The 55,395-nt window shown below is 64.2% G+C and carries 56 protein-coding genes, 1 tRNA gene and 1 other annotated feature (2 of these 58 running past the window's edge); of the genes, 27 read left to right on the top strand and 30 right to left on the bottom strand.

Annotated elements, in window-relative coordinates:
• A protein-coding gene (locus tag CZ338_RS01205; protein WP_087116349.1) for a hypothetical protein crosses the window boundary here: on the top strand, positions 1-1,109 show its 3' portion. 205 nt of this gene lie to the left of the window's left edge; the window shows 1,109 of its 1,314 coding nt (coding positions 206-1,314); its start codon lies beyond the left edge, outside the window; its stop codon occupies positions 1,107-1,109.
• Positions 1,110-1,127: 18 nt separating this feature from the next.
• On the opposite strand, the gene CZ338_RS01210 is transcribed toward CZ338_RS01205, so the two are convergent.
• On the bottom strand, positions 1,128-1,586 hold the full coding sequence (locus CZ338_RS01210; RefSeq protein WP_087116351.1) for a hypothetical protein: 459 nt from the start codon (positions 1,584-1,586) through the stop codon (positions 1,128-1,130).
• A 49-nt stretch (positions 1,587-1,635) separates the two neighbouring features.
• On the opposite strand from CZ338_RS01210, the gene CZ338_RS01215 reads away from it, so the two are divergent.
• The 5 genes from CZ338_RS01215 to CZ338_RS01235 all read left to right on the top strand — a co-directional run bounded on the left by CZ338_RS01215 (position 1,636) and on the right by CZ338_RS01235 (position 6,947).
• On the top strand, positions 1,636-2,784 hold the full coding sequence (locus CZ338_RS01215; RefSeq protein WP_087116353.1) for a YihY/virulence factor BrkB family protein: 1,149 nt from the start codon (positions 1,636-1,638) through the stop codon (positions 2,782-2,784).
• A gap of 25 nt (positions 2,785-2,809) precedes the next feature.
• Positions 2,810-3,676, top strand: coding sequence for a patatin-like phospholipase family protein (locus tag CZ338_RS01220; RefSeq protein ID WP_087116355.1), 867 nt, complete (start codon positions 2,810-2,812; stop codon positions 3,674-3,676).
• 38 nt (positions 3,677-3,714) lie between these two features.
• Entirely contained in the window at positions 3,715-4,584 is an 870-nt protein-coding gene (locus CZ338_RS01225; protein ID WP_087116357.1) for a patatin-like phospholipase family protein, read from the top strand.
• Positions 4,585-4,594: 10 nt separating this feature from the next.
• Positions 4,595-5,479 (top strand): SDR family oxidoreductase, encoded by an 885-nt coding sequence (locus CZ338_RS01230; RefSeq protein WP_087116359.1) that lies wholly within the window; start codon positions 4,595-4,597, stop codon positions 5,477-5,479.
• A 73-nt stretch (positions 5,480-5,552) separates the two neighbouring features.
• Complete coding sequence (locus tag CZ338_RS01235) at positions 5,553-6,947, top strand: hypothetical protein (RefSeq protein WP_087116361.1); 1,395 nt, start codon at positions 5,553-5,555, stop codon at positions 6,945-6,947.
• 6 nt (positions 6,948-6,953) lie between these two features.
• Here CZ338_RS01235 and CZ338_RS01240 read toward each other — a convergent pair whose 3' ends face one another.
• A complete protein-coding gene (locus CZ338_RS01240) occupies positions 6,954-8,597 on the bottom strand; it encodes a peptide chain release factor 3 (protein ID WP_087116363.1) in 1,644 nt (547 codons plus the stop codon).
• 59 nt (positions 8,598-8,656) lie between these two features.
• On the bottom strand, positions 8,657-9,556 hold the full coding sequence (locus CZ338_RS01245) for an NAD(P)/FAD-dependent oxidoreductase (protein ID WP_087116365.1): 900 nt from the start codon (positions 9,554-9,556) through the stop codon (positions 8,657-8,659).
• 143 nt (positions 9,557-9,699) lie between these two features.
• On the opposite strand from CZ338_RS01245, the gene CZ338_RS01250 reads away from it, so the two are divergent.
• A complete protein-coding gene (locus CZ338_RS01250; protein WP_087116367.1) occupies positions 9,700-10,245 on the top strand; it encodes an NADPH-dependent FMN reductase in 546 nt (181 codons plus the stop codon).
• On the opposite strand, the gene pth (CZ338_RS01255) is transcribed toward CZ338_RS01250, so the two are convergent.
• The gene (gene pth, locus CZ338_RS01255; RefSeq protein ID WP_087116369.1) at positions 10,246-10,896 is read right to left on the bottom strand and encodes an aminoacyl-tRNA hydrolase; all 651 of its coding nucleotides are present in this window, start codon (positions 10,894-10,896) and stop codon (positions 10,246-10,248) included. It lies immediately after the preceding gene.
• A gap of 1 nt (position 10,897) precedes the next feature.
• Between pth (CZ338_RS01255) and CZ338_RS01260 the strand changes: the two genes are divergently transcribed.
• The gene (locus CZ338_RS01260) at positions 10,898-11,848 is read left to right on the top strand and encodes an NAD(P)H-dependent flavin oxidoreductase (protein WP_087116764.1); all 951 of its coding nucleotides are present in this window, start codon (positions 10,898-10,900) and stop codon (positions 11,846-11,848) included.
• A gap of 10 nt (positions 11,849-11,858) precedes the next feature.
• On the opposite strand, the gene pth (CZ338_RS01265) is transcribed toward CZ338_RS01260, so the two are convergent.
• The 5 genes from pth (CZ338_RS01265) to CZ338_RS01285 all read right to left on the bottom strand — a co-directional run bounded on the left by pth (CZ338_RS01265) (position 11,859) and on the right by CZ338_RS01285 (position 17,274).
• Positions 11,859-12,419 (bottom strand): aminoacyl-tRNA hydrolase, encoded by a 561-nt coding sequence (gene pth / locus CZ338_RS01265; protein WP_087116765.1) that lies wholly within the window; start codon positions 12,417-12,419, stop codon positions 11,859-11,861.
• A gap of 94 nt (positions 12,420-12,513) precedes the next feature.
• Complete coding sequence (locus CZ338_RS01270; RefSeq protein ID WP_087116370.1) at positions 12,514-13,182, bottom strand: 50S ribosomal protein L25/general stress protein Ctc; 669 nt, start codon at positions 13,180-13,182, stop codon at positions 12,514-12,516.
• A 361-nt stretch (positions 13,183-13,543) separates the two neighbouring features.
• A complete protein-coding gene (locus CZ338_RS01275) occupies positions 13,544-14,521 on the bottom strand; it encodes a ribose-phosphate diphosphokinase (protein ID WP_087116372.1) in 978 nt (325 codons plus the stop codon).
• Positions 14,511-15,980, bottom strand: a complete 1,470-nt coding sequence (glmU, locus tag CZ338_RS01280) for a bifunctional UDP-N-acetylglucosamine diphosphorylase/glucosamine-1-phosphate N-acetyltransferase GlmU (RefSeq protein WP_087116374.1) — start codon at positions 15,978-15,980, stop codon at positions 14,511-14,513. The genes CZ338_RS01275 and glmU overlap by 11 nt, the downstream gene beginning before the upstream one ends.
• 61 nt (positions 15,981-16,041) lie before the next feature.
• Complete coding sequence (locus tag CZ338_RS01285; protein WP_087116376.1) at positions 16,042-17,274, bottom strand: MFS transporter; 1,233 nt, start codon at positions 17,272-17,274, stop codon at positions 16,042-16,044.
• A 55-nt stretch (positions 17,275-17,329) separates the two neighbouring features.
• On the opposite strand from CZ338_RS01285, the gene CZ338_RS01290 reads away from it, so the two are divergent.
• Together CZ338_RS01290 and CZ338_RS01295 are read left to right on the top strand one after the other, a co-directional pair.
• On the top strand, positions 17,330-18,703 hold the full coding sequence (locus CZ338_RS01290) for a multicopper oxidase family protein (RefSeq protein WP_087116378.1): 1,374 nt from the start codon (positions 17,330-17,332) through the stop codon (positions 18,701-18,703).
• Positions 18,704-18,772: 69 nt separating this feature from the next.
• Positions 18,773-20,233: a multicopper oxidase family protein gene (locus tag CZ338_RS01295; protein WP_087116766.1), complete on the top strand. Its 1,461-nt coding sequence runs from the start codon at positions 18,773-18,775 to the stop codon at positions 20,231-20,233.
• A gap of 12 nt (positions 20,234-20,245) precedes the next feature.
• Here CZ338_RS01295 and CZ338_RS01300 read toward each other — a convergent pair whose 3' ends face one another.
• Positions 20,246-20,737: a hypothetical protein gene (locus CZ338_RS01300; protein ID WP_087116380.1), complete on the bottom strand. Its 492-nt coding sequence runs from the start codon at positions 20,735-20,737 to the stop codon at positions 20,246-20,248.
• 88 nt (positions 20,738-20,825) lie between these two features.
• Between CZ338_RS01300 and CZ338_RS01305 the strand changes: the two genes are divergently transcribed.
• A complete protein-coding gene (locus CZ338_RS01305; RefSeq protein WP_143341225.1) occupies positions 20,826-21,020 on the top strand; it encodes a hypothetical protein in 195 nt (64 codons plus the stop codon).
• A 54-nt stretch (positions 21,021-21,074) separates the two neighbouring features.
• Here the strand turns inward: CZ338_RS01305 and CZ338_RS01310 are convergent, their stop codons facing one another.
• The 3 genes from CZ338_RS01310 to CZ338_RS01320 are packed head-to-tail and all read right to left on the bottom strand — an operon-like array spanning position 21,075 to position 24,256.
• Positions 21,075-22,688, bottom strand: a complete 1,614-nt coding sequence (locus CZ338_RS01310; RefSeq protein ID WP_087116384.1) for a hypothetical protein — start codon at positions 22,686-22,688, stop codon at positions 21,075-21,077.
• 21 nt (positions 22,689-22,709) lie between these two features.
• Positions 22,710-23,042, bottom strand: coding sequence for a hypothetical protein (locus tag CZ338_RS01315; protein WP_087116385.1), 333 nt, complete (start codon positions 23,040-23,042; stop codon positions 22,710-22,712).
• Between the two features lie 17 nt (positions 23,043-23,059).
• The gene (locus tag CZ338_RS01320) at positions 23,060-24,256 is read right to left on the bottom strand and encodes a hypothetical protein (RefSeq protein WP_087116387.1); all 1,197 of its coding nucleotides are present in this window, start codon (positions 24,254-24,256) and stop codon (positions 23,060-23,062) included.
• 195 nt (positions 24,257-24,451) lie between these two features.
• On the opposite strand from CZ338_RS01320, the gene mfd reads away from it, so the two are divergent.
• The gene (gene mfd / locus CZ338_RS01330) at positions 24,452-28,096 is read left to right on the top strand and encodes a transcription-repair coupling factor (RefSeq protein ID WP_235839376.1); all 3,645 of its coding nucleotides are present in this window, start codon (positions 24,452-24,454) and stop codon (positions 28,094-28,096) included.
• Here the strand turns inward: mfd and CZ338_RS01335 are convergent.
• From CZ338_RS01335 to CZ338_RS01355, 5 genes are read right to left on the bottom strand one after another with little or no spacing between them, the layout of a single operon-like run.
• Positions 28,086-29,015, bottom strand: coding sequence for an ABC transporter substrate-binding protein (locus tag CZ338_RS01335; RefSeq protein WP_087116389.1), 930 nt, complete (start codon positions 29,013-29,015; stop codon positions 28,086-28,088). The two genes, mfd and CZ338_RS01335, sit on opposite strands and share 11 nt — an antisense overlap.
• Complete coding sequence (locus CZ338_RS01340; protein WP_087116391.1) at positions 29,012-29,698, bottom strand: ABC transporter permease; 687 nt, start codon at positions 29,696-29,698, stop codon at positions 29,012-29,014. Before CZ338_RS01340 ends, CZ338_RS01335 begins: the two co-directional genes overlap by 4 nt.
• Position 29,699: 1 nt before the next feature.
• Positions 29,700-30,335, bottom strand: coding sequence for an ABC transporter permease (locus tag CZ338_RS01345; RefSeq protein WP_235839377.1), 636 nt, complete (start codon positions 30,333-30,335; stop codon positions 29,700-29,702).
• Positions 30,332-31,138, bottom strand: coding sequence for an ABC transporter ATP-binding protein (locus CZ338_RS01350; protein WP_087116769.1), 807 nt, complete (start codon positions 31,136-31,138; stop codon positions 30,332-30,334). Before CZ338_RS01350 ends, CZ338_RS01345 begins: the two co-directional genes overlap by 4 nt.
• 37 nt (positions 31,139-31,175) lie before the next feature.
• Positions 31,176-31,832, bottom strand: a complete 657-nt coding sequence (locus CZ338_RS01355) for a CPBP family intramembrane glutamic endopeptidase (RefSeq protein WP_087116393.1) — start codon at positions 31,830-31,832, stop codon at positions 31,176-31,178.
• A 123-nt stretch (positions 31,833-31,955) separates the two neighbouring features.
• On the opposite strand from CZ338_RS01355, the gene CZ338_RS01360 reads away from it, so the two are divergent.
• Positions 31,956-32,029: transfer RNA gene (locus CZ338_RS01360), tRNA-Leu, on the top strand.
• A gap of 11 nt (positions 32,030-32,040) precedes the next feature.
• Here CZ338_RS01360 and CZ338_RS01365 read toward each other — a convergent pair.
• On the bottom strand, positions 32,041-33,036 hold the full coding sequence (locus CZ338_RS01365; protein ID WP_087116395.1) for a suppressor of fused domain protein: 996 nt from the start codon (positions 33,034-33,036) through the stop codon (positions 32,041-32,043).
• 115 nt (positions 33,037-33,151) lie between these two features.
• Here CZ338_RS01365 and CZ338_RS01370 point away from each other — a divergent pair, with 115 nt between their 5' ends.
• The 4 genes from CZ338_RS01370 (at position 33,152) to CZ338_RS01385 (ending at position 36,611) form a co-directional block, all read left to right on the top strand.
• On the top strand, positions 33,152-33,997 hold the full coding sequence (locus CZ338_RS01370) for a Bax inhibitor-1/YccA family protein (RefSeq protein WP_087116397.1): 846 nt from the start codon (positions 33,152-33,154) through the stop codon (positions 33,995-33,997).
• A 221-nt stretch (positions 33,998-34,218) separates the two neighbouring features.
• Positions 34,219-34,854, top strand: coding sequence for a hypothetical protein (locus tag CZ338_RS01375; RefSeq protein WP_087116399.1), 636 nt, complete (start codon positions 34,219-34,221; stop codon positions 34,852-34,854).
• Between the two features lie 31 nt (positions 34,855-34,885).
• Positions 34,886-36,114 (top strand): IS3 family transposase gene (locus tag CZ338_RS01380; protein ID WP_143341226.1). Its coding sequence is split into 2 segments (ribosomal slippage): positions 34,886-35,162 and positions 35,162-36,114, totalling 1,230 coding nucleotides; the frame shifts between segments, so codons are not numbered across the junction.
• Positions 35,161-35,260, top strand: a sequence feature (AL1L pseudoknot). It overlaps the preceding gene by 100 nt.
• Positions 36,115-36,185: 71 nt before the next feature.
• Positions 36,186-36,611 carry an HNH endonuclease signature motif containing protein gene (locus CZ338_RS01385; RefSeq protein WP_087116401.1) on the top strand — a complete coding sequence of 142 codons (426 nt, stop codon included), beginning with the start codon at positions 36,186-36,188 and terminating at the stop codon, positions 36,609-36,611.
• 261 nt (positions 36,612-36,872) lie between these two features.
• Here the strand turns inward: CZ338_RS01385 and CZ338_RS01390 are convergent, their stop codons facing one another.
• The 3 genes from CZ338_RS01390 to CZ338_RS01400 all read right to left on the bottom strand — a co-directional run bounded on the left by CZ338_RS01390 (position 36,873) and on the right by CZ338_RS01400 (position 38,576).
• Complete coding sequence (locus tag CZ338_RS01390; RefSeq protein WP_087116403.1) at positions 36,873-37,418, bottom strand: hypothetical protein; 546 nt, start codon at positions 37,416-37,418, stop codon at positions 36,873-36,875.
• Positions 37,419-37,477: 59 nt separating this feature from the next.
• On the bottom strand, positions 37,478-37,999 hold the full coding sequence (gene greA, locus CZ338_RS01395; protein ID WP_087116405.1) for a transcription elongation factor GreA: 522 nt from the start codon (positions 37,997-37,999) through the stop codon (positions 37,478-37,480).
• Between the two features lie 76 nt (positions 38,000-38,075).
• Complete coding sequence (locus CZ338_RS01400; RefSeq protein WP_087116407.1) at positions 38,076-38,576, bottom strand: DUF4307 domain-containing protein; 501 nt, start codon at positions 38,574-38,576, stop codon at positions 38,076-38,078.
• Positions 38,577-38,657: 81 nt separating this feature from the next.
• Between CZ338_RS01400 and mca the strand changes: the two genes are divergently transcribed.
• The 3 genes from mca to CZ338_RS01415 all read left to right on the top strand — a co-directional run bounded on the left by mca (position 38,658) and on the right by CZ338_RS01415 (position 40,798).
• Positions 38,658-39,593, top strand: coding sequence for a mycothiol conjugate amidase Mca (mca, locus tag CZ338_RS01405; RefSeq protein WP_087116409.1), 936 nt, complete (start codon positions 38,658-38,660; stop codon positions 39,591-39,593).
• Entirely contained in the window at positions 39,590-39,925 is a 336-nt protein-coding gene (locus CZ338_RS01410; protein WP_407919351.1) for a hypothetical protein, read from the top strand. The genes mca and CZ338_RS01410 overlap by 4 nt, the downstream gene beginning before the upstream one ends.
• A gap of 108 nt (positions 39,926-40,033) precedes the next feature.
• Positions 40,034-40,798 carry an isoprenyl transferase gene (locus CZ338_RS01415; RefSeq protein WP_204211828.1) on the top strand — a complete coding sequence of 255 codons (765 nt, stop codon included), beginning with the start codon at positions 40,034-40,036 and terminating at the stop codon, positions 40,796-40,798.
• Positions 40,799-40,819: 21 nt separating this feature from the next.
• Here CZ338_RS01415 and coaA read toward each other — a convergent pair whose 3' ends face one another.
• Positions 40,820-41,746 carry a type I pantothenate kinase gene (gene coaA, locus CZ338_RS01420; RefSeq protein WP_087116771.1) on the bottom strand — a complete coding sequence of 309 codons (927 nt, stop codon included), beginning with the start codon at positions 41,744-41,746 and terminating at the stop codon, positions 40,820-40,822.
• Between the two features lie 109 nt (positions 41,747-41,855).
• Here coaA and glyA point away from each other — a divergent pair, with 109 nt between their 5' ends.
• Positions 41,856-43,145, top strand: coding sequence for a serine hydroxymethyltransferase (gene glyA / locus CZ338_RS01425; RefSeq protein WP_087116413.1), 1,290 nt, complete (start codon positions 41,856-41,858; stop codon positions 43,143-43,145).
• On the opposite strand, the gene CZ338_RS01430 is transcribed toward glyA, so the two are convergent.
• Positions 43,142-43,492: a DUF5997 family protein gene (locus CZ338_RS01430; RefSeq protein WP_087116415.1), complete on the bottom strand. Its 351-nt coding sequence runs from the start codon at positions 43,490-43,492 to the stop codon at positions 43,142-43,144. The two genes, glyA and CZ338_RS01430, sit on opposite strands and share 4 nt — an antisense overlap.
• A 22-nt stretch (positions 43,493-43,514) precedes the next feature.
• Here CZ338_RS01430 and CZ338_RS10935 point away from each other — a divergent pair, with 22 nt between their 5' ends.
• The 4 genes from CZ338_RS10935 (at position 43,515) to CZ338_RS01450 (ending at position 47,150) form a co-directional block, all read left to right on the top strand.
• Entirely contained in the window at positions 43,515-44,357 is an 843-nt protein-coding gene (locus CZ338_RS10935) for a LysR family transcriptional regulator substrate-binding protein (protein ID WP_204211798.1), read from the top strand.
• Between the two features lie 64 nt (positions 44,358-44,421).
• Positions 44,422-45,000, top strand: coding sequence for an LGFP repeat-containing protein (locus CZ338_RS01440; protein ID WP_087116417.1), 579 nt, complete (start codon positions 44,422-44,424; stop codon positions 44,998-45,000).
• A gap of 191 nt (positions 45,001-45,191) precedes the next feature.
• Entirely contained in the window at positions 45,192-46,520 is a 1,329-nt protein-coding gene (locus tag CZ338_RS01445) for a PhoH family protein (protein ID WP_087116419.1), read from the top strand.
• 45 nt (positions 46,521-46,565) lie between these two features.
• Complete coding sequence (locus CZ338_RS01450; RefSeq protein ID WP_087116772.1) at positions 46,566-47,150, top strand: GNAT family N-acetyltransferase; 585 nt, start codon at positions 46,566-46,568, stop codon at positions 47,148-47,150.
• An 82-nt stretch (positions 47,151-47,232) separates the two neighbouring features.
• On the opposite strand, the gene CZ338_RS01455 is transcribed toward CZ338_RS01450, so the two are convergent.
• The 4 genes from CZ338_RS01455 to glpX form a co-directional block, all read right to left on the bottom strand.
• Positions 47,233-48,771 carry an MDR family MFS transporter gene (locus CZ338_RS01455; RefSeq protein ID WP_087116420.1) on the bottom strand — a complete coding sequence of 513 codons (1,539 nt, stop codon included), beginning with the start codon at positions 48,769-48,771 and terminating at the stop codon, positions 47,233-47,235.
• Entirely contained in the window at positions 48,765-49,376 is a 612-nt protein-coding gene (locus tag CZ338_RS01460) for a TetR/AcrR family transcriptional regulator (protein ID WP_162287284.1), read from the bottom strand. Before CZ338_RS01460 ends, CZ338_RS01455 begins: the two co-directional genes overlap by 7 nt.
• Positions 49,377-49,551: 175 nt before the next feature.
• The gene (locus CZ338_RS01465; protein WP_087116425.1) at positions 49,552-50,949 is read right to left on the bottom strand and encodes a class II fumarate hydratase; all 1,398 of its coding nucleotides are present in this window, start codon (positions 50,947-50,949) and stop codon (positions 49,552-49,554) included.
• Positions 50,950-51,152: 203 nt separating this feature from the next.
• Positions 51,153-52,160, bottom strand: coding sequence for a class II fructose-bisphosphatase (glpX, locus tag CZ338_RS01470; protein WP_087116427.1), 1,008 nt, complete (start codon positions 52,158-52,160; stop codon positions 51,153-51,155).
• A 202-nt stretch (positions 52,161-52,362) separates the two neighbouring features.
• Between glpX and CZ338_RS01475 the strand changes: the two genes are divergently transcribed.
• Positions 52,363-52,965: a DUF4245 domain-containing protein gene (locus CZ338_RS01475; protein WP_087116429.1), complete on the top strand. Its 603-nt coding sequence runs from the start codon at positions 52,363-52,365 to the stop codon at positions 52,963-52,965.
• On the opposite strand, the gene CZ338_RS01480 is transcribed toward CZ338_RS01475, so the two are convergent.
• Complete coding sequence (locus CZ338_RS01480; protein ID WP_087116431.1) at positions 52,962-53,261, bottom strand: exodeoxyribonuclease VII small subunit; 300 nt, start codon at positions 53,259-53,261, stop codon at positions 52,962-52,964. The genes CZ338_RS01475 and CZ338_RS01480 overlap by 4 nt on opposite strands.
• A gap of 34 nt (positions 53,262-53,295) precedes the next feature.
• A complete protein-coding gene (xseA, locus tag CZ338_RS01485; RefSeq protein ID WP_087116433.1) occupies positions 53,296-54,543 on the bottom strand; it encodes an exodeoxyribonuclease VII large subunit in 1,248 nt (415 codons plus the stop codon).
• 99 nt (positions 54,544-54,642) lie between these two features.
• Between xseA and CZ338_RS01490 the strand changes: the two genes are divergently transcribed.
• Positions 54,643-55,395, top strand: partial view of a 4-hydroxy-3-methylbut-2-enyl diphosphate reductase gene (locus CZ338_RS01490; protein ID WP_087116435.1) — the 5' portion only. 207 nt of this gene lie beyond the right edge of the window; only the first 753 of its 960 coding nucleotides appear in the window; it begins with the start codon at positions 54,643-54,645; its stop codon lies beyond the right edge, outside the window.

The following is a 55,395-nucleotide window of genomic DNA, read 5'->3' on the forward strand; positions in this document are numbered from 1 at the left end:
ACGGCGGCCTCGAGGTCGACCGGCCTGTCGTTGTGCTCTTCGATCCGGAGACCGCTGAACCTGTGGCCACCCTTGAGATGGAGCGCCATGGTCTGCTCGGCGGTGTCTACGGCTACCTGGATGCCAGCGACCAAGTGATCATCGCTGAGGGGCATGACATCTGCACCGTCGTCCACCGTTACAACGGCGAGAAGTGGGAACTGAAGGTGGACAGCCGCACCAGGCTGACCAGCTTGCCGGAGGACGCGCAGCTTGCGGGCCTCATTCCCGACGGTGAGGGCCACACGTGGTTTATCACCCAGGACGCGACGATCGGTGTGGTGACTCCCTCTGGTGATGTGAGCATTTTGCTGGCGGAGGGCGAGGCAGTCGCCAACGGTCTTGTGGGCCGGCCGAATGGGGTGAGTGTGCTGACCACCCACGCACTCTACGAAGTGGAGCTGGACGGGGGCGAGATCAACGTTGTCTGGCGCACCGCCTACGACCGCGGGTCTGCCCGCAAGCCCGGCCAGCTCAGCTGGGGTTCCGGCACCACGCCGACGTTCTTCGGGCCAGAAGGAGCGTGGGTGGCCATCGTGGACAACGCCGACGACGCACCGAACCTGCTGGTGCTCTCCGCTGAGACCGGCGAGGAGCTTGCGCGGATGAAGGCTTTCGAGACTTCCGGGCAGGGGACGGAGAACTCGCTCATGGCCGACGGCAACACCCTATGGATCCCGTCCACGTACGGCTTCACCTACCCCGAGCAGGCGGTCAACGGCCCGTCCGTGCCCGCCGACGCGGACTTCGTGGGAGGCCTGACGCGTATCGACGCCACAGAGGACACCGACGGTGTTTCCCTTACCCGCGTCTGGGAGACGGGTGCCAGCGTGGCCACCCTGCCGATCCTGACGCGGGAGGACCGCCGCATCTGGTCGATGAGCACTGATGCCGACGACCATGTGGTGAGCTTCGCGGCCGTCGACGCAGACACCGGCGAAGAGGTATTCCGTCGTGAGATCGGGGAGAAGCCGCTCGACGACCCCGGTCAGATGACCGGCGTGATCACCCCGGGCGGCGTGTTCTGGCAGGCGACGTTCTTCCGCATGCACGTGCTGAAAGAGAAGTAGCCGCCTATTCCATCACGCCTACTCCACGATGAAAGCCACGTTCGTCGTGGTCAGCTCGTGCTCGCCGGGGCCGGCGGGGAGGGCGCGAAGCTCCGCCTGGGTCTCAGGGGAGAGCGGAATGATCCACCCCTCGTTCGGGTCGAGTGCTGGGGGACCGGCCACTCCCGCCTGAAACGTCACGGGGCGGGAGGTGGGGGAAGTGAGGCGCAAGGGGGCGTCGATAAGCGAAATGCGCTGGAACGCACCTTGGTCGACGGTGATGATGACGATGATGTCGTCCGACTCGGGGCTGATGTTCGCTGTGTGAACTGCCAGTGTGTCCGCGTGGTAGACGGTGATGCGGCCGCGTTTGCGGATGACACCGAACGCGATCGCGATGGCGGGCACCGCGATGAGCATGAAGATGATCACGAGGATCAGGATCGGCTCCCAGATGCTTGTGGCGAAGCCGAGGTCAGTGTTTTGCGCCCATGACATGGCCCAACCCTACAACGGGATGGGGCGAGGGCCGGATAATGTGTGGTGCATGAGTCAGAAAACCCCGGGGGATGTCGTCGCGCACGCCGCCGAATTCGTGCAACCCTACGGTCCCGGGGACATCGAGATGGTCGAGCCCGCCTACGCGCGGGAAGAGCCGCTGCGGCGCGGGAACCTGCTGTCGTGGAAGGCGTGGAAGCTGGTGCTCGCGCGCACCGCGATGGATTTCGGGCCTCTGGCGATCACGGACCGCGGCGCGACCATGACGTATTTCTCCGTGACCGCGTTCGCGCCGATGCTGCTGGCGTTCTATTCAACGGTGACCCTGCTGTTTCCCACCGACGAGAACGCGCTGCACGAGATGATCGGCGGGCTTATCGACGACACCGTGCCCGAAGCCCTCCGCCCTCAAGCTTTCGACTTATTCATGACCGTGGTGGGCACCCCCGCGCAGAGCACCGTCGCGCTGGTGATCTCGATTTTGGTGTCGCTGTTATCTGCGTCTGCGTATGTGCGCGCCTTCTCGCGGTCCACGAATGTCATCTACGGGCGCACGGAAGGGCGCGGCCTGCCGGTGACGTGGCTGACCATGTGGGCGATCACCCTGCTGCTGGTGCTGGGCCTCGTCGTCGTGGTCGCGGCGTTGGTGCTGCGCGAATCCATCATCGACGCGGTGCTGGGCCCCATCGCGGAGCCGCTCGGCCTGACGGGTGCGGTGAACTACCTCAACCAAATCCTGCTGCCGGTGTGGGAGTGGGCGCGGTACCCGGCAGTGGTGGTCGCGGCCGTCGTGCTGATGTCCTGCCTGTTCTATTTCGCGCCGAACGTGAAGCCGGGCCGGTTCCGCCTGCTCACTGTCGGCGCGATCTTCGCCATGCTGGTCATCGGTGCGGAGTGGCTGCTGTTCGGCTGGTACCTGTCCACTTTCGGTGTGCGCAGCGCGTACGGCGCGTTCGGGACCGTGCTCGCCGTGCTGGTGGCAATCTGGGTGATGAATATCGTCCTGCTGCTCGGCGTGAAGCTGGACGCGGAGATCCTCCGCGCGAAGGAATTGCAGGCGGGATACGATTCCGAATTCCTCATTCAATCTCCCCCGCGTTCCCAAGACGCTGTTCTGTGGCAACGTAAAGTGCAAGTGTGGCTACATCGTCTCGCCGAGGACGTGAAGGCTGAGACTGAGCCGGAACACAAAAAATAGTTTCGTACCCCTAAAGTGGTGAACCATGATTGACGCACGCGATACCGCCCTGGTGATTGAGGGGGGCGGAACACGCAATTCGTACACTGCCCCCGCGATTATGAAGCTCATCGAGGAAGATGTGCGTTTCGGCTGGGTCGGGGGAGTGTCGGCCGGTGCTATCCACGCCATCAACTTCCTGTCCGGCGACGCGCGGCGCACCGAGGAAGCGTTCACGACATTCATGGGCCACCCGAAGATCGGTGGGTTGCGGTCGCTGGCTCTCGGCCGCGGTCTGATGAACGCGGAGTTCATGTTCCAGGACCGCGGCGGCGAACTGCCGTTCAACCTCGAGGCGTTTCTCGCCAACGAGACTCCGATCCACATCGAAGCTGTCCGCGCCGACACAGGCGAGTCCGTGGCGTGGAATAACGCCGACCTTAAGGACGAGGACACGATCAACGTGGTCATGCGCGCCTCCTCCACGATGCCGATGCTCATGCCCATGGCGCACATCGACGGCGTGCCGTACGTTGACGGCGCCCTCGGCGACGACGGCGGATTGCTGGTCAGCGCCGCGGAGAACGCCGGCTTCACCAAACTCCTCGTCCTGGCCACCAAACCGCGGGACTATGTCCGTGAACCCGTGAACCGCCCGGCGATGATCCGCCGTATGTTCCCGAAGTACCCGGAGGTGGCTCGCCGCACCATCGAACGCCCCGACCACTACAACAAGGCCAAGGCGCGTATCGACGAACTGGCGAGTAAAGGCCACGCCTACGTCTTCTACCCGGAGCAGATGATGGTGGAGAACGCTGAGTTCAAAGTGCCCAAGCTGCAGAAGAACTTCGCCGCGGGCAAGGAGCAGTTCGACCGCGAATGGGATGCGGTCAAGGAGTTCTTGGAGAGCTAGCCGGGACAGGTGGTCTTTTACCCCTTACAATCGTCCGCATGATTGACGCCACCGACACCGCTCTCGTTGTTGAAGGTGGCGGCATGCGCAACTCCTACACCGCCCCAGCGATCGTCCGGTTCATTGAGGAGGACGTGCGTTTTGGATGGGTAGGGGGCGTTTCCGCCGGTGCGGCGCACACGGTGAATTACGTGTCGCGCGATGCGCACCGTGCGCGGGAATCGTTCACGAACTTCGTGGCGCACGAGAAATTCGGCGGCTGGATGTCACTTGCCCGGGGCACGGGCTATTTCAACGCGGAGTTCATTTACGAGGGCTCGAATGACATTCTCCCGTTCGATTGGGAGACCTTCGACGCCAACCGCGACACCGAGGTGCACATCGAGGCCGTGCGCGCTGACACCGGCCACACGGTCACCTGGAACCGCAAAGATCTGCTTTCCACCGAGCTCATCGGCCAAGTCACGCGTGCATCGTCGACCCTGCCGAAAGTCATGCCCATGGGCAGCATCGACGGCATTCCGTACGTCGACGGTGCGCTGGGAATATCGGGGGGCTTGCTTATCGACGCCGCCCTGAACGCCGGCTTCTCTAAATTCCTAGTGCTGGCCACAAAGGAACGGGACTATGTGCGTCCCGCCAACACCCGCCCGATGGCCACCCGCCGACTGTTCACCAAACATCCGGCCGTTGCTGAAGCGTTGATCGCCCGCCCGCCGCGGTATAACGCCTCCAAGGACAAGATTCTTCAGCTGGAGAAGGAAGGCCGGGCCAAAGTCTTGTTCCCGGAGCACATGAGCGTGGACGCGTCTGAGCGCAACGTGACCAAGCTCAACGCCAACTATCTGCTCGGCAAAGCCCAAATGGAGCGTGAATGGAACGGGTGGGTGGAGTTCTTGTCCGCGTAGCCTGGCGGGCATGGCACTCATTGATCCACGAACCAAGTACCCGTCTGAATTCCCCAGCGAGCCGCGCCAGGACAATCCCGGCCAAGACGTCGAGATGGATACTGAGCCGGATCTCGGCCTCGACTCATACAAAGGAAGCGGCAAGCTGGAGGGCCGCCGCGCACTGATCACCGGCGGTGATTCCGGCATCGGCGCCGCTACCGCTATCGCCTTCGCCCGCGAGGGCGCCGACGTGGCTATCGCCTACCTTCCCGAGGAACAGGAGGACGCGGAGCGCATCATCGCCGCCATTGAGAAGGAAGGCCGAACGGCAGTGGCGATCCCCGGCGACCTGACTGAGCTGGATAACTGCGTTGCCGCCGTAGAGAAGACCGTCTCCGGTCTCGGCGGCATCGACATCCTGGTCAACAACGCGTCCCGCCAGGTCTGGAACGACGGCGTTCTCAACATCTCCGACGAGGACTTCGACGCGACGATGAAGACCAATATCTACTCGGCATTCCGCATCACCAAGGAAGCCGTCAAGCACATGGAGCCCGGCTCCTCCATCATCTTCTCCACCTCCATTCAGGCGTACCAGCCGTCGAAGGAGCTGCTGGACTACGCCATCACCAAGGCCGCGTTCAACAACTTCGCTAAAGGGCTGTCGGAGGAACTTCTTCCGTCCAGGGGCATCCGCGTCAACGCAGTCGCACCGGGCCCGATCTGGACAGTGATTCAGCCGGCGGAAGGCCAGCCGAAGGAGGTCGTGGACGAGTTCGGCCAGGGCTCGAAGATGGGCCGCCCCGGCCAGCCGGCAGAGCTGGCAGGCGCCTACGTCTTCCTCGCCTCCGAGGACGCGTCCTACATCTCAGGCGAGACGCTCGCTGTGACCGGTGGCGCGCTGACGCCGTAGGCCCCGTGCGGTGCTTCGCTTGCATGAATGAAAACAAGAACCAGCATTGATGCTGGTTGTACCCTCCTGAGGCATGAAACACGCGTCAAAAATCGCCGCAGCGTTACTCGTTGCCGGGGCAGTAGCCAGTGGGGCGGCATCTGCCCACGCCGGGACCCAAGCAGCTCCGACCGGAACCCGGTTGATGCACCGCGACATTGAATCATCGGATGCGGTGCCATGGGCAGGGCCGAATGCGGCTGGTGAACTGAAATGGTCGGCGCCGCTGGGCACGTGTTCCACGACATTCCAAGCCTCTGACGGCATGGTGCTCGGCCTGTGCACGAAGTACGTGGGCACGGAGCAAAAGCACAAGAATCCACTCGGATTGGACACCGTCGTGCCGTCGGTGGTTTTGTTCGATCCCGATACTGCGCAGCCGCTGGCCACCCTCGAGTTGAAGAAGACTTCTTTGCTCGGCGGAGTGTACGGCTACCTCGATGAGCACGACAAGGTCGTCATCGCCGAGGGGGCTGACGTGCTCAATGTCGGCCATCGGTTTGAGAACGGGAAGTGGCGCCTGAGCGTCGATAAGCGCGTGTCCCTTGGGCTACCAGCTGGAGCGTCGCTCGGCGGTCTCGCTCCTGACGGGGCGGGGCGCGCGTGGTTTGTCACGAAGAATGCGACGATCGGTGTGATCGACGGCGGGCGAATTTCCACGTTGCCCCTGTCTAAGGCACCGGGCGGGGAGACCATTGCGAACGGTCTGACTGGGCGACCGAACGGCATGAGCGTGCTCACCAGTCATTCCCTGAACGAGGTCGAATACTCCGGGGGAAAGATCACCCTGAAATGGCGGCGGGATTATGACCGTGGATCGGCCCGCAAACCGGGCCAGCTGTCGTGGGGATCCGGAACCACGCCGACGGTGTTCGGTCCGAATGGCAAGTGGGAAGCGATCGTGGATAACGCGGACGGATCCCCGAACCTCATCGTTGTTGATGCCCAGACTGGTAAAGACGTGTGCGTCATGCCAGCGTTCACGACGGGCGGGCCGGGCACCGAGAACTCCCTGATGGCCAGCGGGAATTCGTTGTGGATCCCGTCGAGCTACGGGTTCACCTATCCGCCTTTGGCGGTGGAGGGGAAGGCTAGTCCCGCGTTGGCACCGTTCACCGGTGGACTAGCCCGGATCGATGTGGTGCCTACCGAGAACGGCGTGGCGTGTGAGCGTCGCTGGGAAAAACCCCGCAAAATTGAGACTCTGCCAATCTTGACGGAGCAGGACCGCACAATCTGGTCGCTCAGCACCGACCCCTCGCGGTTGCGTGTGGACCTCGTCGGGGTGAGCGCCGATACCGGTGATGAGGTTGCCCGGCGTCAGGTGGGCACACTTCCCGTGGACATGCCGTTGCAGCTCACCGGCATGATCACCCCGGACGGCGCTTACTGGCAGGGCACCGCGACGAGGATGCTGCGGTTGAAGTAGTCGCGCCTAGTCGGCGACGAGGGGCTCCATCGTGAGCTCGGGGTGCTCCTTTTCAATGAAGGCGAGCTTCCACTTGTCGCCGAACAGGGCGATGAGCTCGCCGTCGGTGCGGGTGAAGATTTCCACACCGCGCTGGCGGCTGAGCTCCGGGACGGATTCAGGGTCGGTGCGGCGGGCCACCGAGTAGGGGATCGGCTCGGTGACGGTCTCCACGTTGTACTCGTTTTCCATGCGTGCCTGCATGACTTCGAACTGCATGGGGCCGACAGCGGCCATGACGGGGGCGGCGTCGCCGCGGGCGTCGTTACGCAGGATCTGCACAACGCCCTCTGCGTCTAGCTGCTCGAGCGCTTTGCGGAACTGCTTGTACTTGCCCAGAGACTGCGCGCGCAGCGTACGGAAGTGCTCCGGCGCGAACTGCGGCATCGGCGGGAACTGCACCTTCTTGCCGGAGTAGATGGTGTCGCCCGGCGCGAGCGCACCTGCGTTGACAAGTCCGATGATGTCGCCGGGGAACGCGGTTTCCACGGTGTCGCGGTTGCGGCCGAAGACGGTCAGGGCGTACTTGGTGGAGAAGCTGCGGCCCGACTGCGCGTGGGTGACCTGCATGCCACGGTCGAATTCGCCGGAGACCACGCGCATGAATGCGAGGGTGTCGCGGTGGTTCTTGTCCATGCCGGCTTGGACCTTGAACACCACCCCGGAGAATTCGTCACCGACCTCGCGCTCGGCATCCATCGCAGAGGTGGATGCCTCGATCGCCTTCGGGTCGGACTCGCGGCCTTCCGGTGCCGGCGCGATGGCGCACAGGGTGTCCAGGATCTGGTGGACGCCGAAGTTGAGCATCGCGGAGGCGAAGATCAAGGGCGAGGTCACGCACTGCTCGAAGAGTTCCTGGTTGTGCACCGCACCGTCGGCGGCGAGCAGTTCAGCCTCCTCGACGGCGGTCTCCCAGGCATCCTCTTCGCGTTCAAGGGCCTCGGCCGGGGTGTACTCCTCCTCCGGGGCGATGGTGGATCCGCCGGCAGTGCGGATGAAGTGGATGTACTGGTCCGCCTCACCGTCCTCGTTCACGTGAGCTAGGCCGCGGAAGTCACCCGCTTCGCCCACCGGCCAGTAGAGCGGGGTGGGCTGGAGGTCGATCTCGGTCACGATTTCGTCGACAAGCTCGAGCGGCTCGCGGCCGACGCGGTCCCATTTGTTGATCACGGTGACAATCGGCAGCCCGCGCGCCTTGCACACGCGGAACAGCTTGAGGGTCTGTGGCTCGAGGCCCTTCGCGGCGTCGATCAGCATGACCGCGGCGTCCACGGCGGAAAGCACGCGGTAGGTGTCCTCGGAGAAGTCCGCGTGACCCGGGGTGTCCACCAGGTTGATCACGTAGGGCTCCGTTTGTCCCCTTTGCCGGGCTTCGTCCGGCAAATACTCGAACTGCAGCGCCGACGACGCGATGGAAATGCCGCGGTCTTTCTCCATTTCCATCCAGTCGGACACCGTCGACTTGCGGTTGCCCTTTCCGTGCACCGCGCCGGCCTCCGAGATGATGTGCGCGTGCAGTGCCAGCGCCTCCGTCAACGTCGACTTACCGGCGTCGGGGTGGGCGATGACTGCGAACGTGCGGCGGCGTGCGGCCTCGGAAACGGTGCTCATGACCTGTAGAGGGTAGTCGCTTCAACAGGTGGAGGGCTAACCGTTGCCGTTGGCCGCACCTAGGGAAGTGTCTCGGCGAAAAGCGCCTGGTCAATAGCGATCCCGACGGCCGCGCCTGCGCCTGTCGCCTGCGATACCTGGTCGGGAGAACTGATCACGTTCCCGGCTGCCCAGAGACCCGGCTGTGATGTCAGGCCGCGTTCTGTGCGGACCCATCCGTCGACGACATCGCATCCAGCTCCGCGGAGCAACTCATCGTTCGGTTCGAAGCGCGGGCCGGTGAAGCAGGATTCGAAGGGGAGCTGAAGGTTTCGGGTCCGAACTACTACTCCGCCTCCCTCGACTGGACCGACTTCGAGGACTTGTTCGTCAACGATTGCGATCCCAAGAGCTTGGAAAAGGGCGCATTCTTGGCTGGGGAGCTCGAGGCCATTGGGAAAGAATGTCACCGCATCCGCCCATTTTGTGAGGAGTTTGGTGATGTTGAATGTGAAGCCAGGGTTCTCTCCTCCGATCACGGCGAGGTTCGTTCCCTTCACCTCGTATCCATGGCAGTAGGGGCAGTGGAAGACGCGGGAGCCCCACAGTTCGGGAAGACCGTGAACGGCAGGCAAGACGTCGGTGATGCCGGTGGCGACGAGGACATGAGGAGAATCAATGTCTCTACCGTCGGCGAGGGAGACGGACCAGCGGCATCCGTCGCGGCGTGATTCCTTCAGCGTTTCAGCAGGGTTCTGCACGATCGTTCCGCCGAAGGACTCGAATTCAGCATGGCCTCTGCGTAGCAGTTCAATCGGATTCACTGAATCCCATCCGAGGATCCCGTGGGCGTGCTCGCTGAAGCGGTTGCGCGGCTTGCCGTCGTCGACAAGCACAACAGATCGGTTCGCTCGTGCGAGCGTGATCGCGGCGGCAGTTCCAGCGAATCCTCCGCCGATGATGGTGACATCCGTTCGCAAGCTCTGACTCCTTGGAATGCAGCTGGCAGGTCCGTGCGTTGTAGACGTTAGTTGCTCGAGCTCCACGCCAAAAGAGGGCCAATGGCCCTGATTAGAGTGGGGCCGAGAAGTAAGAACCGCACACAGAGAGAAAGGGATCGAACATGAAGATCGGCGTGATCGTCGGATCCATCCGTAAGGGACGCACCGCAGAGAAGGTCGCGGAGTGGATGAAAGAGAACATCGGGGAGCGCGAGGGCGCCGAGTACGAGTTCATCGACCTGGCCGACTTCGAGCTTCCGCTTTACGACGGCGCTGGGCTCCCCATGCTCATGAACAAGCAGTACGACGACGATGAGGTGACCCGCTGGTCCCAGGCAATCGACGCCTGCGACGGCTACATCTTCATCACCCCGGAGTACAACCACTCCGTGCCGGCGGCCCTGAAGAACGCCGTGGACACCTTGGGTCCGGAGTGGGTGGGCAAGCCCATCGCATTTGTCGGCTACGGCGGTGTCGGGGCGATCCGCGCGATCGAGCACTGGCGCCAGATCGCCGCGAACTTCCACATGCACGACATCCGCGAGCAGCTCGGATTCATCCAGGCGATGGAGATGCGCGACGGCTTCAACCCGATGCCGCACCGGGCCAAGGAACTCGCCGCGCTGTGCGATCGGCTTGAGGAGCTGACAGGCAAGCTGCGCGGCTAATTACCGTGCGTGGATCTCGTTCTGTGCGCGCTGGAGGCCGTGTGTGACCACGAGGCGGGCGGCCTCGGCGGCGGTGGCGATCTGTGTGCCGAGGCCCTCGCTGTCGACGGGGCCGAGCACCCACTCCGGGACAGGCATGCCCGTTGGCGGGCGGCCGATGCCGATGCGCACGCGGATGTAGTCCCGTGTGCCCAAGTGCTCGGTCAGGGACTTCAGGCCGTTGTGGCCGTTCTCGTTCCCGCCCTGCTTGATGCGGACTTTCCCGGCGGGCAGGTCCAGCTCGTCGTGGAGCACGATGATGCGCTCAGGGGGAATGCCGAGTTTTTCCGCCACCGGTGCGATGCCCTCGGCACTGGTGTTCATGTAGGTGGTGGAGCGCACCGCGAAAGCAGTCGTGTCCGGGACCGGTGCTCCCTGGGCCTTGAAGCCGGGGAGGGGGTGCAGGGGAGCGTCGATAAGCTCGTCCTGCGCCATGTAACCCACGTTGTGGCGGGTTGCCGCGTATTTCGCGCCGGGGTTGCCCAGGCCGACGATGAGCCAATCGGCGCTGCCGGCATCGAGGTCGAAGGACTCCCGTTTCGGGTTGAACAGGGCGCGTAGTTTGTCGAACACGCGGCCCAGTCTAAGTGAGCGTTCCGATAGAGTGGCCATCATGCCGCCTGAACTTCCCGCCCGTTTGCCCCGCGTCATCGCTGCCCCCATGGCGGGCGGTCCGAGCACCCCGGAGCTGGTCAATGCCGTCGGGTTCGGCTTCCTCGCGTGGGGGACCTGCACCCTCGACCACGCGCGCGACGAGCTTTCGCGTGTCGACGAGCCCTTCGGCATCAACCTCTTCTACCCGCAGCGCCACGAGCCGCGCCGGGAGGACCTGGAGGCGATTGCCGCTGAGCTGGGCGCGGATATTCCCGAGCCGGACTACACCTTCGGCTTCCACGAGAAGCTGGACCTCGCGCTTGCGGACGGCCGCGCGTCGATCATTTCGTGCACGTTCGGCTGCTTCACGGCCGAGGAATTCCGTCGGATCCACGACACCGGCATTCAGGCGTGGGTGACGGTGACGAACGAGGTCGACGCGCTCAAAGCCGCCGAGCTCGGCGCCGACGGTCTCATCGTCCAAGGTCCGGGGGCGGGCGGGCACCGCTCGACGTGGACCATCAAGGAAGAGCCGGACACACGGCCGCTGGAAAGGCTTCTCGACGGCGTGTTCCGCCACGTCAACCTTCCGCTCATCGCCGCCGGCGGTGCGCGCACAGCCGAGGATGTGGAGCGGTTGATCGAGTGGGGAGCGTCCTCTGTCGCCTGCGGTAGTGCGTTCCTGCTTGCCCGCGAAGCCGGCACGAGCGAAGCGAATCGCGCCCTGCTTCGGGCGGGCGGGGAGACTGTCTCTACCCGCGCGTTCTCCGGCCGCTACGCCCGCGGAGTGGAGACCCGGTTCACCCGCGAGCACCCCGATCTTCCGCCGCTGTACCCGCAGCTGAACGCCATGCAGAAGCCGCTGCGTAACGACCCCGACTATGCCTACTGCCTCGTCGGGGAGAACTTCGCCGGCACACTACAGGAAGGGTCCGCCGCGGAGATCGAGGCGACACTCCTCGGGCAGTGACCGGCGGGGCCTACAGGGAGGTGAGGAGCTCGTCGGCGGCGTCGGCAAGCATGATAGGCAATTCCGCAGCCTCTTGTTTGCCGAATGGCTTGAGCACGAAATCGGCGGGGGCCTGGCGCCCCGGCGGACGGCCGATGCCGACGGCGAGGCGGTTGTAATTCGGAGTGCCCAGGGACTTGGTCACGGACTTCAGTCCGTTATGGCCGTGGTCCCCGCCGCCGAGGCGGAGCTTGATTTGGCCGAAGTCGAGGTCCAGCTCGTCGTAGATGACGTAGATATTCTCCGGCGGGATACCGTAGTAGCTGGCCAGCGCCTTGACCGGTCCACCGGAGACGTTCATGAACCCGCGGGTGCGCGCAAGGATTGTCTGCCGTCCAGACAGCCGTCCGGCGGTGAGTTCGGCGACCTCCGTGTTCGTCTTCTTGTGCACGCTCAACTGCGCCGGCATCGGGGAGACGCGGTCGAGGAGCTCCTCAATCACCATCGCTCCCGCATTGTGGCGGGTCTGGGCGTAGATCGTGCCCGGGTTGCCCAGGCCGACGATGAGGACGGGTGCGGAAGATTCAGCCATGCCGTCAAGCATAAAGAGAAAACGGCCGGCACTCCCCGTCGTGGGGAAAACCGGCCGTTTGTTTGCGAAGGGGTGATTCCCTTTTAGCGAGGTTTTACTCCTCTGAGTCGCCCTCAGCGTCGCCCTCGGACTCGCCAGCCTCATCCTCGGAATCGGCGCCAGCCTCAGCGCCGCCTTCCTCAGCGTCCTCAGCAGCAGCCTCGAGCTCTTCGTCGACCTGCTCGAAGGTGACGTTGATAGCCAGGTACTCCGGATCGGTGATGAGCTCTGCGCCCTCCGGCAGCGGCAGGTCGCCGGCGAAGATCTGGTCGCCGATCTCCTTGCCCTCGATGGACACGGTGATCTCGTCCGGAATGTTCAGAGCGTCGACCTCGATCTCCACAACGTCGATCTCCTGCAGGACGACAGCGTCGTCGGCTGCCTCGCCCTCGTAGACGACCGGGACCTCGACGGTGACCTTCTCGCCGCGCTTGACGCCGAAGAGGTCGATGTGGTCGATGTTCAGGGTCAGGACATTCTGGTCGACGTGTTTGACCATGGCCAGGTTCTTGTCGCCCTCGACCTCGAGCTCGAGAATGGCGTTGGTGCCGTCGTTGCGCACCAGAGCGGTGATCTCCAGGATGTCCACGTGGAAGTGGATGTTGTCCTCGCCGTTGCTGTACAGGACGCCCGGGACGCGGCCCGCTGCGCGCAGGCGGCGTGCGGAGCCCTTGCCGAACTCGTCGCGCTTCTCAGCCTGAATGACCGGGAACTTGGAAGCCATGATGGTTCTCCTTCTACATGTTGCTTATCGGGGTTAAGCCACAGAAAGAGCCTGCGGCCACTTGTGCTCGTCGAGTGACCGCAGGCTTTTTGGGAGAAAAGTCTGTGATGTTTCATCGCGTCGATAACGGCCCTGCTTGCTGGTTCGACCATGCAAGTGGGGTCCCTCGCCGAGACCTGCAAAACATTAACAGATTTGGGGTGGGGTGACCAAACCTGTGCTGACGTTCGTTGCAGGTCGCCCGGCGCGTGAAAATGAAGATACCTATTCCAGGGTGCCTGTTCATCGGGTCGCGGTAACGGGGTGCCGCGACGTTAAGTGGTGAATAGGCGGGCTGGAATAGGTATCTGGGAAAAGGGGGTTAGGCCTGGCCCTCGAAGAGAGTGGTCACAGAGCCGTTCTCGAAGATCTCGTGGATCGTGCGAGCCAGCAGCGGGGCGATGGACAGGACGGTGAGGTTGCTCCATCCTTCCGTGGACTGCGGGAGCGTGTCTGTGGTGATGACCTCTTCGGCACCGCAGTTGGACAGGCGCTCGCGTGCAGGGTCGGAGAAGACACCGTGGGTGGTGGCAATGACCACGGACTCGGCACCCGCGTCCTTGAGGACGCCGACCGCGCCAGCGATGGTGCCGCCGGTGTCGATCATGTCGTCGAGAAGAATGCAGTTCTTGCCCTCCACATCGCCGACGACGCGGTTGGAGACGACCTTGTTCGCTGCGTCGATGTCGCGGGTCTTGTGCACGAAGGCCATCGGGGCGTCGCCGAGCGTGTTCGCCCACTTCTCAGCAGTCTTCACACGGCCGGCGTCGGGGGAGACCACCACGAGGTTGTCCAGCGAGTACTTGGACTTGATGTAGTCCGTGAGGATCGGCATGGCGTGCATGTGGTCGACCGGACCATCGAAGAAGCCCTGGATCTGGTCCGTGTGCAGGTCCACCGACACGATGCGGTCGGCGCCAGCGGTGGTGAGCAGGTCAGCGACCAGGCGGGCGGAAATCGGCTCGCGTCCACGGTGCTTCTTGTCCTGGCGCGCGTACGGGTAGAACGGCAGGATCGCGGTGATGCGCTTGGCGGAGCCGCGCTTCAGAGCGTCGATCATGATGAGCTGCTCCATCAGCCACTTGTTCAGCGGCTGGGCGTGAGACTGCATGACAAAGCAGTCGGCGCCGCGGACGGACTCCTCGAAGCGGATGAAGATCTCGCCGTTGGCGAAGTCGCGTGCGGTGGTGGGCACGAGGTCGATGCCGAGCTCATCTGCGACCTTCTCTGCCAGGTCCGGGTGGGCCCGGCCGGAGAAGACCTTGAGGTCCTTGTGGCTTTCGACTTTCTTACCGGTCATTGGTGGTGTCACCTTTCAGTTCACTCTCGCGTGCACGCTGGGATGCTTCAGCCGCGGCAGTGCCGGGGCGGTTCTGCTCCACCCAGCCTTCGATGTTGCGCTGGTGTCCTTCCTTGATGGCGAGGGCGCCTGCGGGCACATCTCTAGTCACCACTGTACCCGCGCCGGTGTACACCCCATCGCCGACAGTGACAGGGGCGACGAACATGGTGTCGGAGCCGGTGCGGCAGTGGTCGCCGATGGTGGTGCGGTGCTTGTTCACGCCGTCGTAGTTGACAAAGACGCTGGAGGCTCCGATGTTGGATTCGCGGCCGACGGTGGCGTCGCCGATGTAGGTCAGGTGCGGGATTTTGGAGCCGTCGCCGATTTCTGCGTTCTTCGCCTCGACGAAGCCGCCGAGCTTGCCGCGTGCGCCGAGCTTGGTGCCCGGGCGGATGTAGGTGAACGGGCCGACGGTCGCTTCGGGGCCGACGACACCGAGCTCGCCCTGCGTGCGCACGACGTGGGCGCGTTCTCCGACCTCGAAGTCGGTCAGCGTGGTGTCCGGGCCGATGACGGCACCGTCGCCGATGACGGTGGAGCCCCACAGCTGCGTGTTCGGGTGGATGGTCACGTCTTGGCCGATTTCCACGTCGACGCCGATCCAGGTGGTGTCCGGGTCGATGACGGTTGCGCCGCCGCGCATGGCCTGCTCGACGAGGCGGCGGTTGAGCTCCTTGCCGGCGGCGGCCAGCTGGACGCGGTCGTTGACACCTGCCAGCTCACGGGCATCGGGTGCGGTGAAGGCCGTGACGGTGCGACCGTCGTTCACAGCGATGCCGAGGACATCGGTGATGTACAGCTCGCCCTGTGCGTTGTCGGAGTTGATACGGGTCAGCGCGTCGCGCAGCACGGTGCCGTCGAACGCGAAGACGCCGGAGTTGACCTCGGTGACGGCGCGCTGTTCGTCATTCGCGTCTTTCTCCTCGACGATTTCGCGCACGTTGCCTTCGCCGTCGCGGATGATGCGCCCGTAGCCCGTCGGGTCCTCGAACTCCAGCGACAGCACGGTCACAGCCGCCCCAGCGCTTTCATGCTTATCGACGAGCCTCTCCAACGTCTCCGCCCTCAACAACGGCACGTCGCCGTTGGTGACCACGACAGTTCCCTGGAAATCGGGGATGGCGTCCAGACCGACCTGGACGGCGTGACCTGTGCCGTTCTGCTCTTCCTGCACGGCTTGGAGAATGCGCACCTGCATGTCTTCCGCGATCGTGTCCACAGCCGGGGAGACTTGGTCGCGCTGGTGGCCGACGACTGCCACGAGGTGTGCGGGGGAGAGCCCGGCGGCCGCGTGCAGCGAGTGGGAGAGAAGACTACGCCCCCCGATCTCGTGGAGGGTCTTCTGCGTCGTCGACTTCATGCGGGTTCCGGCGCCAGCCGCCAGAACGACCACGGCGCACTCGGAATGGTTAGGCACGCTGGGGTCCTCCTTATGGTTGCTCTGAATTCCGGGGAAATTCCGTGGACCAGCTTAACGCTTACGCCGCACCGGCAGAGACTTCACGGAGGTTCCAAGCCCCGACCACGCCTGCGTAGCCGAGAACCGCAAGGAAGATCAAGGCGGCTTGGGTGCCGAAGCTGGCCACCACCGATGTGATTGCACCGACTATGAGAAGCATCAGGCCCATCGCGGTGTTGGAAACCCCGGTGATGAGGGTGCGGTCATCGCCCTCCGTCATATCCACCAGGTACGTCTTGCGGCTCACACGCACAGTGGTGTGGGCGAGATTGACCAGGAAGAAACCGAGGGGCATGACCCAGGCGTTGACTGTCTCCGGCGCGAGCCGCGCGCTGAGCACCAGAAGCACCAGAACCGTCGAGGCAGCGCCGGCTGCCCACCCCATTGCGGCCTTGGAGGACTTATCGGACCACCAGCCGGAGACCCGCCCGCCGATGAGCGCCGCGCCGCCGGAGGCGATGATGAAGGCCCCCAGTCCGGTGAGGTCTGCCCCCTGCTCGTGCGCGAGCATGACGATGAACGGCGTGGACAATGCGGTCACGAGCATCAGCGAGCGGACGATCAAGAATTTCTGCAGGTCCCGGTCGCTCTTGATCAACTCCCACATCTGTGTGAAGCCGTGGGCCGTGGCTTTGTCGTCCGGCTCAGACTCGGGCTCCTTGATGCCGGTGAACACGAGCGAGGCGAACGCCCACGTGGCTGCACCGGCACCCAACAAGGTGACGAGGACCCAGCGGGGCAGGTCGTTCGGCAGGAACGTCAGGCCGAGGCCGACGGCCAGGGTGAACGCGCCGCCGAGAGCTGTCGCCCGGCCCGTGATGTCGCCGCGGTGCCCCTTGGAGATCGTCCGGCCTTGCACGTCCTTGCCTGCGATGGAACAGATGGCTCGGAATAGCGCCTGGACACCCAGCAGCACCAAGACCGCGACGCCTAAAGCCGCACCGTTGAGGAACATCGCAGCCACAGCGATGAGCGCAGCCGCGATGAACTGCCCCCACGAACCGATGAGCCACACCCGTTTGCGGGAGGCGGCGGACGTCACCCAGGGACTGAGCGCGAACTGGGGCAGCATCGAGCCCGATTCGCGGATGGGGACAAGGAATGAGGTGAACGCGGACGGCACACCGGCGGCGGTGAACAGCCACGGCAGGACCGTTTTCGGGGCCACGATCTGATCGCCGATATTCTGCAGACCGTTGGACCAGATGAAGCGGCGCGCGTTGCGCTCCTCGTTGGGCAAGGGGGATGTCATATTCCGGATAGTAGGGTCGAAAGCGACTACCAGCGAACCGGGAGGTCTATTGCCGATGAGCGGCGAGACACAATCGACAAAGACGACACGCCCGTTGCCTATCCCGCCTCTCTACGAAGGCACCCTCGACGGCAACACACGTCGCTTCGAGCTGACGGCGCAGGAGGGCGAATACGAGATCATGCCCGGCACTGTGACCAAGACGTGGGGATTCAACGGCCCGTTCCTCGGCCCGACGCTGTATATGCGCCGCGGTGAACGCATCGACATGACGGTGCACAACGAGTTGCCCGTGCCCACCGTTGTCCACTGGCACGGCCTGCATCTGCCAGCCACGGCGGACGGGGGTCCGGCGCTCATGTTCGGTCCAGGGGAGTCGTGGTCGCCGTCGTGGACCGTCGACCAGCCCGCGTCGACATGCTGGTATCACCCGCACCCGCACGAGGCATCCGCATCTCACGCTTACCGCGGGCTTAGCGGGGGCATCGTGCTTGACGACGGCTCCGCCCCCATCCCCGGCCTCCCCTCCGAGTACGGGGTGGACGACATCCCCTTGATCGTCCGGGATGCCAATTTCACCGAGGACGGTCAATTCGACTTGGACAACGGCTGGCTGGGCGACACCCTGATTGTCAACGGGATCACCAATCCGCGCTTCGAGGCGACGACGCGCCGGTTGCGCTTGCGCATCCTCAACGGCTCTGTCATGCGGTTCATCAACCTCAGTCTTGGTGTGCCGTTCACGGTCGTGGCCACCGATCAGGGCTTCCTCGAGTCCCCGGTGGAGGTCGAATCGGTGCTTCTCACCTCCGGCGAGCGCGTGGAGATCGTGGTGGACCTTGAGCCCGGTCAAGATTTGCTTTTGCGCTGTGAGCGCGTGCCCGATTTCGCTGGACTGCCCGATGAGGAGACAGCGGAGACCTTCCGGGTGACAGACAGGTTCGACGTGCTTGAGATCGCAGCACCGTCCGAGAACGCCCTCACGTACCCGCCGCTGCCGGAGACCCTTGTCGAGTTTGTGGAACCCGAGACCCCCACTGTCGAGCGCGAGTTCCGCATGAAGGACATGGAGATCAACGGCAAGAAGATGGATATGTCCCGCGTGGACGAAGTGGTGGACCACCGTGGCCCGGAGACGTGGCGGGTGTCCAACGACAACCCTGACAAGCTCCACAACTTCCACGTCCACAACGCCCGGTTCCTCGTGCAGGACGTGGAGGGCGGCACGGTCGAGTTCACTGAGGGCTGGCACGACACCATCGATGTCCCGCCGCGGTCAACGGTGACCTTGCTGGTGGAGATGGGCTATTACCCGGACCCTACGCTCGCGTACATGTACCACTGCCACATGCTCAACCACGAAGACCAAGGAATGATGGGGCAGTACGTCATCGTCGAACCGGGACAGCAACCGGACCTGCGCAGTTAAGACCAATTCGAAGAATCGGAGGACACAGAAGTGCAACGGGAATTCGGACGACGGACCTTCTTCAAAGGCATGCTTCTCGCCACAGCTGCGACGGCGGCTGCTTGCGCGGGACCGGGCGGTGTCCAATTCCGGCAAACAACCCCCGAAGGAGCGAAAGAAGACTTCCGCGATCTGCCCATCCCGGAGCTCTACGAGGGGGAGCTTGACGGCACTACCCGCAAGTTCGAACTCACCGCTCAGACCGGCCAGGCGTCGATTCTCCCGGGGACGATGACGGACACCTGGGGTTTCAACGGCGCCTGGCTCGGCCCGACGCTGTACATGCGCCGCGGCGAGCACATCGAAATGACTGTGCGTAACAACGTTCCCGAGCCCACCGTCGTCCACTGGCACGGTCTCCACCTGCCCGCGGCTGCGGACGGCGGCCCGGCGCTCATGTTCGACCCCGGCCAGACGTGGGAGCCGTCCTGGGATGTGGACCAGCCGGCAGCGACATGCTGGTACCACCCGCACCCGCACAACAAGTCGGGCCTGCACGCCTACCGCGGACTCGCTGGCGGTCTCATCGTCGCCGACGACGAATCCGACGCGCTCGACCTGCCGCACGAGTACGGGGTGGACGACATCCCCGTCATCATCACCGACGCGAAATTCGGCGCAGGTGGAAAGCTCGACGAGACCTTCGACCCCGACTACGGGTTGTTGGGGGACACGCCGCTGATCAACGGAATCACCAAACCCCAGTTCACCGCCACCACGCGCCGGGTGCGCCTCCGCCTGGTTAACGGCGCTACCATGCGCTTCCACCACATTGTCGTTGGCACATCATTCCAGGTCATCGCCACCGACCAGGGGCTGCTGGATGCACCGGTAGAAGCGGATAGCATCCTGCTCAGCCCCGGCGAGCGCGCCGAGATCCTCGTCGACCTCGAACCCGGCAAGGACCTCATGCTTCGCAGCGACGGCGTGCCCGACGGCGGCGGCCTGCCCAAGGAAGACGCCGCCAACGGCTTCGGTCTCCGCGACACCTTCGACCTGTTGAAGATCACCGGGCCGGAGGAGAGCGCGCCTGAGGTGGGGGAGGTGCCGGGGAAGCTGGTGGGCGTCGATAAGCCTGATGCTTCTGGCGCGCCCCAGCGCGAGTTCACGTTGAGCGGATTCGAGATCAACGGGCAGAAAATGGACATGAACCGCGTCGACCTGGTCATCGACCACGACGGCCCGGAGATCTGGCGCGTGACCAACGAGAACGCCGACTGGCCGCACAACTTCCACATCCACAACGCGCGGTTCATGGTCGAATCCGTCGAAGGCGGCGACGTCGCTTTCACCCGCGGCTGGCACGACACGATCTACATCCCGCCGATGGCGACCGCGACGCTGCTCGTGGAATTCGGGCACTATCCGGACCCCACGCTGGCGTACATGTACCACTGCCACATGCTGTACCACGAAGACCAGGGAATGATGGGGCAGTACGTCATCGTCGAGCCGGGGCAGCAACCGGCGCTCGGGGAGCACGCGCACTAACGCCGGTCGCTACTACCAGTCGGAGTCGTACTCGCTGTAGTCGTCGTAGTCCTCGTACTCGTCGTAGTCGCTGTAATCCGAGTCATTCGTGTCGTCGTCTTCGTCCCAGTCGTCGTACTCGTCGTCGGAGTCCAGCTCCCAGTCATCCCACTCTTCCCAGTCATCAAACGGGAAAGGCTCTCCGCCGAGGTTCTCCGGGGTGCAGTACTTCTTGTCCTCCACCCACGCGTCCGTGCCGGGGCAGTTGTAGCCGTTGCCCGGGGACGTGAAGATGGAACCGCTCTTGGTAGACGCTGGCTCAGGTGATTCTTGTGAGGCGGATTCCTGCGGTGAGGATGCCGTTGATCCGGAGGACGTCGTTTCCGTCGTCGTCGCAGCTGTCGGTGAGGTGGCGGAAACCGACAACATCGGGCCGCTGGGCTCGTCCAAACCCTTACCGCACCCGGTGAGAGCGAAGCACCCAGCCACAGCGAGCGCAATGAACGGGCGGCGGCGAACAACCATGGGATCCCCCTCATGATGCGTGATAGCGAACGGGCACTGCACCGTTTGCGCAGCGCACCGTGGCCGAAATTACTTTAAGCTGATGCGCATGGCTACTTTCGAAGAAGACTACACCGGCAAGAACATCCGCTTCACCCACGACGACGGCACGGAGTACTCCGGCCGCCTGAGCCGCCAGGAGCGTTTCAGCGACGACGAGGACGACATCTGGATCGACCTCCCGGAAGGCGACAACATCCGTTTGCGCCTGCGCCGCAACACCAACCTGGACTTGCTTGACTAGGGCTCACAGGGTTCAAGCCCAGCTCTCCACGTGGGAGCTGGGCTTTCTGTGTTCTTATGGCTTGCAGGCGGTATCCGGGGTATATGCGGTGTACGTTGTCTGCGCGATTGCGCCTAGGAGCCGGATGCGCAGGATATTTCCGTTGGCTCCCTCGAGATTCCACGTGTTATAACCCCACTCGCCGACCTGCTCGGTTTCGGGCTCATGTCCCGGGACGACTTCGAAATCATCGCCGGGTTGCCATGCTCGGATCGGCTGGTTTTCAAAGTAGGCGTTGCCGCCCTCTTTGGTGATCGCGGTGATAACGCCATTCTCGACGTACGCCGTTGCCTCCGGTACCCCAAGCTTCGAGTAGGTCGCCGTTGTGCACCCGGCGACACCGTTGTCTGCTGGGCCGACAGAACTAGAATTCAGCCCCAGCCCGAACGCTTCGTCCTGAGCCATGCCGATTTCCAGGTCGCCGTAACCCCACGGCGTCATGTGCGCCATTTCGCGTGCCTGGCGGGAGTTGCGTCCTTCCTCGGCGTTCTTGTCCGGCTTCGCGGCCTCCGAAGTCAATGCTTCTGCGGTGTCCTGGGCCTGCATTTTCTTGTAGTAGTCCACCACGGGGCCAGTCAGGCCGAGGCCGATTTCACCGGTGATGTCGTTCCATTCCGTGCTGCGGATGACGGTGCGCCCGATGAACGACTTGTCCGGGCCGAGGAATTCCATCACACCACCGGTCTTGGATCCTTCGAGCAGCTTCCAGGTTCCGCCGCTCTCACAGTCACCGACGAGGATTTTCTCTGTCAGGGCGCCGTCGTGCATTTCCAGAACGCCGTAGCAGCCGCGTTCCGGGTACGTGACGGTGGTCAAATTATCGCCGAAACGGAATTTCACCGTGAGCTCGCCTTCGCGGTCCATGGTTCCGTTCTCCACCACCGGGTAGTCCTCGTACTGGGTCTGGGGACCGTCTGTCGCTTCCTTCGCGCCGAAATCAGCGTCGCCCAGCATCATGGGCTCATCACCGGTCTTTTGGAAGACCGGCTTGCCCACGGACAAGACCTTGCCTTCCCCGAAATCGACTTCCTCGATGTTCAGATCATCTGTCACGTCTGGGTTGAGCCCCACCTCACCGGCCTCAATCTTCGGGTCAGTCTGGGCGAGAGAACCGCCGCCGTTGGAGCCATCAGGCGTTTCGTAGGAAATGTCCATTGCGGCAGAAGGCTCGTCGGCATCGCTGTCGCTCTTGCTGCTCGAGCCCGTATCATCAGCGTCGGCGTCTTCTGCCTTCTTCGGCGTGAAGGTCCACCTGGTGCCGTCGCCGCCGCCCGGCGCGGCGGGCGCTGCTCCCGTGTTCGCGCCTACGTCTGCGGTGATGGTGTTGGTCTGTTCGTATGTGCCTTCACCGATCTTCTTCAGCTCGCTGTGGCTGCCGAGTGTCGGGGAGGTCAGGGTGCCGCGTTCACCGTCGTCGTGGAAACGGACAACGAGAACAACGGGGACCGGCTCGTCGCTAAGTCCGTCGGCGTCTTCAAGCGTCCCGCTGTAGCGCGTCTCGTTGAACGGCTCCGCGATCGTTTTTGAACCTGATTTATTCGCGCTGCTCAACACCAGTCCGGCGAGAATACCGAGGATGAGGAGAAGGACCGCCAGCACGGCGAGAAGGATTTTGTTTGTCTTATTCATAATCGCAGTTCACTCGGTGTTTCAATTCAGGGATTGCGGTGCCTCAACGGGCGGCACGTCGTTTCCCGCCGTGGGGATCTGCTCGAGGACGTCCCCCGGCTGTTGCTCGACCGACGGTGCCGTCGCCACACCTGGAGTCGGGACATCATCACCGCCGGGCTGTGCTGGTTCCGTGCCGGTTACTGCCGGGTCGGGGAGCCGGTCCTGTTCGACGGTGCTTGTGGTCGGCGCGGGCTCGTTTGCAGGTTCCGGGTCCTGAGTGGCGGCGGCGTACGCGACGAGCGCCAAGAGCACAGCGAGCACCAGCAGCAGTCCGGCCAAGATGGCCGCCAAGGTCTTGTTTCGTTTCGTCAAAGCGGTTCCTCTTTCTGTCACTGGCACGGGATCAGCTTGTCGATGAACTCGTCGGGCGCGCCTTCCTCGCGGAGTTTATCGGTGTCGTGGCAAGGGTGGCGGGTCGTCGAGGTCTTTCCGTCTGCCCGGATCGAAGACCACTCGCCGTCCACGAAGCGGAAATAGCCAATGTCGTCGGATCCCCACGCGCCGGCGACGGCCCACTCACCGTCGCAGTACATCACTACTGTGCCGTCGGGGCTCCACCGTTCAATGATCGCAGCGAATGCGGACGGATCGCACGAGCCCTGCGCTTGGGTCTCCGTGTCGGCCTCGTCCGCGGTGAAGTCGCGGTAGAAGTCCAGCACCGGTCCCGAGCGGGCGATGCCGATCTCGCCGTCGATCTCGTCCCAGTCTGTATTGCTGAATTTCAGGTCCCCGGTGAGGGCTCCGTCGGCGGAGGTGAATGTGGCGGTGCCGCCGCTGATATCGCCCGAGTTGAAGGACCATTTGCCGCCGCTTTCGCAGTCGCCGACGGAGATCTGTTCGGTCTTGGTCCCAGGTTCGCTGTCCTCGAGCACGCCGTAGCAGCCGCGCCCCGGATAGGTGATGGTGTGAGGTGCGCCGTCGGTGCCGGTGCGGAAAATCACGGTGTCGGAGATATTCAGCGCCGGGTCGTCGGCGTGGATCAATTCGATGGGGCCGGTGGTGCGCCAAGAGTGGTCGGGGAACTCGATGCCGTCGGGCTCCGCGCCGGGGGCACTGGGGTTGAGTCCCACCTCGCCGGCGTTCTCGGCCGGATCGGTCTGGGGGAGCTCGGCGGACGCACTGGCACCGTCGGGGGTGGTGTAGCTGACATCCATGGCGTTGTTGTCGCCGGGTTCGAAGGTCCACTCGACACCGTCATCGCCCTCGCCGTGGACGATTTCTTCGCGGTAGGTGTGCGCGTCCGTCTTCGTCAGCGTCGAGTGCCGCTTTAGAGTGGGGGATGTCAGTTCGCCGGTCTGACCGTTGTCGTGGAAGCGGACGACGAGTACGACGGGGACGGGATCGGCGGCGTCGATAAGCCCCTCCGCTTCCTCGATGGTGCCGCTGTAACGCGTCTCGTTGTACGGCTGAGCGATGCCGCGCGCCCCGAAGAAACTGCTGCGTGCCACGATTGCGCCGGCGAGGATGGCCGCGATGAGCAGGAGTACCCCCAGCACAGCCAACAAGATCTTATTGGTCTTCGTCACAGGCTCAGATTAGCTGGCTCGTACCGTGCGCACAGGGCGGAATTCTTCTCGCGCGCCGAATGCGGTAAGCTCTTGACCGTCTTTCCCCATGGTGTAATTGGCAACACTACGGTTTTTGGTACCGTCATTCTAGGTTCGAGTCCTGGTGGGGAAGCTTTTTTATCGCCCGGACTGAAGCTTCAACCAGGGGGTTTGATGGCTGGCCAACCGCAGAATATTCCGATGCTCGCCGGGGTGCTCACCCAGGCGATGACGGACCCCAAGCTGAAGGGGTTGAGCAAGCGGGTGGGGGAGCCGTCGCTCCACGTGACGGGCATTGACCAGGTACGTCCGTGGGCGGCCGCGACGATTGCTCGCACGGCCCCCGTCTTGCTGGTCACCGCGACGGGACACGAAGCGGAGGATCTCGCGGCGGAGCTCGGTGCGCTGCTCGGTTCCGAGCGTGTCGCGCTAATGCCCGCGTACGAGACGCTGCCGCACGAGCGATTGTCGCCCGCCGCGGACATCGTGGGCGCGCGCAACAAGGTTCTTCACGGGCTTGGAGAAACTGCCGTTGTAGTGGCGTCGGCGCGCGCGACGTGCCAGCCGGTGCTGCCCGCCATCGAGCCGATCGTGATCGAGCACGGCGAGGACTACGACTTCGAGGAGCTCACCGCGCGGCTCACCTCGTTCGCGTACGACCACGTGGACATGGTGTCGGGCCGCGGCGAATTCGCAACCCGCGGCGGCATCATCGACGTGTTCCCGACCACCGCCGAGCACCCCGTCCGCATCGAATTCTGGGGCGACGAAGTCACGGACATGCGCACCTTCGCCGTCGCCGACCAGCGCACCATCGACGACATCGCGCGCACCGAGCTCCACCCCGCACGGCAACTGCTTATCGACGGCACCGTGTCCTCCCGCGCCGCCTCCCTCGCCGAAGCCCACCCCGGCAACCGGACCCTGGTCGAGCTGCTGACCCGCATTTCCGACGGCAGCTACGCCGACGGCATGGAAGCGCTCATTCCCGCGCTGACAGACACCCGCTACGCGGTGCTGCCGGAGCTCATGCCGTCCGGGTCCGTGGTGCTGGTGACCTCGCCGGAAAAGGTCCGCACCCGCATCTCCGACCTGCAGGCCACTGACCAGGAATTCCTTGAGGCCGGCTGGGAAGCCGCCGCCATGGGCGCGGACGGTCCTGTGGCTGCCGAAGGCCTCGATGTGTCCGCGAGCTCCTACCGCTCCTTCGAGTCACTGGAGGTCTCCGCGCGCGAGGCGGGCAATGCGTGGTGGACCTTCGCTCCCCCCGGCATGTTCGCGGCGGGTGAGGACGACGCCACGACGTTGCCCCTTGAATTCGAACCTGCACCCGCACCGAAGGGCGACCCGAAACAGATCGAGGCACTCTACGGTCAGGTGAAGCTGCACCTGCAGAGCGGCGGCCGCGCTGCATTCGCCGCACCGGCGAAGGGAACCGTGGACCGCATGGCGGAGCGCCTGCGCGAAAACGGTATCTCCGCCCGCGTGGCCACCCCGGGTCTTGAGCCCGTTGACGGCCAGGTCACCCTCTACCAGGCCCTGTCCCACGCCGGCCTCACTTTCCCCGGCCCCGGCCTCGTCGTGTTCACCGAGACCGACGTGACCGGCAACCGCGTCGGCGACATCGCTGGCGCTAAACGCCGCGCCCCGCGCCGCCGCAACCGCGTAGACCCGCTCGCACTCAAACCCGGCGACTACGTGGTGCACGACACCCACGGCATCGGGCGTTTTGTGAAAATGGCCGAGCGCACGATCGGCACCGGCGAGGACTCGTCCCGCCGCGAATACATCGTTCTCGAGTACCAGCCGGCTAAACGCGGCCAGCCCGCCGACCAGCTGTGGGTCCCCATGGAATCGCTCGACCTGCTGAGCAAGTACTCCGGCGGCGAGCAGCCCACCTTGAGCAAGATGGGCGGCTCCGACTGGAAGAACACCAAGAAGAAGGCGCGCGCCGCCGTCCGCGAGATCGCGGGTGAGCTCGTGCAGCTCTACGCCAAGCGCGCGTCCGCGCCGGGCCACGCCTTCGCGCCAGATTCGCCGTGGCAGATCGAGATGGAGGACAATTTCCCCTTCGTTGAGACAGAAGACCAGATGGCCGCGATCGAGGCCGTCAAGACTGACATGGAAAAGCCCACGCCGATGGACCGCGTGATTGTGGGCGATGTCGGCTTCGGCAAGACCGAAGTGGCCGTCCGTGCCGCGTTCAAGGCAGTCCAGGACGGCAAGCAGGTCGCGGTGCTCGTGCCCACGACGCTGCTGGCCCAGCAGCACTTCTCCACGTTCAGCCAGCGCATGGACGGGTTCGGTGTGGACGTCCGCGAACTGTCGCGATTCACCACCGCCGCCGACGCGAAGAAGATCATGGCGGGGCTTGCCGACGGCTCCGTCGACGTCGTCATCGGCACCCACCGCCTCTTGCAGATGGGCGTGCAGTGGAAGAACCTGGGCCTCATCATCGTCGACGAGGAGCAGCGCTTCGGCGTTGAGCACAAGGAGCACATCAAGGCGCTGAAATCGCACGTCGACGTGCTCACCATGACCGCGACGCCGATCCCACGCACCCTGGAAATGTCGTTGACCGGTATCCGCGAAATGACGTCCATCACCACCCCACCGGAGGACCGCCACCCCGTGCTCACCTACGTGGGCCCGCAGGAAGACAAGCAAGTCGCCGCTGCGATCCGGCGCGAGCTGCTTCGGGACGGCCAGGTCTTCTACATCCACAACAAAGTCTCCGACATCGAGAAGACTGCCCGCCACCTGCGCACCCTCGTGCCCGAGGCGCGCATCGTCGTCGCCCACGGCCAGATGGGGGAGCAGCTCCTTGAGCAGACTGTGCAGGGGTTCTGGAACCGCGACTTCGACGTGCTGGTGTGCACCACCATCGTGGAGACCGGCCTGGACATCGCCAACGCCAACACCTTGATCGTGGAGAACGCCCAGAACATGGGCTTGTCCCAGCTGCACCAGTTGCGTGGACGCGTGGGCCGCTCCCGCGAACGCGGCTATGCCTACTTCCTCTACCCGAAGGACAAGGTCCTCACTGAGACCTCCTACGACCGTCTGGCCACCATCGCCCAGAACAACGACCTCGGTGCCGGAATCGCCGTCGCACAGAAGGACCTGGAGATGCGTGGCGCCGGCAACGTCCTCGGCGCGGAGCAGTCCGGGCACATCGCCGGTGTCGGCTTCGACATGTACGTCCGCCTTGTCGGCGAGGCCGTGGAGACTTACAAGGCGCTCATGTCCGGCGATGTCGTCGACGCCACCGACCAAGGCCCGAAGGAGATCCGCATCGACCTGCCCGTCGACGCGCACATCCCGGAGACCTACATCAACTCCGAGCGCCTGCGGTTGGAGAGCTACCGCAAGCTCGCCGCCGCGCGTGACGACGCCGAGTTGTCCCACGTCTCCGACGAACTCGTCGACCGCTTCGGCGAGATGCCCGAGGAAGTCCAGCGCCTCTTCGCGGTCGCCCGACTGCGCCACCAGGCCCGTCGCGCCGGTATTGCCGACATCACCATGCAGGGAACCCGCCTGAAATTCCACCCGGTGGACATGCCGGACTCCAAGCAGGTGCGACTCAAGCGCCTGTACCCCGGGTCGAATTACCGCGCCGCCGCGAAAGCGCTCCAGGTGCCGTTCCCGCGCGAAGGTGGAGCGAAGAAAGCCCTCAACGCGCCGAACCTGCGCGACGAGGAGCTGCTGCAGTGGATCGCGGACTTCCTCAGCCAGATGTTCGACATCGACGAGATCTCCGTCCGGGGCGCTAAAGAGGAGAAGCCGGCGAAAAAGCGCGTGTTCTCCGTCAGCGAGTAGCCTCCACCCAGTCCCGCGCGATCGCGGCGGGCTCCGCGCGCTCGTCGCCGACGTTACGTTCGTTCATTTCGGTCAGATCGCGGGTGGTCAGCCGCGCGTTCACGTCGTTGAGAACGTCCAGCGCGCCGGGCGGCAGCTCGCCCGCGCGGATCACTGGGACGATGTTCTGCGGCGGGATGAGGTTGAGGGGGTCCTCGAGAATCACTAGGTCCGGTTTCTCGCCCTTGCCCGTCACAGCCGGCGAGGTGGTGAAGATATTCGCCGCGTCCACCGCGCCTTCCGCGAGCGCCTGCACTGTGAGCGGTCCGCCGCCGTCGGAGATCGGGCGGACCGTGATCTTGCCGGGGTCGATGCCGTACACCGATGTCAGACCGGGCGGGCCGTAGCGTCGCTCCGCGAATTCCGGGGGAGCGGCGATGGTGATGTGGTCCAGCTTGTCCAAGTCGCCGATGCTGCGGATCCCGCGTTCCGCCGTCGCGGCGGTGACGCGGTAGGCGTCGGCGGATTCGGCGGGGCTGAACTCGCCCAATTCCAACGTCTCGGGAAGAGATTCGGCGAGGGTGTCGCGCACATCCGCCTCGTCGGCCTGCTCGGGCAGCTCCGCGTAGAAGGAAGCGAGGTTGCCCGCGTACTCGGGCACAACAGTAAGAGTGCCGTCCTCGAGTGCGCTCAGGTACACCTCGCGCGAGCCAATGCCGGGGGCGACGGTGGCCGTGAAGCCGGCATTATCGAGCGCCTCCGCCCAGATGTGGCCGATGATCTGTGCCTCAGGAAAATTGGCGGTGCCGATCACAATCGTGCCGGCATCAGCCTCGACCGTGGGGGTCTGATCTGATCCGGAGGTGTCCAGCGGATCGCCTTGCGCGCACGCGGCGAGCAGGAACGGCAGCAGCACCACGAGAGATTTCACGCGTGTCATGCGTTCTCCTTAACGTTCAGACCCGCCGGCGTGGCCCACCGTTGCACGCCGGCGAGAATAAGGTCGATGACGAGGGCGAGAAGTGTGACCACGACGGCGCCCGCCACCATTCGCGCGTAGTCCTGCACTGCCAGCCCGTCGATGAGGTACCGGCCCAGACCGCCAAGGCCGATGTATGCCACGACGGTCGCGGTGGCGAGCACCTGCACTACGCACGACCGCAGCCCGCCGAGCATCACCGGGGCAGCCAGCGGCAGTTCCACGCCGAGCAAGATCTGTGTCTCGCTGTAGCCGGCGGCGCGGGCGGAGAGCACCACGTCGCGCTCGACGGAATCGAAACCCGCGACAATTCCCGCCACAAGCGGGGCGACGGCCAGCAACACGAGAACTATCAGCGACGGCACGATCGGCCAGCTGATTCCGCGCGGCAGCGAAATAGCCAGCCACGTCAACAGCCCCAGTTCCGGCAGAGCGCGCAGTGCCCCCGATATCGCGACGACGGCGTTCGCGCCCTTTCGGCTGTGTCCGACTGCCACGCCGACGGGCACGGCGATCAGCGCGGCGGCAAGGACAGCGAGCGTTGTGTAGGCCAGATGCTCGGCAATGCGCGCGCCGAAGCCGGTCGGACCGGACCAGTGGGAGGGGTCGGTGAGGTAGGAGGAGGCGTCGATAAGCGGCTGCACGTTAGGACCTCCACGGCATGGTGAGGCGGGCGAGGAGGTTCAAGGCGGCGTCGAAAAGCAGCGCGAGCGCGACGGTGCCCACAAGCCCGGCGATGATCTCGGTGGGAAACGCGCGTTGGAAGCCTTCGGTGAACAGCGTGCCCAGCGATTCCACCCCGATGAGCGCGCCGACCGAGATGAGGCTCACTGTCGACGCAGCCACGACGCGCATGCCGGAGACGAGACCGGGTCCCGCCAGCGGGAATTCCACCGCGAGGACACGCTTGAGCGGCGAATAGCCTTCCGCGACCGCAGCTTGCCGCACCTCCGCGGGCACCGCGTCGAACGCGTCGGCGGCGCTGCGCACCATGAGCGCGAGGCCGTAGAGCGTCATCGCTACGACCACATTGAGCGGCGACAGGATCGACGTGCCCAGTACGAGCGGCATGAGAATGAACATGGCTAGGCCCGGAACCACGTAAATCAGACTCGTCGCTGCCACGATCACCTCGCGGAACCGTCCCGAGCGGTGTGCGGCCCACCCGAGCGGCACCGCCAACACGAACGTGAGCACGACCGCCGGCAGCGCGATCAGGACATGCCGCCACGCCAGTCCGCCGATCATCGCCGCATTGTCCGCGAGCCACGCCCAGTTCACTGGAGCACCCCTTTCACGCGGCCCGCCGCATCCACTACGACGGTCTCCTCGCCACGCCGCTCGGTGCGTAAGCTGCGCGATTGCGTATCGACGAACCCCCGCACCCTCTCATTCGCCGGTTCCGCCATGATTCTCTCCGGGCTATCCGCTTGCTCGATCCGCGCCTGTTCGCCGAGGACCACCACGGTGTCGCCGAGGAAGAATGCCTCGTCGATGTCGTGGGTGACCACGAGAATCGTGGTGGCCAGTGTGTCCCGCAGCTGCACTATCTCCCGCTGCAGATCGCGCCGCACGACCGGGTCCACGGCGCCGAAAGGCTCGTCCATGATCAGGACATCCGGCTCATTCACTAATCCCCGCGCGACCCCGACACGCTGCGCCTGCCCGCCGGAAAGCTCCGCAGGATAGCGCCCGCTCAGCTGCCGGTCGAGCCCCACGAGCTCTAGCATTTCCGTGGCTCTTTTCCGCGCGTCCCTTTTGCCCGCGTCGTTGAGCCGCGCCACGTCCGCGATATTGTCCAGGACCGTCCGGTGCGGCATGAGGCCCGAGTGCTGCATGACGTACCCGATGCTGCGGCGCAGCTGCACCGGGTCAGAGTCGGCCACGTCCTCGCCACGGACGAGCACTGCGCCTGTGTCAGGGTCCACCATGCGGTTGACCATGCGAAGCAACGTCGTTTTACCGCACCCGGACGGGCCGACGAACGCGGTTGTTGAGCCCTCCTCAACCCTCAGCGAGAAATCCTCCACCGCTGGCTTCGCGCCGCCCGGGTAGGTCTTGGAGACGTTACGGAACTCGATCACCATGACCAGCGTACTGCGGTCGCAGGTTGCCGGTGGTCTAGGCGGCGAAGAAGAGCGGCATGACGAGCAGCATGGTGATGCTCCACGTCAGGTGCACCGCGATGGAGGAGTAGAGGCGGTGGGACCGGGAGGCTTCGTAGTAGCACACCGCACCGAGCACACCGGCGGCGAAGACGAGCAGCGGAACGCCCATCGCGATGGTGACCAGGCAGTAGAGTCCCACGGACAGTGCACCTACTTTGACCTCGGCGGATGCCCCGTCAGTGCGTAACCGTGCGCGCAGCTGCCGCGGGACCATGTCGCGGTAGACCAGCTCCTCACCGATACCGTTGATCACCAGGACAGCGAGCGTTGGTGCGAGCCCGCCTTGGTTGGGAGTGTCCAGCAGCTCCGCCACCGGGCCCGCCAAGAATGGAATTCGGGCGACCACGAGCGCGCCGGCAAAGAAGACCACGGCGAGTGCCGCGCCGAGCAGGACGCCGCGCGCAGTCTGTGGCACCGCACGCGGGCCAGCGAACGCGTCGCGCGAGCCCCAGAACCGCCAGCCCGCGGCGTAAACGCAGGCGGTGAACACGGTCAGCGCGTAGAAGCTCGGCGAGCCGTCGCCGGCCTGCCGCGCGCAAAACAGCCCCAGCGCACCCACCACGCAGGGAAGCAGGAACCACCAAGATGAGGTCGTCGATTCTCGTGTCATGTCGCACCTGAGTATAAGCCTTGCCCCGTGCACGCTGAACAGCAGGAACAGCCGGGGGTGCGGCGACGCGCCAGAGCTTTTTACTGCCGCGTGCCGACCGTGACGTAGAATCTTGCAGACTGCGCCCCTATAGCCCAATTGGCAGAGGCAGTCGACTTAAAATCGATTCAGTCAGGGTTCGAGTCCCTGTGGGGGCACTTTCTTCTCTTTACCGCGCCGGGTCAATGACGTGGATGGTCACCGGAGCTGACGTGAGACGGTACGTGCCTGGCTCGGAGTCCAGCACCGCCAGTATCTCGTGGCGCAGAGCTGTGTTCACGCTCACCGTCAGGTGCGGGCCTGATACCGCGTCCTCGCCGTATTCGGTGCCGGGATTCGCGGCGGGAACGAACCGTGCCCAGGCCGCATCCCCGACGACCGCGAAGGGGCGGTCATACCCCAACCGCCACTTCATTGCCCGCAGCAGGTGCGCGGCGGCGTGCGTGGTCAAGTCGATCCGGCCAGTCGCATCGACGGCGAAATACCCCGAGGACACCGCCGCGATGGAGGAACCGTCTGCTTCGGTGAGGGAGGTGAGGGGGTGGGTGAAGGAGGCGTCGATAAGCAAGGATGCCCTGTTGTGCGCGCCGACGCCGAGCGGCAGCGCATCTCCGAGCAAGCCCGCGAACTTGAGTGGGTCCCAGCGCAGCGCCGCGTCGAGCTCGTCCGCGGTGACTGGCACGGCGTCGATGAAGCGGACCCGACCCGTCGGTGCGCTGAGCATGGGGACCAGCGGGTCCTGCACGAAAATGAACCCGCTTAGCGACGCCCCCTCGCACACCGGCACCCGCAAATCCATGTAGTGGCCGGGCTCGATCGGGTAGCCCGACGCGCGCTGGTACCGCGCCAACCCGCGCAGCCGCCGCACAGGCCACGCGGGCGGGGACGGCTCGTCGGGGACGCGGAGGGTGAGCTCGTCCTGGATCCCCGCGACCGGCACCGACGACCGCGTCCGCGACAACCCGTACGTCACGTACAGCAAGTGGGGGACAGGTGTGTCGAAGCGGTACACGAGCACCGCGATGTCCTCCGAAAACGCGAGCTCGCCGTGGATCTCCTCCGGCACCGCGCCCGCGACGCGCTCGAGGTGGGCGAGCAAGTGATCGCCGCCCGTCTGGCGGCCCATGCCCGCGCCGCGCCCGAAGAAACCCCACCTCTTGGCCATGCCTCCATACTATTTCGCGCCGACCGGGAACGAAACGGAGCCGTGGGGCGTTGGATAGTATGATCGAACATCGATTTCAACACCGCTTGGACGAACAGAAAGGACCCCAAGAAGCGTGAAATCCAACAACCCCGTCTTGACGCGCCTCCCGCAGGCCCAGCAGAACAACGGGTACGCCCAGCCCCAGGCCGGTTACCCGCAGCAGTCCCCGTACGGCCAGACCCAGTACGGCGAGACCCCCGACTTCGGCCAGGGCTACGGCGCCCCAGCCGAGCGCCCCATCACCGTCGACGACATCGTGACCAAGACCGGCATCACCCTCGCCGTCATCGTCGCGTTCGCCGTGCTGAACTTCGGCGTCGGCTTTGTCAACCAGTCAGCGGCGATGCTGCTCACCTTTGTTGGCGCAATCGGCGGTTTCATCACCGTCCTCGTGCACTCCTTCGGCCGTAAGTACGGCTCCGCCGCCGTGACCTTGATCTACGCGGCATTCGAGGGCCTCTTCGTGGGCGGCTTCTCCATGCTGCTGTCCGGTTTCCTGATCGGCGGCGAGGATGCGGGCGCCATGATCTTCCAGGCAATCCTGGGCACCATCGGCGTCTTCGCCGGCATGCTCTTCGTGTACAAGACCGGCGCGATCCGCGTCACCCCGAAGTTCACGCGCATCGTCACCGGCTGCATCATCGGTGTCGCTGTTCTCGCGCTGGGCAACCTGCTGCTGTTCATCTTCACCGGCAGCTCCCCGCTTCGCGACGGCGGCCCCATTGCCATCCTCTTCTCCCTCTTCTGCATTGTCCTCGGCTCCCTGAGCTTCCTCACGGACTTCGACACCGCCGACAAGCTTGTCCGCACCGGCGCTCCCGCCAAGATGGCCTGGGGTGTGGCTCTCGGCCTCGCCGTGACCCTGGTCTGGCTCTACACCGAGATCCTGCGCCTGCTGTCCTACTTCAACCGGAACTAACCACCAACATCCAAGCGGATTGAGCGGCTCGCACCTCGGGTGCGGGCCGCTATTTCATGCTTATCGACGCCCCGTCACTTTCATGGAACCGCCCTTTTGCGCACGTCAGGAACGTCTTTCGGTTTCGTTTATCCACAGAACGCTGACACGTCACCACGGTTATCCACAGGTTCCGGGCTGTGTCCTTTCCTTGGTGGTTGTTGGGTTTTAGCGTGTGGGGCATGAACGAGTTCGCAGTCCACGTGGGCGCTACCGGCAGCGCCGTTGATGCCTTGGCGCATTTCGATGCCCAGGTGCTTCTCGATGCCGGTGCTAACCCCGCCAACGTCCGCGACTGGAAACTCGCCTTCAACGCCTACTACGGCGCAACCCGGTTTACCCGGAAGCAGGCCCAGGCCATCCGCATTGCCCGTGAGACGGGGAAGTCTCTGGATCAGTTGGTGTTGATCGAAAACCAACTCAAAGCAGTCACACCGGCAAGTGAGACGTGGCGGCTCCGCCTCGCGTTGCTGTCGGTGCGCGGGGACTACAACACCTTGAAGCGTCGGGCGAAGACCATCATCCCCGATCCGGGTGCTGACACCCCCGCCCCGGAGTCCACGGTCCGGTTCAGCACACCGAAGAAAGGCAAACGTTCCTTTACCGCCACCGGTGACGACAGTTTCATCGCCGCCTTGGAGTATGCCCTGCGACGAGATCTGAACCCGGATCGTCCCGCAGGGCCGCAGATGTACGAAGCACTCACGGAGATCTTGAAAGGGGATGGTGGTGTGGCCGAGGCTGTGCCCCGCCCGCTTGTGGTGGTCCCGCTTGAGGAGCACACCAAGATCCTGCGGGGTGAAGTGTCCTGGGTTTAGTTCCGATCATTTCTAGAGAAGGATTGGAATCATGCCAAGGAAGTACAGTGACGAGTTCAAGGCCAAGGCAGTGCGTTTGGCTGAGGATCTCGTTGAGCTCGAAGGGTGTTCGAAATGGGGTGCAGCCGTAGAGATCGGTGAAAAGCTCGGCATTCCAGCGCACACGCTCAACGATTGGTTGAAGCCGAATATGGCCTCGTCCGATGTTGAGATTGGCGCCGGCGAGTCAGCGGCTGACGAGCTGAAGCGGCTCCGGAAAGAGATTAAGGAGCTACGCAGGGCTAACGAGATCTTGAAAACCGCGTCAGCTTTTTTCGCGGCGGAACTCGACCGTCCCACCAGAAGATGATCGAATACATCGATGCGTATCGCGATCGCTTCGGGGTCGAGGCTATCTGTCGCACCTTGAAAGAGACAGAATGTGGGTTCATCACCTCTCGCGGTTACCGAGCAGCGAAAGCACGAGCGCCGTCGGCGAGGAGTTTGTCAGATGCGCTGCTTATTCCTGAATTGGTGAGGGTCTACGAGGACAACTTCAGCGTCTACGGGGTCCGCAAGATGTGGAAGGCTATGCAGCGCGCCGGCTGGAACATCGGTCGTGATCAGACCGCGCGTTTGATGAAGCAAGCTGGTATTCAAGGCCGCAGGCGTGGCCGCACACCGATGACAACGCTTCGGGCCAACGTGCCGGATTGCCGCCCTGACCTGGTCAACCGTGACTTCACTGCACCCGCGCCGCACCGGTTGTGGGTCGCTGACATCACCTATGTGCGCACCTTGTCTGGTTTTGCCTACACCGCGTTTATCACTGATGTGTACTCCAGGAAGATCGTCGGTGTGGCGACTCGGGCGAGCATGCGTACCGATGAACTGCCGTTGGAGGCCTTTGAGCACGCCCTGTATCACGCTGGTGATCTTCGCTCAGAAGGGCTTGTCCACCACAGTGACCGCGGCTCGCAGTATGTCTCGATCCGTTACGGTGAAGCGCTCACCCAGGCAGGTATCGATCCGTCTGTCGGCACCGTCGGCGACTCCTATGACAACGCGTTGGCTGAAACGGTCAACGGGCTCTACAAAACAGAGCTGATTTATCCCCACCGGCCGTGGGCATCGGTCGGTGAAGTCGAGATCGCCACCCTTCGCTGGGTGCACTGGTGGAACAACCAGCGACTTCATCAATCCCTGGGATATATCACTCCACAGGAGATGGAGGACGCCTACTATCAACGATCAGACGCTCAAACGTTGGGCGTTAAATAAGCGGAACAAAAACCAGGACGCTTCAGGGTGAGGGCAACGACACCATCCTGGGACTATCTGACGGCACCACCATGACAGGTGCGGAGTATTTGGCCCGGTTCCATGGTGAGGATCTGGAAGTAGCTATCTTCCATCCGCAGGCGGGTGCGGTGAACCTGTACGACACGAAACGTTTCGCCAACACCAAGCAGCGTGACCTTGCCCGAGCAACACTCACAACGTGTCCGGTGCCGGGGTGCCGGCACGCCGCGGATCATTGCGAGGTGCATCATGTCACCGCGTGGTCACGCGACGGACAGACCAACATGGACAACCTGGCGGTGGTGTGCAGGTACCACAACCGCACCAACGACGATGACCCGGACCACAAACACCGGGGACGCATCGAGATCAGGGCCGGAACCCCGGTATGGGTATCCCCCAGGGGACGACCGGCGGCGAACACCACCCACCAATACGGTGCCATGCACCTGTTGTTCGGGAAACAACGAGAATAACCCGAACCATACGGCAACCACGGTAGCGGGAGGAAGCCAGAAGCTGCGGAAATAGCTGGAAGCTGCGGGCAGTAGACGCACAGCCGAAACACGAGCTGGGACAACCGGGACGGCCGGGGGCGAAGCATGCCCACCGGCCCTACAAGCATGCCCACAACGCCGCGTACGAGAAAACCCCTGCACCCGCCGGCTGAAAGGATCAGCAATGGGCGGGGCAGGGGTGCTACGCGGCGAAGGCGCGCTATCGGAGCTCCGGAGGATCTAGTAGGTCGTCTGGGGCTGAACGTTCGCGCCGTCGATAGAAACCTGGGTGAACACGAGAGCGCCGTTGACTACCTCGGGGGAGGACAGGGTGATCTGCGCGTTCTCAACGACGCGGTCGACGTCCTTGATGTTGCGGGTGGCGGTGCCGTGGGCGATCTCGTCGGTCCACTCGTCCCAGGTGATCTTCTCGGCGACGTCGTTCTTGTCCTTGCAGTTCAAGACAATCGTGTTGGGCTTGTGCTCCGCCTCGGTCTCGCAGTTGATGAACAGTGGGGTGCCATCGGCGGCGGCATTCGCAGCGGCGCGCTCGGCGGTGGTGGTGGCCTCGGCGGACGCATTCGCGTCGGTGACGTTGGTCGCGGACGCCGTGGCGGTGCCCCCAGTCTGGCCGGCGTCCGGCAGGGAGTTCGGGTTCTGGCTGGTCGCGGTGTCGACCTTCTGGGCAGAGTCCTGCTGGTGCGGCGGGGAGCAGGCGGTCACGCCGAAAGCGGCGGCGGCAGCAAGAGCGAGGGCGGCAACCTGGCGGGGAGTGCGGGTAGTCACTGCGGGGTCCTTATGGGGTTGGGGGTTAGGTGAAGCGTCGATAAGCGTTGAGTGCTTGATTAGTTCGCGCGCGGGGTCTTGGCCTTAACCGAATCATACGGGTTCGCGGAGACGATCGTGACCGAAATCTCGCGGCCGTTCGGGGCGGTGTAGGTGCGGGTTTCGCCTTCGGTGGCTCCGAGGACGGCGGCGCCGAGGGGGGACTGCTCGGAGTAGGTCTCCAGGTCCTTGTTGTCGGTGGACGCGGCGCGGGTGCCGATCAGGAAGGTCTCCTTATCGTCCTCGTCGCCGTCGTAGTAGACGTGTACGACGGAGCCGACGACGGCCATGCCTTCGACCATGCCGGAACGCTCGGTGGTGGAATTGGCCAGCAGCTCGGAGATCTGCTTGATGCGGGCTTCTTCCTGGTCCTGCTGCTCGCGTGCGGCGTCGTAACCGGCGTTTTCCTTGAGGTCGCCCTCTTCGCGGCGCTCGTTGATCTCAGCGGCGATCACCGGGCGGTTGTCGATGAGCTGCTGCAGCTCGCCCTCGAGCTTCGCCTTCATTTCCGGGGTGATGTACTGCTGCTGCTTTTCAGCCATGGAGTTCGCTCGTTTCCTCACGTTCGTTTAAATAGACGTTCGGAATCGTAACATGAGCATCGCTTATCGACGCCTCCTACCTCGCCTCCACGTACTCTTCCCCCGCGTCGAGGAACGACGGGATTGTGGTGGAGCATCCGTACACTCCGCCTGAGACCGGGATGTCGCGGACGGGGATGTCCACGTACATGCGTGTCTGCTCCTCGCCGCCGCCGGGGAGGACGACGTCGCGGCGCCCGATCTCGGCTCTCTCGTAGTTGAGGGAGGTGATGATGCAGTAGCCGGGGACATCGGGGTCGTTTCGGGAGACGTCGAACCAGACGCGGGACGTGGTGTCGTCGATACGCTCGTGCGCGACGAGGCTCGCCGAAATGGGTTCCGCGCGGCGCTGCGTGATGTAGCGGCCGACGAAGACGAGGATGAGCACAAGAAACAGGACGCTGACGACAGCGATGATCTTGCCGACCGTGCGGGACGGGGCGGCATCGGCGGGGGTGGCGGCGGTGCTGCCGTAGCGGGTGCGCGAGCTGCCGGTGCGCTCGCCGCGGCTCTTCGGGGATGAAGCGGGCTTGGCCACGGTGGATGCTCTTTCTCGTCGGGTGAGGTACTAAACTTGTTTCGCGATCAACCTTAACCCCAAGTAGAGGTGGAACACTAAGTGACCGGATACCGCTTGCTGGCCATCCACGCGCACCCGGACGACGAGTCCAGCAAGGGCGCCGCGACGATGGCGAAATACGCCCACGAGGGCAACCGCGTGAAGGTGCTCACCTGCACCGGCGGGCAGCGCGGCGACATCCTCAACCCGGCGATGGATAAGCCGGGGATCATCGAGCGGATGACGGAGATTCGCCGCGAAGAGATGGCGGCGGCCGCGGCAGCTCTGGGCGTCGAGCACGAATGGCTGGGCTACGAGGACTCCGGCTTGCCCGAAGGTGACCCGCTGCCCCCGCTTCCGCAGGGCTGCTTCGCCCTCGAGGACCCCGTCGAGGTGGCCAAGGTGCTCGTGGCCAAGATCCGCGAGTTCCGCCCGCATGTGATCATCACCTACGACGAGAACGGCGGCTACCCGCACCCGGACCACATCATGGTGCACACAATCTCGATGATCGCGTGGGAGGAAGCCGGCAACCCCGACTTCGTGCCCGAGGCAGGGGAGCCGTGGACGCCGCTGAAGCTCTACTACAGCCACGGCTTCGTGGCACAGCGCATGCGTCTTCTGCATGACCGGCTTATCGACGAAGGCAAGCCCAGCCCCTACGAACCCATGCTCAAGCGCTGGGAGGAGAACGCCTCCGACATCATGCGGCGTGTGACTACCCAGGTGGAGTGCAGCGAGTATTTCCCCAACCGCGCGGAAGCTCTGACCGCCCACGCCACCCAAATCGACCCGGCCGGCGCGTTTTTGGCCAGCCCTGTCGAAGTCCAGCAGGAAGTGTGGCCGACCGAGGAATTCGAGCTGGCGCAGACCCGCGTTCAGACCGCGTTGCCGGAGACTGATTTGTTCGCCGGCATCGGCAGCGCCGAAGCGGCCGACGCGAAGGCCGAAACAGTTGCCGGACCTACTGCCGAAAGTGAAGGAGAGCGACAGTGACGTTGGGAGCGACGTTGGGAGAGACGTTCGGTATCGATGCTTTAGGCCCCTCGGCTTCCCAGGCGGTTGTAGTGCTTGCACAGCAGATGAATAAAGACGCGCCGGTCGGACCGGAGTTCGGCAAAGCAGAGCCGATCGGCGCGCTCATCGTCGTGTGCCTGATGGTGGTCATCCTGCTAATCGGGTGGGCGTTCCACCGCCGTTACTCGCGCTTCCTGCGCCGCAAGCGGTTCGCGGAAGAACGCGGCTTGGACGTGTTCGACGAGAAGGCTGTCGACGAAGCCATGGCAGCCGAAGGGCTCCTGGACCGCCGTAAGAAGACGTTTTTCTAGGTACCTCCCGGAAACGGGGCGGGGTGCCCGGCTCGGTTGTGCCCAGATCTGGCTCGCCGGATCGCGGTGGCTCGACCACTCGACCGGAGTAAACTGGAGCGCGTGACTATGCTCGACCGACTTCTGTACCCGCTCTACGAGAAGCGGTTGAAGCGCGAACTCCAAGGCGTGAAGCGTCCGAAGCACATCGCCGTGATGGCGGACGGCAACCGGCGCTGGGCGCGCGAAGCCGGCTTCGAGGACATCTCCCACGGGCACCGCGTCGGGGCGGCCAAGATCGGGGAGCTGGTGCAGTGGTCGGCGGAGATGGGCGTCGAGGTCGTGACCATCTACCTGCTGTCCACCGAGAACCTCTCGCGCACCGAAGAAGAGGTGCAGCTGCTCTACGACATCATTTCGGGTGTTGTCGACGAGCTCTCGGGAGACGGTTACGAGGCGCGCATCCGCCTCGTCGGGCACCTCAACCTGCTGCCGGAGAAGGTGGCCAACCGCATGCGCTCAGCGGCGGCTGCCACGGAGGACAAGACCGGCATCGTGGTCAACATCGCTGTGGGCTACGGCGGGCGCCAGGAGATCGTGGACGCCGTGAAGAATTTCATCGACGCCAAAGTCTCGGAGGGAGTTCCCGCAGAAAAGCTTGCCGACGGCGTCTCCGTCGAATCCCTCTCCGCCCACCTCTACACCTCCGGTCAGCCGGACCCGGATTTGGTGATCCGCACCTCAGGAGAGCAGCGACTTTCAGGCTTCCTCCTGTGGCAGTCGGCGTACTCGGAGATCTGGTTCACCGACACGTACTGGCCGGCCTTCCGCAAGATCGACTTCCTGCGTGCGCTGAGGGACTACTCGCAGAGGTCGAGGAGGTTTGGGAAGTAAGCGTCGATAAGCGACTGCTCCTTACATTTTGCGCATGCGCACGCGCTGAACCGAATGGTCCGCTGCTTTTGAGAGGACGAGCGACGCGCGCACTCTGGTCGGCTGAATATTCTCCACAAGGTTCGGTAGGTTGATCGTCTGCCAAATCCGGCGGGCCTCCACGGCAGCCGCCTCGTCGCTCAAGTCCGCGAACCGCGCGAAGTGCGCCCCCGGCCGGCGGAACGCCGTGTTCTTCAGTTTGATGAAACGGTCGATGTACCACTTCTCAATATCCTGCGTGCGCGCGTCCACGTACACCGAGAAATCGAACAGATCCGACACCATGAGCGTCGGGCCCGTCTGAAGGACGTTGAGGCCCTCGAGGATCAGAATGTCCGGGTGGTCGACCACCTGGTACTCGCCGGGGATGATGTCGTACGCGTCGTGCGAGTAGACGGGAGCTTTGACGTTATCGCGCCCCGCCTTGACCTCGGTGACGAAACGCAGCAGGTCGCGCCGGTTGTACGACTCCGGGAAGCCCTTGCGCGACATCAAATTCCGCGCGCGCAGCTCTTCGGCGGGCAGTAGGAAACCGTCCGTGGTGACAAGGTCCACCCGCGGGTGCGAATCCCACCGCTGCAAAAGCGCCTGCAGGACGCGCGCCGTCGTCGACTTGCCCACCGCGACCGACCCCGCGATGCCGATGATGAAAGGCACGTGCCCCGGATTCTCCCCGAGAAACGTTTCCGTGACAGCCGTGAGCTTCTGCCGCGCGCGGATCTGCAGGTGGATGAGACGCGACAGCGGCAGGTAGATGTCAGCGACCTCCTGCAAATCCATGCTCTCGCCGATGCCGAGGAGCTGTTCCAGATCGGCTTCGTCAATAACTTGCGGCATGTGTGCGCGGCGTTCGCGCCACGCGTCGCGCGGAAAATCCAGGTACGGGCTCGGGTCAGCGGGTCGCGGCATGCGCTCCATTGTTGCACCTGTGGGTGCGTGGCTCTGCGTGAAGGGCCGTGTCTAAAGTGAAGTGGTGCATACTGGCGCACAACAGCCGTACCGAAAGGAACACCGGAACATGTCTGAAGACTTCCGCTACCAAGACCTCGCTTCGCTCGACCCAGACGTATACGAGCAGATCCTCGGGGAGGTGTCCCGCCAGCGCAACACGCTGGAGATGATCGCGTCGGAGAACTTCGTTCCGCGCGCCGTGCTGCAGGCTCAGGGCTCGGTCCTGACCAACAAGTACGCGGAGGGCTACCCGGGCCGCCGCTACTACGGTGGCTGCGAGAACGTCGACATCATCGAGGACATCGCGCGCGACCGTGCGAAGTCGCTTTTCGGTGCCGAGTACGCCAACGTCCAGCCGCACTCCGGTGCCCAGGCGAACGCAGCCGTCCTCCACGCCCTGATCAAGCCGGGCGACACGATCATGGGTCTGTCCCTCGCGCACGGCGGTCACCTCACCCACGGCATGAAGATCAACTTCTCCGGCCGCCTGTACAACGTCGTGGCGTACGAGGTGGACCCGGAGACCATGCTCATCGACATGGACAAGGTCCGTGAGCTGGCGCTGGAGCACCGTCCGCAGGTGATCATCGCCGGCTGGTCCGCCTACCCGCGCACCGTGGACTTCGCGGCGTTCCGCGCGATTGCCGACGAGGTCGGCGCGTACCTGTGGACCGACATGGCGCACTTCGCGGGGCTCGTCGCAGCCGGCCTGCACCCGTCGCCGGTCCCGCACTCGGACGTCGTGTCCACCACCATCCACAAGACGCTCGGTGGCCCGCGCTCCGGCATGATCCTGGCGAAGCAGGACTACGCCAAGCAGCTCAACTCCGCTGTCTTCCCCGGCCAGCAGGGTGGCCCGCTGATGCACGTCGTCGCGGCGAAGGCCACCGCGCTGAAGATCGCGGGCACCGAGGAGTTCAAGAACCGCCAAGAGCGCACGCTCGAGGGCGCACGCATCCTCGCTGAGCGCCTCACCGCCTCCGACTGCAAGGAGGTCGGCGTGGACGTGCTCACCGGCGGAACCGACGTGCACCTCGTGCTTGCGGACCTGCGCAACTCCGAGCTGGATGGCCAGCAGGCGGAGGATCTGCTCCACGAAGTGGGCATCACCGTCAACCGCAACGCCGTGCCGAACGACCCGCGTCCACCGATGGTCACGTCCGGTCTGCGCATCGGTACCTCGGCGCTGGCGACCCGCGGTTTCGATCAGGCCGCATTCACCGAGACGGCAGACATCATCGGCACCGCTCTCGCCCAAGGTAAGAATGCGGATGTGGAGGGGCTGCGGAGGCGCGTCGATAAGCTGGCCGCGGACTTCCCGCTCTACCCGGGCCTCGAAGACTGGAAGATGCTCTAGTCTTCTGTGCTCCGCTCCTCGGCGTGAATGCGGCGGGCTTCTGACAGCCATGCCGGCTGATCGCTGAGGAGCTCTCTGATTTCCTGCGTGGTCAGCGGCTTATCCATGCCGTTCTTCTTCAGTGCCGTGATGCTGATGCCCAGCTTGCGCGCCACTTCGGGGCGGGGGTGCGGACCCTCGGCGCGCAGCTTCACCAACCACTCCGGCGGCGTGTCCTGCAGCTCGCGCAGCTGCGCGTGGGTGACGCCGCCATCCTGGAATTCCTGCGGAGTCGCGGGCAGATAGATTCCCAGTTTCTTCGCGGCGGTGGCGGGCTTCATCGCTGTGCTTGACGGCTGTTCGCTCATGCCCAAACGGTAGCATCGTGGCATGCTGCGCCTCGCCTTCGTCACCGGAACCGAACCAGGGAAATGGTTCGCGCGCTACCGCGACACCACGGATCACGGGCTCGAGGAAATTCCCAGCGACGACCCGTTCGCATCGCTTATCGACGGCTCCGCCGACCTCGCCCTCCTCCGCCTCCCCGACCCCCGCGTCGGCGCCCCGGGGGAGCGGTTCCACCAAGTTCAGCTCTACGCGGAGAAACCCGGTGTAGCTGTGCCCAAAGACTCCGTTTACGCCGAGGTGGGGGAGGCCGTTCGCCTTTCGGACCTCGCCGGGGAGCACGTCAATTACCGCTTCGAGGCAGCCCGCGCGGGAAGCGGCGCCGCAGGTGTGGGTGCGGACGGCGATAGCTCGACCGAGACGGGCAACCGTGACGGAGCAGACGACAATACCGCGGCTCTGCCTGCATCCGGTGGGTCCATCGACGAGCTACGCGCGGCATTGCAAGTGGTGGCGGCGAACGTCGGTATCGCTTTCGCCCCGGCACCGCTGCTCAAGGTGCTGTCGAAGAAGCAGGTCGTTGTGCTCGAACTGCTTGATTCCGAGGTGGAAGACAGGGCAGGGGGCGCGGAAGAAGGCTCCGCGACAGAAGGCTCCGCGACGCGCATCGGGTTGGTGTGGGAAGTGGAGAAAGACTCGGTTGCGATCCAGGACTTCGTGGGTGTGGCGAAGGGGAGGACGCGGAACTCTTCGAGGGGCGCCGAGACGCAGAAAGCAGGGCGCGGGCGTACGGAAGCGAACCGTAAAGTTAAAGGCAAAAACAGTGGCCAGCGCAAGGGGTTTGGGTCAAAACACCCCAAAAAGGGGGTGAGGAAAACTCGGAGGTAAAGCAAAGTTTGCATAATGGTGAACGGACAACATTAGAAATTGTTTACGAAGGGATACTCAAAACATGAACCGCAAGTTTGCTGCATCTGCCGCCGCGATCGCTCTGTCCGCTAGCTTGGTCGCTTGCTCCAACGACGAGGGCGAGGTCACCGAGGTCGAGGCGACCGAGACCGACACTGCTACCGTCACCTCCGCGACCGCAGAGGGCGATACCGCAACTGAGTCCGCTTCCGAGTCTGCAGACGCTTCTGACGCTGCTGCCGCTGACGGCGAGACCACCGAGATCACCACTCAGGATGGCGAGAAGGTCGTCGTTCCGGCAGCCGCCGCTAACGCTCCGGGGGAGCTCGGCCTGGGCAACTGGGGCGACCCGTTCAACGTTGAGACCACTGAGGACGGCGCAACGCTCATCGAGTACGACGCTGAGAAGAACATCGTTTACTCCGAGGAGACGGGTGCTGTGCCGGTTGTCGGCGAGATCGCCAAGACTTGGAAGAAGGACGGCGGCCTGAAGAACGAAATCGGTCTGCCGCTGAAGGCTGAGGACAAGCGCTCCGACGACAACGGCTGGATCCAGGAGTTCCAGAACGGCACCATCGAGTGGCTCGAGGAGAACGGCGAGTTCACCGCTAAAATCAGCTAATGACCTGCACGATTGAGGTTTAACGGAAGTTAACCTTACATCGATGTAATTTACACCTTGCTCCCTTAGTGTGGCGGGTGTCAGGCACCGAGAGGAACGGTCCTGACTACCAGCAACCGCAATAGGGGAGCAAGTTCATGTTTGACCCTTCTGTTAGCCAACTTGACACTGCCGGCGCTCGATCGACTCGGATGGAAAGCGCGGGCCGCAATCCGGAGCAACTCACCTCGCCTACCGCATTGAAAACGTACGTGCTCGACACGTCGGTTCTCTTGTCCGATCCGTGGGCGTTGAGGAAGTTCGCGGAGCACAGCGTTGTCCTCCCGCTCGTGGTGGTCACCGAACTCGAGCAGAAACGTCATCACCCAGAGCTTGGCTGGTTCGCCCGCCAAGCTCTTCGCTTTTTGGAGGACCTGCGCCAGGACTACGACCGGCTGGATGAGCCTATGCCTGTCAACGTTGACGGCGGCACCGTCCGGGTGGAGCTGAACCACCAGGACCAGTCGAATCTTCCTGCCGCGCTGCGGGGGCCGGAGAACGACAACCGCATTCTGGCCTGCGCCTACAACTTCATGCAGGAGGGCAAGGACACCGTTTTGGTGACCAAGGATGTGCCGCTGCGTGTGAAGGCGGGCGCGGTCGGTTTGGCGGCGCAAGAGTACCGTGCGCAGGACGTTGTGCTGACCGGCTACACGGGAATGGCTGAGCTGGAGGTCTCCGGGGAAGAGATCGACGAGCTGTACGCCACGGGGTTCGCGGCCGTCGACACAGGCGACCTCCCGGTGCACTGCGGGTTGACGCTGAATGCGGGCTCGCAGTCAGCACTTGCTCGCGTTGCGCCGAGCGGCGGTGTGAAGCTGGTGCGCGGCGACACCGACGCATTCGGGTTGTCCGGCAGGAGCGCGGAGCAGCGGGTCGCGCTCGATCTGCTTCTCGACGACACCGTCGGCATCGTCTCCATCGGCGGCCGCGCCGGAACCGGTAAGTCGGCGCTTGCGTTGTGTGCGGGACTGGAGTCGGTCTTGGAGCGCGGGGAGCACAAGCGCATCATCGTGTTCCGCCCGCTGTATGCGGTGGGCGGCCAGAACCTGGGCTACCTGCCGGGCGACGAGATGGAGAAGATGAACCCGTGGTCCCAGGCCGTGTACGACACTTTGGAGGGTGTCGTGTCGGACAACGTGTTGGAGGAAGTCGCCGCACGTGATCTGCTTGAGGTGCTGCCTCTCACGCATATCCGCGGGCGCTCGCTTCACGACGCGTTCGTCATCGTCGACGAAGCCCAATCCCTCGAGCGCAACGTTTTGCTGACGGTGCTCTCTCGACTCGGCCGTGGCTCTCGCGTGGTGCTCACCCATGATGTCGCGCAGCGCGACAACCTGCGGGTGGGGCGCCATGACGGGGTGCAGGCGGTGATCGAGAAGCTGAAGGGGCAGGATCTGTTCGCCCATGTCACGTTGACGCGCTCTGAGCGTTCGCCGATTGCCGAACTGGTCACCGACCTGCTCGAGGATCACGCCTAGGCGGGTGATTCACAGGCAGAGGAAGGCGGTTGTACGATGGTCGCCATGTCGAATCGCGATTTCAGGATCCGCCCCATCCGGCCTGAGGACTACCCGCAGGTCCGCGACATCTACGAATCGGGTCTGGGGACAGGCCACGCTTCGTACGAGACTGAGGGGCCGACGTGGGCGAAGTTTGCCACGAACAAGTTCATCGAGACCGTTTTCGTCGCCGTCGAAGCGGACAACGACGAGAAGGTGCTCGGTTGGGTCGCCGCCGCCCAGGCATCCACACGCTCCGTGTTCCACGGGGTTGTGGAGGACTCGATCTACACCCACGAGGATGCCCGCGGCCGCGGTGTGTCCGGTGCCCTGTTAGACAAGCTCATCCAGACGTGCAAGGACCTGAACAAGTGGGCCATCCACTCGTGGATCTTCCCGGAGAACGAGGGCTCCGCTGGACTTCATGTGTCCCGCGGCTTCGTCAAAGTGGGCACGTACCACCAGATGGCCAAGATGACCTACGGTGAGCTGGCCGGCACGTGGCGCGACACGGATATCTACGAGCTGCTGCTGCCGAAGCCGGGCAAGAAGCCCGCCGCTGAAATGAATGCGGAAGTGGAAACGAAAGCGGAGGTAGAGGCGGAATAGCGCACACCGCCCACACGGACCAAAAAGCCCGTTGCTGGACCCCACCAGCAACGGGCTTAATGCGTGACACCGCCCCCAGAAATTACTCCACGGTCTCCTTCAGCGTGTCCTCGCGCACCGGGAGGAGGAGTAGGGCTGCTGCGACCACCAAGGGGATGAGCAGCACGAAGATGGGGGTCAAACCGTCGTTGTAGGAGGTGGCGATGGCGTCGTGAAGCGGCTGCGGCAATTGGTTGACCACGCCCGGCGTCATGGATTGGGTGCCGCCGCCCTGGAAGGCCTCGGCGTATCTCGCGCCTTCCGGGCCGAGCTGCGCGAGCGCTTCCGGCAGCCTGTCCTCCATGTTCTTCTGCATGTTGTGGATGAAGACGGTGCCCACGACGGACGCGCCGACGGACATGCCGATCTGGCGGAAGAAGTTGTTGGCGGCCGTCGCGGTGCCCACGACAGAAATGGGGAAGGAGTTCTGGACAATGAGGATGAGGACCTGCATGACCATGCCCAGACCGAAGCCGTAGATGAAGATGTAGAAGCCGAGGGTCAGAAGGTCCGTATCCACGGTGAGGCGCGACAGCAGGAAGCAGCCCACGGCGACGACGCCGAGACCCACGATCGGGTACGCCTTGTAGTGCCCGCTGCGGCTGATCAAGGCGCCGATGCCGATGGAGGTGATGATCATGCCGCCGACCATCGGGATCATCATGAGGCCGGCCTCGGTCGGGGTCATGGAGTGGACCATCTGCAGGTACGTCGGCAGGTAGGCCATCACGCCGGTCATGGAGATGCCCAGCACGACACTGGCTGCGGTGGTGAGCGCCATGTTGCGGTTGGTGAACAGGTGCATGGGCACGAGCGGGTCGGTGGCGCGCAGCTCAACTACCACGAAGAGGGCTGCGGCGATAGCCGAGGTGACCAGCAGGCCGATGATGCGGGCGGAACCCCACGGGTACTGTAGGCCGCCCCAGGTGGTGGCGAGGATGAGTGTGGACGTCGCCACGGCCATCAGCGACGCACCGAGCCAGTCGAAGCGGAAGTTATCCCGGTGGCCCTTGGACAGGTCGAGGACGATCGACGCGACAGTGATGGCGAGCAGACCAAGCGGGATGTTCATCCACAGACCCCAGCGCCAGCCCGGGCCGTCGGTGAACCAGCCGCCGAGCACGGGGCCGAGAACCGAGGAGATGCCGAAGACAGCACCCATCACGCCCATGTACTTGCCGCGTTCGCGGGCAGGTACGACCTCGGCGATGATGGCCTGGGAATTGATCATCATGCCGCCGGCACCGAAGCCTTGGACGGCGCGGCCAATGATCAGCAGGGTCATGGTGTTGGCGAAGCCGCCGAGGGTGGAGCCGATGACGAAGAAGGCGATGCCGGAGATGTAGAACCACTTGCGGCCGAGACCGTCGCCAAGCTTGCCGTAGATGGGCAGCGCGATGGTCATGGTGACCATGAACGCGGAGATGACCCAGCTCATGTGCTCGACGCCGCCGAGCTCGCCGACGATGGTGGGCAGGGCGGAGGAGAAGATCATCTGCCCGAGCGAGCTCATCAGCATGGTGATCAGCAGCGCGGTGAAGACGAGCCCGATGTTAGGGCCCTTTTCCTTGGTTTCTACCATTCGAGTTTCCTTGCGAGGTCGGTGATGAACGCCGCGGCGCTGCGGACGTTGTCGCGCAGGTCGTGGTCGGGGTCGGAGAATTCGGGGTTGAAGGCGGAGATGCTCACCGCGTTTTGGACGAGTTCGACGATGGCGTGGATTTCGGCGATGGCGGGGCGTTCGGGTGCCAACCGGTCTTCAGGGTAGCGTTCGAAATGCTCCTCAAGCGCGTCGGCGATGGCGAGGAGTGTGGCCCGCCGCCGGGCGAGCGCGATGTTCGCCAGCGACGGGTTCGCGGCAAAGATACGGCGGCGCCGTTCGAGAGTGGCGCGGTCCGGCTTCTCGGCGTCGGTGAGGCTGGTTTCGGAGATGATGAGAGCGACGAGGTTGTCTGCCTGCGTCTCGGCGATGCGCCGCAGCGCGTCGTCGGTGACGGTGAGAGGCGCCGGGCCGAGGACGGCCTCGTCTTTGCTCTCCATGTAGTTGAAGAAGGTGCGCCGGGAGATGCTGGCTTCAGCGCAGATGTCCTCGACGGTGATGTTGTCGAATCCGTGTTGTTCGACGAGGTCCGTCGCGCTGTCGATGATTCGCCGGCGCGTTTCCTCCCGTCTTTTCGCTCTTTCCACGAGCAGCTAGATTACACCGAGTGCAAAAAAGTGCAAGATCGCGCTTATCGACGCTCCCTTGAATCCCAAAAACCCTGACAGCGTTGCACTGCCAGGGTGTGGATGCCTCCCCGCAGCGCCACAGGGAGCTGCGAGGGAAGCGGGGGATTCGAGCGCGCCGAGGCGCGCGGGAATCTTAGTTGCGGTCGGTGTTGGCCATGTCCAGGACGTTGAGGCGGCGGTCCAGCTCTTCCTCGGTGAGGTCGTCGCCGATGAAGCCCAAGTCGATGACGGTCTGGCGGATCGTCTTGCCTTCCTTCAGGGCGGTCTTAGCCACCTTCGCGGCGTTCTCGTAACCGATGGCGGAGTTCAGCGGGGTCACGATGGACGGGGAGGACTCGGCGAGGGTCTGCATGCGCTCGACGTTGGGCTCGATGCCGTCGACAAGCTTGGTGGCGAACTGACGTGCCGTGTTGGCCAGCAGACGTGCGGACTCGAGGACGTTACGTGCCATGACCGGGATGAACACGTTGAGCTCGAACTGGCCCTGGGTGCCGGCGAACGCGACAGCGGCGTCGTTACCGATGACCTGGGCGGAGACCTGAGTAGCGGTCTCGCACAGGACCGGGTTGACCTTGCCCGGCATGATGGAGGAGCCCGGCTGGAGGTCCGGCAGGTGGATCTCGGCGAAGCCGGTCAGCGGGCCGGAGCCCATGAGGCGGATGTCGTTGGCGATCTTGTACAGGGAGACTGCGACGGAGCGCATTGCTCCGGAGAATTCGACGAGGCCGTCGCGGTTGGCCTGCGCCTCGAAGTGGTTCTCGGCCTCGGTGAGCTCCTGGACGCCGGTGAGGTTCTTGAGTTCCTCGGTGACCTTCGCGCCGAAGTCGGCCGGGGTGTTCAGACCGGTGCCCACGGCGGTGCCGCCGATCGGCAGTTCACCCAGGCGCGGGAGAGTGGCCTTGACGCGTGCGATGCCGAGCTCAATCTGGCGTGCGTAACCGGAGAACTCCTGGCCGAGGGTGACCGGGACAGCGTCCATGAGGTGGGTGCGGCCGGACTTGACCACGTCCTTCCACTCGTTGGCCTTCTTCTCCAGGGACTCCTGCAGGACCTTCAGGCCCGGGATGAGGTCGTTGACTGCAGCTTCGGTGGCGGCGACGTGCGTCGCGGTCGGGAACGTGTCGTTGGAGGACTGGCCCATGTTCACGTCGTCGTTCGGGTGGACCTCCACGCCGTTCGCCTTGGCGATGGACGCGATGACCTCATTGGTGTTCATGTTCGACGAGGTGCCCGAACCGGTCTGGAACACGTCGATCGGGAACTCGTCGTTGTGCTGGCCGTCTGCGATCTCCTTCGCGGCGGCTACGATCGCGTCAGCCTTGGCTGCGTCGAGGTCGCCGGATGCCTTGTTCACGGTCGCGCAGGCAGCTTTGAGCAGGCCGAGTGCGCGGATCTGCTGTGCCTCGAGCCCGCGGCCGGAAATGGGGAAGTTCTCCACCGCGCGCTGGGTCTGTGCGCGCCACAGGGCCTGAGCGGGCACCTTCACTTCACCCATGGTGTCGTGCTCGATGCGGTATTCCTGATCAGCCATAATCATCCTTTGCGTTCGTCGCGTGCACGTCCTCGGGTGGTGCCGGTAAGGGCGCGTGCCCGAGCGTGCCTTTCCACCCGCAATTATGCCCAACCGGGGGTTGAGAGGGGCCGAAAAGACCGAAAGTCGCCCCCGCATTGAGGGGGCGACGTGGAGGCGGCGGTGCCGCTGCTTCCGTATGTCCGAGTCGTAGCGGAATCGCTCTAGTTGCCCGGGCCGGAGTAGTCCACGACGGAGTACTCGCGGAGCTTGGTCAGCTTGTGGCGGGACTCGACGAGACGGACGGTGCCGGACTTGGAGCGCATGGCCAGGGAGCGGGTGGTGGCACCGTCGGAGCGGTAGGAGACACCGCGGAGCATGTCGCCGTTGGTCACGCCGGTGGCGGCGAAGAAGCAGTTGTCGGAGCTGACAAGGTCGTTGATGCCCAGGACGCGGTCAAGGTCGTGGCCGGCGGCGAGGACCTTCTCGCGCTCCTCGTCGGACTGCGGCGCGAGCATGCCCTGGATCTCGCCGTCGAGGCACTTGAGCGCGCAGGCGGTGATGACACCCTCCGGGGTGCCGCCGACACCCATGGCGATGTCGATGGAGTTGTTGTTGCGGGCAGCGGCGATGGCGCCGGCGACGTCGCCGTCCATGATGAAACGGACCTTCGCTCCGGCCTCACGGATCTCGGAAACCAGCTGGGAGTGGCGGGGGCGGTCGAGCACGACGACAGTGACGTCACGGGTCTCAATGCCTTTGGCCTTCGCCACAGCCTCGATGTTGTGCGACACCGGAGCAGTGATGTCGATTGCGCCGGCGGCTTCGGGGCCGACGGCGATCTTGTTCATGTAGAAGGCATCCGTCGGGTCGAACATCGTGCCGCGCTCAGCTGCGGCGATGACGGAAATGGAGTTCGGGCGTCCCTCAGCCATCAGGCGGGTGCCGTCGACGGGGTCCACGGCGATATCGAGCGCGGCACCCTGGCCGTTGCCGACGTTCTCGCCGTTGAAGAGCATCGGAGCCTCGTCCTTCTCGCCCTCGCCGATGACGATGACTCCGTCCATGTTTACGGAGTTGATCATCTTGCGCATTGCGTCGACTGCGGCGCCGTCGCCCTCGTTCTTCTTGCCGCGGCCGACCCACCGGCCGGACGCGAGCGCCGCCGCTTCGGTCACGCGAACGAGTTCCATCGCGAGGTTGCGGTCCGGAGCTTCAACGGGGTTGGACATTGTGTGCGCCTCCTGGGCATTGGGTGGGGGGGTGATTCTGCGGTGAATTTCAGTGAAATAATTCAGTGAAATGATGTCACCTCTGCACCCATTCTGGCACTTTTAGCTGGCCGGCATGTCTGGTTTCTCACCTGATTGGGGCTGATTGGGGGACGGTGGCCGTATTTCGGGCGTAATCGGGGGACATGCCATACTGGCTAGCGTGGCTAAGGAGAAACCCCGGATTTTCCAGGATGGCAGGGACATGACGATCAACGTCATTGTCATTGTGCTGCTGATGGTGGGCGCTGTCGGTTTCACCGGCATGTGCAGTTTCAACCCGGGGCGCCCGGAGAACGGGCCCGTCCAGGAGGTTGACGGCGCGACATTCATGGGCATGGAGGCACGCGCGGTAGATTTTCCGGTGCGTTTTCCGCTGATGCCGGAGGGCTGGGTGAATAACTCGGCGCGCCGCTCCACAATCGGTGAGAGCCCCGCACCGGTCGTTGGGTGGGTCACCCCGCAGGAAGGTTATCTGCAGCTCACCCAAACAGACGCGGATGTGGAGACCGCAGTCCAGCGCGTGGATTCCTCGCCGCGTGAGAAAACGGGCACGCAGCCTATCGACGCCGCTCGTGACACCTACGCCACCGTCTACACCTCCGAGGAAGCCGATGTCCGCGATCTGTGGGTCCTCGAGCTCGGAGATGTGCGCCTTCTGGTGAAAGGCGAAGCAAGTGAGGACGAGTTCCGCGAGCTGCTCGCCACTGCGATCAGAACAGAGCCGCTGCCGCACGAGGTGGCGCAGGCTCCAGCTACCTCCTAGTTCTCTCCGCCTTCACCAGAATCGTCGTTGGCTTCAGGTGCGTCCGTGTCAGCGTCAGCGGAGCCGAGGGCGGCTTCAACGCGTTGCTGGGCCCCGTCGAGAAGCACCTCGCAGCGCTTGGCCAGCGCTTCGCCGCGCTCCCAGTACTTCAGTGATTCGTCGAGGCTCATCTGGCCGAGCTCGAGGATCTTGACGGTCTCGATGAGCTCGTCGCGGGCTTGTTCGTAGCTCAAGCTGGCGGGGTCGGGGAAAGCGTCCTCGTTGGGGGTGCCTTGTCCGAAGGTGTTCTCTGCCATGGTCTTAAGTCTCCTAGCGGTTCTCGGGTGTCGTTTATTCGGAGGGGGTGGTGGACATTCCGGCGGCGGTGATGGAACCATCGCCGACGCGGATGCGCAGCTGGGACCCCGGCGGTGCCTGCGCGATGCTGGTGACCACCTGTGGCTCCGTGCCGTCGCGGGGCTGCACCTGGACAACGGCATAGCCACGCGCGAGGGTTGCGGACGGGCCGAGAGCGGACACTTGAGCGCGAAGTGCCCGGACTTCCGCGGATTCGGTGGCGAGCAGCCGGGCCACATCGCGGCGGATAGACGCGCGGGAGCGGTCGAGCTCCTCGCGGCGCAACGTGATCGGTGTGAGAGGGTTCGCCATCACTGGCCGGGAGCGCAACTGGGTCACCCCTTGCCGCTCACGGCGCACCCAGCCCCGCAGGGCGGCGGCCATGCGGGCGCGGGCCTCGCCGATGAGCTCGTATTCCGCGGCGACATCGGGGACGACGCGCTTCGCGGCATCGGTCGGGGTGGCGGCGCGCAGGTCGGCGACGTTGTCCAGCACCGGGTTGTCGGGTTCGTGGCCGATGGCGGAGACCACGGGAGTTGTCGCTGCGGCGACAGCGCGCTGAAGCACTTCCTCGGAGAAAGGAAGAAGGTCCTCGACGGATCCGCCGCCGCGGGCGATGATGATGACGTCGACGGAGGGGTCGGCATCCAGCAGCTTGAGGGCTTCGACGACCTCCGGGACTGCGTTGGCGCCCTGAACAGCGGTGTTGATCACGCGGAAGTTCACTGCGGGCCAGCGGTCTTTCGCCACCGACAGCACGTCGCGTTCGGCCGCGGAGCCCCGGCCGGTGATCAGGCCGACGCGGGTGGGCAGGTAGGGGAGGGGGCGCTTACGTGAGACGTCGAAAAGCCCCTCGGCCGCCAGCATCTTGCGCAGCTGCTCGATCTTGGCCAGCAGTTCGCCCTCGCCCACGTGGCGGATCTCCGTGACCCACATGGAGAACGACCCGCGGCCGGCGTAGAACGCGGGCTTGCCGCGCACGACGACATGGTCGCCGTCCTTGAGCGGTGTGGGCATGCTCCGCAGCAACTCCGTCGACGCGGTGAGCTGCAGACTCATCTGCTCCTGGGTGTCCCGGAGCGTCAGGTACGACAGTTTCCACGTCGGCTTCATGTTCACCTGGGTCAGCTGTCCCTCGATCCACAGCCAGCCCAGCCGCTCAATCCACTGCTTGACCGTTTGGTTGACCTGGGAGACTGACCACGGAGTTTCCGGTGTACTCGCAGGTGGTTGTCCTGCCATCAGCTAGCGCCCCCTTTCTCGTGCTGTTCATATGCCGTCCGGTGCTGCTCGAGCCAGCCAGCTTACCTTTTAGACTGCCTTTCCATTACCCTTGGTTCCATGTCCAGCACCGGAAAAAACGTCCTTCTTGCAGCCCCTCGCGGATACTGTGCCGGCGTGGACCGCGCAGTGGAAACCGTGGAGAAGGCGCTGGAGAAATACGGCACCCCCATTTACGTCCGCAAGGAAATCGTGCACAACAAGTACGTCGTGGAGACGCTGTCTCAGCGCGGCGTGATCTTCGTTGAGGAGACTGACGAGGTCCCCGAAGGTGCTCACGTGGTGTTCTCCGCGCATGGCGTGTCGCCGGCCGTGCGTGAATCGGCGCAGAAGCGCAACCTCATGGCACTCGACGCGTCATGCCCGCTGGTGACCAAAGTGCACAACGAGGTCAAGCGTTTCGCACGCGACGGTTACCACATCCTGCTCGTCGGACACGAGGGCCATGAAGAGGTGGAAGGCACCGCAGGCGAGGCTCCGGATGTGGTCCACCTCGTGGACGGCGTGGACGGCGTCGAGGCTGCACCAGACTTTCCCGAGGACCAGAAGCTTGTCTGGTTGTCCCAGACCACCCTCTCGGTGGACGAGACCATGGAAATCGTGTCGCGTCTGCGCCAGAAGTACCCCAACCTGGAGGATCCGCCGAGCGACGACATTTGCTACGCCACGCAAAACCGGCAGGTGGCAGTGAAAGCCATCGCGGAGCGCGTGGAGCTGATGATCGTGGTGGGTTCCCAGAACTCCTCAAACTCGAAGCGCTTGGTGGAAGTCGCGCTGCAAAACGGTGCCGATGCCGCCTACCTGGTGGATTAC

It is taken from the genome of Corynebacterium urinipleomorphum (assembly GCF_900155535.1).
In the GTDB taxonomy this organism is placed as follows: domain Bacteria; phylum Actinomycetota; class Actinomycetes; order Mycobacteriales; family Mycobacteriaceae; genus Corynebacterium; species Corynebacterium urinipleomorphum.

Bases quoted from the DNA above. Each gene is read 5' to 3' on its own strand.
- CZ338_RS01210 (WP_087116351.1), bottom strand. From the start codon at position 1,586: ATGTCATGGGCGCAAAACACTGACCTCGGCTTCGCCACAAGCATCTGG.
- CZ338_RS01215 (WP_087116353.1), top strand. From the start codon at position 1,636: ATGAGTCAGAAAACCCCGGGGGATGTCGTCGCGCACGCCGCCGAATTC.
- CZ338_RS01220 (WP_087116355.1), top strand. From the start codon at position 2,810: ATGATTGACGCACGCGATACCGCCCTGGTGATTGAGGGGGGCGGAACA.
- CZ338_RS01225 (WP_087116357.1), top strand. From the start codon at position 3,715: ATGATTGACGCCACCGACACCGCTCTCGTTGTTGAAGGTGGCGGCATG.
- CZ338_RS01230 (WP_087116359.1), top strand. From the start codon at position 4,595: ATGGCACTCATTGATCCACGAACCAAGTACCCGTCTGAATTCCCCAGC.
- CZ338_RS01235 (WP_087116361.1), top strand. From the start codon at position 5,553: ATGAAACACGCGTCAAAAATCGCCGCAGCGTTACTCGTTGCCGGGGCA.
- CZ338_RS01240 (WP_087116363.1), bottom strand. From the start codon at position 8,597: ATGAGCACCGTTTCCGAGGCCGCACGCCGCCGCACGTTCGCAGTCATC.
- CZ338_RS01250 (WP_087116367.1), top strand. From the start codon at position 9,700: ATGAAGATCGGCGTGATCGTCGGATCCATCCGTAAGGGACGCACCGCA.
- pth (WP_087116369.1), bottom strand. From the start codon at position 10,896: ATGGCCACTCTATCGGAACGCTCACTTAGACTGGGCCGCGTGTTCGAC.
- CZ338_RS01260 (WP_087116764.1), top strand. From the start codon at position 10,898: ATGCCGCCTGAACTTCCCGCCCGTTTGCCCCGCGTCATCGCTGCCCCC.
- pth (WP_087116765.1), bottom strand. From the start codon at position 12,419: ATGGCTGAATCTTCCGCACCCGTCCTCATCGTCGGCCTGGGCAACCCG.
- CZ338_RS01270 (WP_087116370.1), bottom strand. From the start codon at position 13,182: ATGGCTTCCAAGTTCCCGGTCATTCAGGCTGAGAAGCGCGACGAGTTC.
- CZ338_RS01275 (WP_087116372.1), bottom strand. From the start codon at position 14,521: ATGACCGGTAAGAAAGTCGAAAGCCACAAGGACCTCAAGGTCTTCTCC.
- CZ338_RS01285 (WP_087116376.1), bottom strand. From the start codon at position 17,274: ATGACATCCCCCTTGCCCAACGAGGAGCGCAACGCGCGCCGCTTCATC.
- CZ338_RS01290 (WP_087116378.1), top strand. From the start codon at position 17,330: ATGAGCGGCGAGACACAATCGACAAAGACGACACGCCCGTTGCCTATC.
- CZ338_RS01295 (WP_087116766.1), top strand. From the start codon at position 18,773: ATGCTTCTCGCCACAGCTGCGACGGCGGCTGCTTGCGCGGGACCGGGC.
- CZ338_RS01300 (WP_087116380.1), bottom strand. From the start codon at position 20,737: ATGGTTGTTCGCCGCCGCCCGTTCATTGCGCTCGCTGTGGCTGGGTGC.
- CZ338_RS01305 (WP_143341225.1), top strand. From the start codon at position 20,826: ATGGCTACTTTCGAAGAAGACTACACCGGCAAGAACATCCGCTTCACC.
- CZ338_RS01310 (WP_087116384.1), bottom strand. From the start codon at position 22,688: ATGAATAAGACAAACAAAATCCTTCTCGCCGTGCTGGCGGTCCTTCTC.
- mfd (WP_235839376.1), top strand. From the start codon at position 24,452: ATGGCTGGCCAACCGCAGAATATTCCGATGCTCGCCGGGGTGCTCACC.
- CZ338_RS01335 (WP_087116389.1), bottom strand. From the start codon at position 29,015: ATGACACGCGTGAAATCTCTCGTGGTGCTGCTGCCGTTCCTGCTCGCC.
- CZ338_RS01355 (WP_087116393.1), bottom strand. From the start codon at position 31,832: ATGACACGAGAATCGACGACCTCATCTTGGTGGTTCCTGCTTCCCTGC.
- CZ338_RS01365 (WP_087116395.1), bottom strand. From the start codon at position 33,036: ATGGCCAAGAGGTGGGGTTTCTTCGGGCGCGGCGCGGGCATGGGCCGC.
- CZ338_RS01375 (WP_087116399.1), top strand. From the start codon at position 34,219: ATGAACGAGTTCGCAGTCCACGTGGGCGCTACCGGCAGCGCCGTTGAT.
- CZ338_RS01385 (WP_087116401.1), top strand. From the start codon at position 36,186: ATGACAGGTGCGGAGTATTTGGCCCGGTTCCATGGTGAGGATCTGGAA.
- greA (WP_087116405.1), bottom strand. From the start codon at position 37,999: ATGGCTGAAAAGCAGCAGCAGTACATCACCCCGGAAATGAAGGCGAAG.
- CZ338_RS01415 (WP_204211828.1), top strand. From the start codon at position 40,034: ATGCTCGACCGACTTCTGTACCCGCTCTACGAGAAGCGGTTGAAGCGC.
- coaA (WP_087116771.1), bottom strand. From the start codon at position 41,746: ATGCCGCGACCCGCTGACCCGAGCCCGTACCTGGATTTTCCGCGCGAC.
- glyA (WP_087116413.1), top strand. From the start codon at position 41,856: ATGTCTGAAGACTTCCGCTACCAAGACCTCGCTTCGCTCGACCCAGAC.
- CZ338_RS01430 (WP_087116415.1), bottom strand. From the start codon at position 43,492: ATGAGCGAACAGCCGTCAAGCACAGCGATGAAGCCCGCCACCGCCGCG.
- CZ338_RS10935 (WP_204211798.1), top strand. From the start codon at position 43,515: ATGCTGCGCCTCGCCTTCGTCACCGGAACCGAACCAGGGAAATGGTTC.
- CZ338_RS01440 (WP_087116417.1), top strand. From the start codon at position 44,422: ATGAACCGCAAGTTTGCTGCATCTGCCGCCGCGATCGCTCTGTCCGCT.
- CZ338_RS01445 (WP_087116419.1), top strand. From the start codon at position 45,192: ATGGAAAGCGCGGGCCGCAATCCGGAGCAACTCACCTCGCCTACCGCA.
- CZ338_RS01450 (WP_087116772.1), top strand. From the start codon at position 46,566: ATGTCGAATCGCGATTTCAGGATCCGCCCCATCCGGCCTGAGGACTAC.
- CZ338_RS01455 (WP_087116420.1), bottom strand. From the start codon at position 48,771: ATGGTAGAAACCAAGGAAAAGGGCCCTAACATCGGGCTCGTCTTCACC.
- CZ338_RS01465 (WP_087116425.1), bottom strand. From the start codon at position 50,949: ATGGCTGATCAGGAATACCGCATCGAGCACGACACCATGGGTGAAGTG.
- glpX (WP_087116427.1), bottom strand. From the start codon at position 52,160: ATGTCCAACCCCGTTGAAGCTCCGGACCGCAACCTCGCGATGGAACTC.
- CZ338_RS01480 (WP_087116431.1), bottom strand. From the start codon at position 53,261: ATGGCAGAGAACACCTTCGGACAAGGCACCCCCAACGAGGACGCTTTC.
- xseA (WP_087116433.1), bottom strand. From the start codon at position 54,543: ATGGCAGGACAACCACCTGCGAGTACACCGGAAACTCCGTGGTCAGTC.